Below are 57278 nucleotides of genomic sequence, written 5' to 3' on the forward strand. Positions count from 1 at the left end.
ACCCCGCCCGGCCTGCGGCCCCCCCCGGCCCCCCCGGGCCGGGGTCCGCCGGACCGGCCCTGAGACCCCGGCCGTCCCTCCGCGCCACCGCGCCCCGCCTCCCGCGAAACCTGTTCATGAACACCCCATCAGAGCTGGTAGGGTTCTACCCGTCGCCGCAACACACAGCGACAAAGCCCCCGTAGCTCAGGGGATAGAGCAACGGCCTCCGGAGCCGTGTGCGCAGGTTCGAATCCTGCCGGGGGCACCTTGGAAGAGGTGCCAGAGGACCCCGCCAGCAGAGATGCTGGGCGGGGTCTTTTCGTATGCGGACGCGCCCTCGATGGCGAGGCCCGGGGGGCCTTCCGCGACGGCGTCGGATACTCACCGTGGTTCCGGGCGGGTCCAGGGGCCAGGGGCCGAAGCGCGGCACGCGGGGACACGTTCCGGTCGCCGTCGCGTGCATGGCCCGGGAGTGCCTGAGGTGACGGCCGGAACCGCTGTGCGCCTTGTGGCAGTTGGCCGTTCACCGGGTGGTGGCCCGAGTACCGCAAAACCGGGCACCCGGCGTCTTGGCCAAGTGCCCGGTCAGCGGAGGACGTGGGGCCGGTGCGCGGTCAGCCGTTGAGGTGTACCGGCAGGGACTCGATTCCGTAGACGATGGAGAGTTTGCGGAATTCGAGGTCCTCGGGCTTGGCGGCGAGGCGCATGTTCGGGAAGCGGCGCACCAAGGCGGGGTAGGCGGCACGGAGTTCCATGCGGGCCAGTTCGGCGCCTACGCAGCGGTGAATTCCGTAGCCGAAGGCGAGATGGGAGGGGACATTGCGAGTGGGGTCGAACTGTTCCATTTCCGGGCCCAGTTTGCCGTCCCGGTCCGCACCGCTCAGTGAGCACAGCACCACATCTCCGGAGGCGATCTGAACGCCGCCGATTTCCAGGTCCTCGCGGGCGAAGCGCGGGAAGGCCACCTGTACGACGGTCAAGTGACGGAGGAGTTCCTCGACATAGCTTTCGACGACGTCATCGCCGTCGTGCAGGGCCGCGAAGTGCTTCGGGTCCTGGAGGAGGACCAGGGCGCCGAGGGCCAGCATGCTCGCGGTGGTCTCGAAGCCGCCGGTGAGGACACCGTCGGCGAGGCCCGCCAGCTCTTCGTCGCTGACCGAGTCGCCGTGCTCCTTCACGATCATGCCGAGCAGGCCGTCGCCCGGGTTCTCACGCTGCTTCTTGACGATGTCCCGGAAATAGGAAAGCGATTCGGATATGGCGCCGAAGGAGGCGTTCGCCCCGCTGAAAAGGTCGAATCGCGCGGCACTCAGACGCTCGAAATCGGCGCGGTCCTCGTAAGGAACGCCGAGGAGTTCGCAAATCACGAGGGAGGGGATGGGGAGGGCGAATGAGTGGACGATGTCCACCGGGTCGCCGCTCTTTCCCGCCTTTTCCATCGCGTCGAGGCGCTCCTCGACGATCTCATGGATGCGGGGGGTGAGCCGCCCGAGGCGCCGCATGGTGAATTCGGGGGTCAGGAGCCGGCGGAGCCGGGTGTGCACGGGCGGGTCGGCGAATCCGAGTCCACCGGGGTTCTGTTCGGCCCCGGCGCCGGCCTTGCCGACGAGGTTGGTGAAGTCCGAGCTGAAGGCACTGGCCTTGCCCAGCACCGCCTTGACCTCGTCGTAGCCGGTGACCAGCCAGACGTTGGCGGCTATCGGCACGGGAAGCTTGCTGACGGGCTCCCGCTCCCGCACGGCCGCCAGATCACCCACCGGATTGAGGCCGTCACGCCGCAAGGGCATCAGGACGGACTCGGGCAGGAAGGACATTCGAGATAGGTCAAAGCCCTTCTTCTGTGTTCTCGCCAGATACATACGGCCGGCCCAGGCGATGATCCGGGAACGGAGGGTCGTCATGACGCTAATACTGCCTTTCGTCGAGGGGGACGGTCACCCGCGCTCGGCGGCCCAAGACGGCCGGGACAGCACGGAACCCCCACTCGGCGTGCACGGGTGTGACGTACGCCATAGCCCCTCGCTTGCGGTGGTCATGGCACAGGTCCATGCCATCGACCGGAGTCTTCGGTCGTCCGCATCAGCGTGACGAGCTCGGCCTCGGCCTTCTTCTTCTGTTCGGTCTGGACGAGTTTACAAAGTGCCATTGACGGCGTTCACGGAACAACCCGGTATGCCCCTGAGGGAACCCTGGTTCGCCCCTGACTCACCCCTGGTCCCTACCTGACCCTTTCCTGACCCCCTCTTGAACGAGCACCCGCCGCCCCGCGCACCCGGCGCCGGCGCTCCAGGAGTGCGCGACGGCGAACTGGCATCTCCGGCAGGCCGGATCGTCACCTATGTCCGTCGACATGTATCACGGGGTGGCGAATGACACCCCGGGGAGGGCGAGTTGCGCGCAGTACGGGGGCGGCCGGGGGGTGCGAGCCGGGGGAAATGGGTGCGGTATCCCCTTCCGGGCCCATGTGGAGCCCCGCACCAAACCCCATGCGGAGTTTCCTGCGGACCGCTGGGCGTTCCCCGCCATGACGGCCCCCTGCCGCCCCTGGATTCGAACTCCTCCCGGCGGCAGAACGGCCGACCTCGACGCGAAGTCACTCAGCGTGATGAGTTGCGGACTCTCCGCTCCCTCCTTAGCGTGAGAGGGGAGCGAGGCAGGCGGCACGGCGCGGCGCGAGAGGGCGGCGCGCGACAGAGAGGCCGCATTCGCAGCCAGGGAAGGGTGCGGCAGGCACCGCACCGGCGGGGCGTCGGCCCCGGCCCGTCCATCGAGTGACGCCCGGCGACCCCGCTCCACGCACCCCACAGGGACTCCCCTGGGACTCTCCCCTTCGCAGGAGGAAGCGCATGTTTCCGAAGTCGAAGTCCGGCAAACTCGGCACCTTCGCCCTTTGCTTTCTGTCCGGTGCGCTGGCCGGGATGCTCGCGGCCGGACCCGCGCCGGCGGCCGATGACGACGAGCGGGACGGCCTCGCCGAGTACGAGGGCCGGGTCGTCGCCAAGGAGGGGCTGGTGCTGCGTACCGGGCCGAGCACCGATTTCAGCGCGATCGGCCTGAAGGAGTACGGGGACGTCGTGGGGATCACCTGCCGGCTCAAGGGGCAGCGCGTCGAGGGCAACCCGGTCTGGTACAAGCTCAGCGACGCCTCGTACGTCTGGTCCTCGAAGCGCGACATCGTGAACGACGGGGACGCTCCGCGCTGGTGTTGAGGGCGGAGCGGCACGTACGGCGGGGCGCTCCCTACGGGACCGGCCGACTGCGTACACCCCGAACGTCGTATCCGGCATAACGGAAATAACGACCTCCGCTTGCTACGTTGCCAGGCATGACGGCACTGGCGAGGGCGGCGGCCGCACGCCCGGCGGACACTCCCCCACCCTTGCCGCTGCTGCCCAGGCGACGAGGTGTCGAACTGGCCCTCCTCGCAGGCGCGGTCCTGATCAGTGTCTGCGGATATCTCGTGGTGGGCCTGGCCCGCGGGCATGCGCTGCCGGGCGGGGCGGTCCGGTACGGCGCCGGGCTCGCCGGGCTCGCGCTGCTGGCGCATCTGGCCGTCCGCTTCCGCGCCCCGTACGCCGATCCGCTGCTGTTGCCCACCGCCGTGCTGCTCAACGGGCTCGGGCTGGTGCTGATCTTCCGGCTGGACCTGGACACCCCGGCCGACCACGCCGCGCCCACCCAGCTGATGTGGTCGACGGTCGGCGTCGGGCTCTTCATCACGGTGGTGGTGCTGCTGCGCGACCACCGGGTGCTCCAGCGGTACGCCTATGTCTGTGCGGCGCTCGCGCTGCTGCTCATGGCCGCGCCGATCCTCTTCCCCGCCATCAACGGGGCGAAGATCTGGATTCGGATCGCCGGATTCTCCATTCAGCCGGGCGAGTTCGCCAAGGTTCTGATCACCGTCTTCTTCGCGGCCTATCTGGCCGCCAACCGCAGCGCACTGGCCCATACGGGACGCCGGATGGGGCGGCTGCGGCTGCCCACCGGCCGGGTGCTCGGACCGATCGTCGCGATCTGGCTGGTCAGCGTCGCGGTACTGGTCCTGGAGCGCGATCTGGGGACCTCGCTGCTGTTCTTCGGCATCTTCGTCGTCCTGCTGTACGTGGCCACCGGGCGGACCGGCTGGATCGCGATCGGGCTGGTCCTGGCCGGCGTCGGGGCGGCGGCCGTCGGCACGCTGGAGCCGCATGTGCACAGCCGGGTCGAGGACTGGCAGCATCCGTTCGCCGGTATCGCGGCGGGCCGGGGGCCCGGTCAGCTCGCCCAGTCGCTCTTCGCGTTCGCCGCCGGCGGGATGCTCGGCACCGGTCTCGGCCAGGGCCACTCGTATCTCATCGGCTTCGCCATGAAGTCCGACTTCATCCTGGCGACGTTCGGTGAGGAACTCGGGCTGGCCGGGCTGACCGCGCTGTTCCTGCTGTACGCGCTGCTGGTGGCCCGCGGCTACCGGGCCGCGCTCGGGCTGCGCGATCCGTTCGGCAGCCTGCTGGCCGTGGGGCTGGCGGCGCTGCCCGCCCTCCAGGTCTTCGTCATCGCGGGCGGGGTGACGGGGCTGATTCCGCTCACCGGGATGGCGATGCCGTTCCTCGCGCAGGGCGGGTCGTCCGTCGTCACGAACTGGATCATCATCGCGCTGCTGCTGCGGATCAGCGACCGGGCCCGGACGCCACGGGCGGAGGGCGGCGGGGCGGGGAGCGCTGCCGGCGGTGCTGCGGGGGCCGGCGGGGGGAGCGGGACGGGACGTACGGCGGGGAGCGGCGCGGGGAGCCGGGGCGGAGCGGAGGCGGGTGCCCCGTCGGGAAGGGCGGCGGCGGGGACCCCGTCGGCCGGGGCGGCGGCGGGCGCCGGGCCGTCGGGCGGGCCGGAGGGGAGCCCGGTGAGGGGGCAGGGGGCGTATGAGGCCGGTGGGGGCGCGGGGTTCGGGGCGAGGAGCTGGGTGGTGGGGTTCCTGAAGCCGACACGGTCACCGGGCCCGGACCGGTCCCGGACCTCAGACCTTCCCCGGACGCCGGACCGGCCCCAGCCCCCGACCTCAAACCAGCCCCGGACGCCGGACCGGCCCCAGCCCCGTACACAGCCGCAGAGCCGCCCCCAGCCGCAGGACCGCCCCCCGTCACCCCCGTCCCCACCTGGCGCAGCACCGTCCCCACCCGGCGCGCCCCCGTCCCCGCCCAGGACGGCACCACCCCCGCCCGCCCCCGATGACGCCCCCTCCCCGGAGGCCGGCCGTTGATCCGCTGTATTCGGCACACCGCCGCGTTCTCCTTCCTGCTGCTCGTCGCGCTCCTGGTCAACGCCGCGCGGGTGCAGGTCTTCGAGACGGAGCGCTACGGCGCCAATCCGGCCAACCGCCGGGGGACGATCGCCCGTTACGAGCAGCCGCGCGGTGCCGTGCTCGTCGCGGGCCGGCCGGTCACCGGGTCCCGGGACAGCGGCGGGCGGCTGCGCTTCGAGCGCACCTACACCCAGGGGCCGCTGTACGCGCCGGTCACCGGCTACTCCTCGCAGGTCTACGGGACCTCGCTGCTGGAGAACGCCGAGGACGGGGTGCTCTCCGGGTTCGACGAACGGCTCGCGACGTTCCCCTGGTGGGACCAGCTGACCCGCACCCACCGGCCGGGCGGCAGCGTGCACACCACCATCAACCCCCGGATGCAGCGCGCCGCGTTCGACGGGCTGGGGGGCAAGAAGGGCGCGGTGGCCGCGATCGAGCCGCGTACGGGGCGGGTGCTGGCGCTGGTGAGCACGCCGTCGTACGACCCGGGTGAACTGTCCGGCAACGACGCCGGGGTCAGCGCGGCCTGGCACCGGCTGAACGGCGCCCGGCAGCGGCCGATGCTCAACCGGGCGCTCCAGCAGACCTATCCGCCCGGCTCCACCTTCAAGGTCGTCACCGCGGCGGCCGCGCTGGAGAGCGGCCAGGTCACCGACATCGAGGCCCCCACGGATTCGCCCGACCCCTATCCCCTGCCCGGTACCGCCACCCTGCTCGGCAACGCCGCGGAGGGCTGCGAGGACGCCCCGCTCAAGGACGCCTTCCGGGCCTCCTGCAACACCGTCTTCGCGCGGCTGGGGGCCGAGATCGGGCTGCGGGACATGGCCGGCATGGCCCGCCGGTTCGGCTTCAACGACCCCGGGCTGCGCCTCCCCTCGCCGGTCGCGCCGAGCAACTTCGACACCCGGATGGACGCCTCGCAGGTCGCGCTGTCCGCCATCGGGCAGTTCGACACCACGGCCACCCCGCTCCAGATGGCGATGGTGTCGGCGACGGTCGCCAACGGGGGCCGGCTGGCGCCGCCGTCCCTCGTCGACCGGGTGACCGACGCCAGGGGCGTCATGATCGCGGACGGTCCGCACCGGCCCACGCGCCAGGCGATCGGCCCGGTCACGGCACAGCAGCTCCAGGAGATGATGATCGACGTGGTCGCGCACGGCAGCGGCAGACGGGCCGCCCTCAAGGGCGTCACGGTCGGCGGCAAGACGGGCACCGCGCAGCACGGGGTGCGCAACGAGGGGACGCCGTACGCCTGGTTCATCTCCTGGGCGCGGGCGAAGGACAGCTACGAACCGGCCGTGGCGGTGGCCGTGGTGGTGGAGGACGCGGCCGCCGACCGGGCGGACATCAGCGGCGGCGGGAGCGCGGCGCCGATCGCGCGGGCGGTGATGGCGGCGGCGCTGCGCTGAGGCCGGTCCTCGCCCGGGGCCCGGTCCGCGCGTCACAATGGCCGTATGGCTGACGCGATCCCGCCCATGGAACCCGCCCCGCCCCCGCTGCTGTCCCTGGCCGAAGTGGAGGCGCTGGCCCGGCGCGTGCACTCGGGGCAGACCGACAAGGCGGGCCGCCCGTATGCCGAGCATCTGGCCGCGGTCGCTTCGGGCGTCCGCGAACGGGGCGGCAGCGACGAGCAGATCGCCGCGGCCTGGCTGCACGACGCAGTCGAGGACGGGGCGCTGAGCGAGGAGTGGCTGGCCGGTGCGGCGCTGAGCGAGGAGGTCAGGGCGATGATCCTGGCCGTCACCAAACGGGCGGGCGAGCCGGTGGAGGAGTACACCGCCCGCATTCTGGCCACGCCGGGGGCGCTGCTGGTCAAGGAGTCCGATCTCGCGCACAACGCCGATCCGGACCGGCTGGCCGTCCTGGACGCGCCGACGCGGGAGCGGCTGACGGCGAAGTACGCGCGGGTGCGGGCGCTGTTGGGGCTGTCCGCGCCGTGACGACCACCGGTCCCGGCCCGCGGTAGCCGGGGGCCGGGCCGCCGGGGTCCCCGTCCCGGACACCCGCACGGAAAGCTGCGGTATGCAGCTAGCCTGCGCCGATGAGCGCCACGCAGCCTCCGCAGCCCCGGGAGCCCGCGCAGTCCGCACCGCCGCCTTCCGTGCGGCCTACGAGCAGGCCATGGCGCTGTGGCCGGTGCCGGTGGAACGGCTCGACCTGCCCTCGGAGTTCGGCACCACCCGGGTCACCGTCTGCGGCCCGGCGGACGGTCCGCCGCTGGTGCTGCTGCACGGCGGCGGCACCACCTCGGCCGTCTGGTACGCCCTCGCCGGCCCGCTCGCCCGTACACACCGGGTGTACGCCGTGGACCAGATGGGCGGGCCGGGGTCCAGCGCGCACACAGGGCGGCCGCTGCGGCGGCCGGCGGATCTGCTCGACTGGCTCGACGGTGTGTTCCGCGGGCTGGGGCTGACCTCGGCGGCGCTGGCCGGGCACTCGTACGGCGGCTGGCTCGCGCTGAGTTATGCCGTGCACACCGCTACCCAGGGCCCTGCCTCAGGGGAGCGGGTGGACCGGCTGGTGCTGCTCGATCCGACCCAGTGTTTCGCGGGCTTCCGGCCGTCGTATCTGCTGCGGGCGCTGCCGCTGTTCGTACGGCCCGGGGAGCGGAGCACCCGGCGGTTCCTGGAGTGGGAGACCCGGGGCGCGCCGCCGGCGCCCGCGCTGGTGCGGCTGATGGGCCTGGGCGCCGTCGCGTTCCGTACCGCGAAGGTGGTCACGGGGCCGCGGCCGGACGCCGGACGGGTGGCCGTGCCGGCCCTGCTGCTCCTGGCCGGGCACAGCCGGACACACCGGCCGCACCGGGTCGCGGCGCGGGCCGAACGGACCCTGCCGGGCGTACGGATCGCGACCCTGCCGGGTGCCACCCACCACTCGCTGCCGTACGCCGACGCCGGGGAACTCGGCCGCCGGATGCGGGGCTTCCTGGCCGCCGGAGTCCAGGACGGGACACCCTGACGGCCGGGTGAGGGCCGCGGACGGGCCGCAGGCGCCCCGGGAGTCAGCTCTCCGCGCCCTCGGCGATGGCCGCCGCGACCTCCGCCGTACGGGCCTCCTCCTCGGCCGCGAAGCGCTCCGCGTCCAGCTTCTCGGCGAGTTCCTCGTCCTGGGCCATCAGCAGATCGAGGTTGGAGTCGCCCATCTCGAAGACGCCCATGTCGACATAGGCGCGCTGAAGGCGCTCGCCCCACAGGCCGATGTCCTTCACACAAGGCACGATCCGGCTGAACAGCAGCTTGCGGAAGAGATGCAGGAACTCGGAGCGCTCGGTGAATTCGGCGGCCTCGTCATGCGGAATACCGAAGTTCTCCAGGACTTCCAGACCGCGCAGCCGGTCGCGCATCAAATAGCAGCCCTCGATGACGAATTCCTCGCGCTCGCGGAGTTCGGCATCGGTCAGCTGCTTGTAGTAGTCGCGCAGCGCCATGCGTCCGAAGGCGACATGGCGCGCCTCGTCCTGCATGACGTACGCCAGGATCTGCTTCGGGAGCGGCTTGGTGGTGGTGTCGCGGATCATGCCGAAGGCGGCCAGCGCCAGGCCCTCGATGAGCACCTGCATACCGAGATACGGCATGTCCCAGCGGGAGTCCCGGAGGGTGTCGGACAGCAGCGCCTGGAGATTGTCGTTGACCGGGTAGAGCATCCCGATCTTCTCCTGGAGGAAACGGCTGTATATCTCCGCGTGCCGCGCCTCGTCCATGGTCTGGGTGGCGGAGTAGAACTTCGCGTCGAGATCGGGGACGGATTCGACGATCCGCGCCGCACACACCATCGCGCCCTGCTCACCGTGCAGGAACTGGCTGAACTGCCAGGAGGTGTAGTGCTGGCGCAGCTCGCCCCGGTCCCTCTCGGTCATCCTGTCCCAGTACCTGGTGCCGTACAGGGACATGGACTCGTCCGGGGTGCCGAGCGGGTCGTGGGGGTCCACCTCCTGGTCCCAGTCGATCCGCAGGGTGGCGTCCCACTGCTTGTCCTTGCCCTTCTGGTAGAGCGCGAGCAGCCGGTCGCGTCCGTCGTCGTAGTCCCAGCTGAAGCGGGCCGCACCGGTGGCGGGCACCTTCCACACCGGGTCGCCTGGGTCCTGGACGTAGAGATCTCGGGTCGACACGTACGCCTCCTCGGCTCGCCAAAAGCCTTGTCATGGGCGGTCGTTGGCAGGCTCACACGCTTCTTACCGGCGGGTCAATAAGTCGTGCACAGGGGATTGACGAGCTTGCTGACAAGCAGTCTCATAAGTGGTGACCGCGGGCAGGACCGGCCCCGAACCCCTGGAGCGAGGTAGCACAGCCATGACGAGCGCGCCCACCGCCATGACCGAAACGGACACCGAAGTGCTGCGGGACGCCCTCGGTCTGCTCAAGGACCGGGAGCAGGTCGCCGAGCGCTTGCTCGACTCCTCGGCCAAGCACTCCTTCGACCCCGACACCGAACTCGACTGGGACGCGCCCCTGGAGGACGGCAAGTGGTTCTGGCCGCCGGAGCTGGTCTCGCTCTACGACACCCCGCTGTGGCGGAAGATGTCGCCGGAGCAGCAGCAGGACCTGTCCCGGCACGAGGCCGCCTCGCTCGCCTCGCTGGGCATCTGGTTCGAGATCATCCTGATGCAGCTGCTCGTCCGGCACATCTACGACAAGCCCGTGACCAGCGCGCACGTCCGCTACGCCCTCACCGAGATCGCCGATGAGTGCCGGCACTCCAAGATGTTCGCGCGCATGATCCAGAAGGGCGGCGCACCGGCGTACCCGGTCTCCCGGCTCAACCACAACCTCGCCCGCGTCCTGAAGACGGTCTCCACCACCCCGGGCTCGTTCGCCTGCACCCTTCGGCGAGGAGATCCTGGACTGGATGCAGCGGCTGACCTTCCCGGACGAGCGGGTGCAGACGATCGTGCGCGGGGTGACCCGCATCCATGTCGTCGAGGAGGCCCGGCATGTGCGCTACGCCCGTGAGGAGCTGCGCCGCCAGATGGTCACCGCGCCGCGCTGGGAGCGGGAGTTGACCCGCATCAGCTCCGGCGAGGCGGCCCGGGTGTTCTCCGTCTCCTTCGTCAACCCGGCGGTCTACACCCGGGTCGGGCTGGACCGGCGCGAGGCCGTCGCGCAGGTCAGGGCCAGCGGCCACCGCCGTGAGGTGATGCAGTCCGGCGCCCGGCGGCTGACCGACTTCCTGGACGAGATCGGCGTACTGCGGGGCGTGGGCCGCCGGTTGTGGCGCAGCTCGGGCCTCCTGGCCTGAAGCGGACCGCGGGGACCCGGTACACCCCGAGCACCTGTACGAGCCGACATCCGGGCCGGTTACGCTGCTGTTCATGAACGGCAGCGGCACCGCCCCAGCAGTACCCCGACCCGCGTATCGCAGGCTGAGCGTGGAGCAGCGCCGCAGCCAATTGCTCACCGCCGCGCTGGACCTGTTCGCCCAGCGCGCGCCCGAGGACGTCTCCCTGGACGACGTCGCCCTGGCCGCCGGGGTCTCGCGGCCGCTCGTCTACCGCTACTTCCCCGGCGGCAAGCAGCAGCTGTACGAGGCGGCGCTGCGCAGCGCCGCCGACATCCTGGAGCGCTGCTTCGCCGAGCCGGACACCGGCCCGCTCACCCAGCGGCTGTCCCGCGCGCTGGACCGCTACCTGGCGTTCGTCGACGAGCACGACGCCGGGTTCAGCGCACTGCTCCAGGGCGGCAGCGTCGTGGAGACCACCCGTACGACCGCGATCGTCGACGAGGTGCGGCGGGCCGCGGCCGACCAGATCCTGCGGCACCTGGGCGAACCGGCGCCGGGCCTGCGGCTGCGGATGACCGTCCGGATGTGGATCACCGCGGTCGAGGCCGCCTCGCTGATCTGGCTCGACGAGGACAAGCAGCCGGCCCTCGACGAGCTGCGGAACTGGCTCGTCGACCACTTCATCGCGCTGCTGACCGCGACCGCGGCCGGCGACCCGCAGACCGCCCGGGTGACCCGGGCGGCACTGAGGCTGGAGACCTCCGACGGCCCGGCCGGCGACCTGGCCCGCCGCACCCTGCCCGTCGTGAGCGACGCCGCACATCTCCTGTGAGCCGCCACCGGCTCCGCGCGGTGTGACACTGAGGGCGTGAGAAGCGAGAACACCCTCTTCGTCGGCGGCCCGCTGGACGGCCGGGTCCTGCCCGTCCTGGTCGGCGCGACCGGCCAGCCGCCCAAGACGTACGAGGTCCCGGTACCGACCGACGACGACCGCCCGCCCACGGTCCACGTCTACCGGCGCGTCCCGGCCCGGGTGAACCGCCTGGGCCTCCCCAGCGGCTGGAAGTACGCGTACGCCCCGGAGGGCAAGGACCCGAACGAGGGCCCCAGGTGGCCTTGGCGCAAGCCCCGTTGAGCCGACAGCGCCCCTGACGCAAACCCCGCCAACGGCCCCGCGCCACGAGCGAAACCGCCCCACTCCCCCACCAGGCCCGTCACCGGCACCACGACGCAACCACGCGCCGCGCCGCCGGCCCGCAAAAAAACACCCCTCCCCACCGAAGGTGGGGAGGGGCAACCACGGCGGTGCCACCCGGCGCACGTGGGAAGAAAGCCCCCACCGCAGGTGGTTTTCAGCCCGTCGTCAACGACCCCAGATACGCATTCGTCTTCTCCGGCTCGTAGAAGAAGTTCTCGAAGTCGGACGGGTCGTTGAAGCCGTTGGCGAAGCGGTCGGCGACCGGCTGCAGCTGACCGGCCGCGCCGATGAGGTTCAGGATGTGCTCCGGCGGCGGCGCCAGCATCGCGTTCGTCCACTTGGTGACGTGCTGGGCGGTGCGCCAGTAACGCTCGAAGGCGGTGTGCATCCAGTCCCCGTCGAAGGGCTGGTCACCGCGCTCCACGATGGAGGCGAGGTAGGACGCGGCGCACTTGGACGCCGAGTTGGAGCCCTGGCCGGTGATCGGGTCGTTGGCGACCACGACGTCCGCGACACCCAGGACCAGGCCGCCGGAGGGCAGCCGGCCGACGGGGTTGCGCACGGTGGGGGCGTAGCGGCCGGCCAGCGTGGCGTTGGCGTCGGTCAGTTCGGCCTTGGTGGCGCGGGCGTACTCCCAGGGCAGGAACTTCTCCATGAGTTCCAGCGTCACGGCGAGGTGCTCGTCCGGGTCCTTGACCCCCTGGAACACGTCCAGCGGGCCGCCGGGTATGCCCTCCCAGAAGAGGATGTCGGCTCGGCCGGAGGTGGTGTACGTCGGCATGACGAACAGCTCGCCGACGCCGGGCACCAGGTTGCAGCGCACCGCGTCGAAGTCGGGGTGCTCGGGGCGCGGGCCCAGACCGTGCACGTAGGCGACGGCCAGCGCGCGCTGCGGGGCGTCGTACGGGGAACGCTCGGCGTTGCGGCCGAACATGGACACCAGCTCGCCCTTGCCGGCCGAGACCAGCGTCAGGTCGTAGCGGCTCGCGAAGAAGTCCAGGTCGGAGACGGCCGCGCCGTGGATGACGAGCTGGCCGCCGCGCTGCGCGAAGGTCTCCATCCAGCCGGCCATCTTCACCCGCTGGTCGACGGACTGGGCGTAGCCGTCCAGCTTGCCGACCCAGTCGATGGCGCGCTGCGAGCCCTCGGGCGCCTCGTGGCTGCCGGGCGCGGCGACCGAGACGCCGAGGCCCTCGATGCGCGGGGCCTGGCTCTCCCAGAAGTTGATCTGGAGGTCGCGCTCGTGCTGGAGCGCGGTGTCGAACATGCACTGTGTCGACATGACCCGGCCGGCGCGGATCTCGTCGGCCGTGCGGTTCGACATGAGGGTGACCTCATAGCCCTGGGACTGGAGGCCCAGGGCGAGCTGGAGACCGGACTGGCCGGCTCCGACGATGAGTATTTTCCGCATGGCGGGGCTCTTCTCTGTTCCTGCTGGTGTTCGGGGGAGAGTGTGTGGGGGAGGTGCGCGACCTTACGGTCCGGTCACTCCGGCGCGGTCTCCAGGGCGTGGCCGACCAGCGCGAGCAGCGACTGGATCACCGTGGTCCGCTCGCGGGCGTCCATGATCACCACGGGTACCCGCGGCGGCACGGTCAGCGCCTCGCGGACGTGCTCGACGGCGAACGCCTCGGTCCCCTCGAAGTGGTTGACCGCGACGACGTACGGCAGTCCGCAGCTCTCGAAGTAGTCGAGCGCCGGGAAGCAGTCCTCCAGGCGGCGGGTGTCGGCCATCACGATCGCGCCGATCGCGCCGCGCACCAGGTCGTCCCACATGAACCAGAAGCGCTGCTGTCCGGGCGTGCCGAACAGGTACAGCACCAGTTCCTGGTCGAGGGTGATCCGCCCGAAGTCCATCGCGACCGTGGTCGTGGTCTTCTCCGGGGTGGCGGTCAGATCGTCCGTGTCGGCGCTGGCCTGCGTCATCACCGCTTCGGTCTGGAGCGGGGTGATCTCCGAGACCGAGCCGACGAACGTGGTCTTGCCGACGCCGAAGCCGCCCGCCACCACGATCTTGGTGGCGATCGGCGCCCGCGAACGGTCCGTCTGCCAGCTCTGCAGCCCCGCGTCGGCGGCGCCGGCCGCCGCGTCGGCCTGACCCACGGAACCGGCGGTCGCCGTCGATCCGGCCGATATCGTGTCAGAGCCTGTGAAGTCCACTCAGCACCCTTTCGAGCAGCGCGCGGTCGGGCCGGCCGGAGCCGTGCCCGGTGCCGTAGACGCGAATCTTTCCCTGGTCGGCGAGGTCGCTGAGGAGTACCCGGACCACGCCCAGCGGCATCTTGAGGAGTGCGGAGATCTCCGCGACCGAGCGCATCCGGCGGCAGAGTTCGACGATCGCCCGCATCTCCGGCATGACCCGGTCGCCCCAGCCGCCGGAGGTGAGCTCACGCCGCTCCTCGGGCGCCTCCAGTGCGGCCACGAACGTCTCGACCAGCAGCACGTGCCCGAACCGCGTCCGGCCACCGGTGAGCGAATACGGCCGTACGCGTGAGGGTTTCCGGTCCCCGCCTCGCACGGGGAGTTTGCTACTACTCACTTGGCGCTCTCCATCGACTTGCGCAATTCGCTGCGGAGTTCGGGGGTGAGGACATGGCCGGCGCGGCCGACGAACAGCGCCATGTGGTAGGCGATGACGTTCATGTCGCAGTCCGGGGTGGCGTGCACGCCGAGCAGCGAACCGTCGCTGATCGACATGACGAACACGCTGCCCTCGTCCATCGTGATCATCGTCTGCTTGACCGACCCGCCGTCCATCAGCTTGGCCGCACCGTTGGTGAGACTGCCGACTCCGGACACGATGGTGGCCAGGTCCGCGCTGGAGCCGCGCGGACCGTCACCCCCGCCCGGCCGTGCCGCCTCTTCCGTCCGGTCCGGGTCGGACGACAGCAGCAACAGGCCGTCGGAGGAGACCACCGCGACCGAGCGGATGCCCGGCACCTCGTCGACCAGGTTGGTCAGCAGCCAGTGCAGATTCCGGGCCTGACTGCTCAGGCCCTGTCCGTAAGCAGTGGGCGCTTGCGCCTTCAATCGCGTGCCTCCTCGACAACGTGGCTCTCTCCCGGGGCCCCCGCTCCGTCGGTGTCCGTCTGTGGGGTGGTCAGCTCCGTTGTGTGTTCGGCGATCTCGGCCTCGACCTCACGTCGGCCGACGCGCGCCCCCGCCTGAAAACCGCCGAGCCGGCGCCGCAGCGCCTCGGCGTTGGCCGCTCCGCTCTTGCGCGGGGCGGTGGGCGCCTGCTGCTGCGCCACGACCTTGGGCGTGCGCTTGGGCAGCCCCATGGAGGTCGTCCGCTGCTTCCCCTCGGGCGGGGCGGCAGCGGTCTGTGGGTCGGCCGGTGTACCGGCCGGGGACGGGTCGGCGGGTGCCGCCGCGTCCGTGGGTGCCGCGTCGGTGGCACGGCTGTGCTCGTCCGGGCCGATGGCGTACGGGTCGGCCGCGGGCGCGCCGGACGCTTCGGGGCCCTCCGCCGGTGCCGGGCCGTCGGCCGGGCGCGGTTCCTCACCGGGCTGCACGTGGTCACCGGTGCCCCTGGTGGTGGCGCCGTACGGGCCGGGCGACTGCGGGCCGTACGGGCTCGGTTCGGCCGCGGCGTGGGTGGTCGGGCCGGCCGGCTGCTGCGCGGCGGGCTCCGGTGCCGGTTCGGCCGGGACGCCGAGGCCGGCGGCGTCGATCGCGCGCTCCGCTGCGGCGACGAACGGGTCGGCGACGGGCGCCGGGGCGGCGTCCGGGGTGCCGTCCTGGCCGGTGTCCGGTGCGGTGCCGGCCCCGGTGGTCCGCTCGGCGGCCACGGGGGTGTCCTCGTCCGGGGCCCGGCCGGTGTCCCGGTCGGCTGCCACGGCGGGGGCCGCCGGGCCGTCCGCCGGTTCGGCCCCCAGGGCCCGCGCGGACCGCGACGGCAGCGCGTTGGAGTTCGCCTCGGCGACCGAGCCGGGCAGGCTCGGGGTGTGCGCCACGTCCTGGGGCGCGCCGGCCGGGGAGGCCGACGGGATCGGGCGGGTGGGCAGGATCGAGCCGGGCAGGACGACGACGGCGGTGACGCCGCCCTGCTTCGCGTCCCGCAGCTGGACCCGGACGCCGTGCCGGGCGGCCAGCCGCACCACGACGTACAGCCCGAGGCCCAGCGCCTCGTCGATGGTCTCCGAGGACGAGGCGGCCTCGACGTCGGTCAGCCGCTCGTTCAGCTCGGCCATCCGCTCCGAGGTCATCCCTATGCCCTCGTCCTGGACCGAGAGCATGACCTCGCCGCTCTCCAGCAGCCAGCCGGACAGCTCCACATGGGCGTTCGGCGGCGAGAACGCGGTGGCGTTCTCCAGGAGTTCGGCGACCAGGTGGCTGAGGTCGTCCGCGGCGAACCCGGCGACCTGGGAGTGCGGCGGCAGCGACTGGATACGGACCCGCTCGTACCGCTCGATCTCACTGATCGCGGCGCGCAGCACGTCCAGCAGCGGCACCGGGCCCTGGTGGTTGGTGCTGTGCTGTTCCGCGCCCGCGAGGACGAGGAGGTTCTCGCTGTTGCGGCGCATCCGCGCGGCGAAGTGGTCCAGCTTGAAGAGGGTCTCCAGCCGTTCCGGGTCCTGCTCGCTCTCCTCCAGCGACTCGATGACGCCGAGCTGGCGCTCCACGAGGGCGAGGGTGCGCAGCGAGAGGTTGACGAACCGGCCGTGCACGCCGTTGTGCAGGGCCGCCAGCCGCTCGGTGAGATCGGCGATCTCCTCCTTGAGCGTCTCGCCCTGCTCCTGGAGCACCTCGCGCTCGGCGACCAGCCGCTGCCGGCCGCCGACCAGCCGCTTGCGCTCGCCCTCCAGCTCGGTGCTGCGCCGCGCCAGCTCGCCGACCTGGGCGTGCAGCGCGTTGACGGACCGTACGGCGGCGGCGAACTCGTCGTCGCGGCCCTTGTAGGTGATGGGCTCCTCGTGCGCGGGGTCCGCGGCGACCCGCCGGGCGCCGATCCGCAGCGCGGCGAGCGGCTGGGTCAGGGAGCGCGCGGCCCACACCCCGGCGCCGACGGCCAGCAGCAGGCAGAGCGCCTCCAGACCGATGCGGACCTCCAGCTCCGTGACCGCGTCGTCGCGCAGTCCGCCGAGCCGCTGGATGTCGGCGGTGGCCATGGCCGACTCGACGCCCCGCATCAGCCCGACGCGGTTGGTGAGGGTGCTCTGGACCCGCTGGCGGTTGAGGCGGAGGTCGAGGGCGTCCAGCCGGGGCTGGTCGGTCAGCCGGGTCAGATAACGCTCGGCGGTGTTGACGTCGGCGCCGGTGACGGTGCGGTCGTAGCGGTCCCGGGCGGCCTGGCTCGCGGCCTGCTGGAAGTCGCCCACCGCGCCCTGTTCCCGCAGGTGGGCGACCTGGGCGAGGGTGGTGAGCCGGGGCTGGCTGCCGCCCGCGCCGAGCCCGGCGAGCAGCAGCGCACGGGTGCCCGCGGCCTGTTCGGTGGCGCGGCCGAGAGCGGGCAGGGCGCGGGTGTCGGCGTTCGCGGAGTCCGCGCGGGCCGGCAGTCCACGGGCGATGTCGTCACTGATCGCCCCGAGTGCCTGAATGGCCTCGGTGTAGGCGTTGTAGGCCTGCTCGGCCGATCCGGGCCCCGACAGGGCCTTCTGACGGGTTTGCGGCAGTGCGGCCAGGAGCTTGGCGGCGGCGCGGTACACGGCGGTGTCACCCGAGGCGTCCTGGGCCTCGGTGCGCAGCTCGCCGATCTGCCGGTCCACGCGGACGCGCTGGGTCCGCGAGGGCGCGTCACTTCCGGCTCCGCCGCCCCGCCCCGCGGCGGTACGGCTGCCGCGGCCGGCGGCGACATACGCGGTCATCCCGTCGCGTTCGTCGGCGAGGGAGTGCGCGAGCGCGATGGCGCGGGCGTTCAGCTCGGCGAGATCGACCAGTTGCTGGCCGGTGTTGGCGTCGTCCGCCGTCGCCGCCAGACCGGGGGCGCCGGCACCGAGGACGGCGGCGGCCACCACGGCCACCGCCCCGACGAGCCGGTGGCGCACCCGTGCGGGACGCCGTCCCGAGGGAGTCGTGCCGTCCGTCGCGTCCGTTCCGTCCTTCGCGTCCGGGCCCTTGCCAGGCACCGAGCCCTTGCCCGGTCCCGGGACCGAACCGGCCGGTGAACCCGGCTTCCCTGCGCCGCCTCGAAGCCGCATCTTCCGCACCGCTGCTCGCATTCCTGTCTCGCCTGCTCACGCCCTGTGGCGTCGCGGACCCGGCTCGCTTCTCCGCTCGCGGAGCGGACCTGCGCGAATGACCGCAGCGCGCACACTTCCGCGAAGGGAAACAGCCCGGCTCTGCGCGTCGCGACGAATGTCCTGACCTCACCCCAATGATCCGGGCAACGACCATTCCACCGGCGCCGCGCAGTGGCTCGGCAACACATGCCCGGCCACCTGAACGAGTGAACATCACTCGGAGTTTGGCCTTCAACTTCCGTGCGCCACCGTTTCCTGCCGCAACCCCGCGCAACCCCCGAACGGGTTTGGAGATGCGTCGCGCTCCTGGAAGGATGCCCGCCCGCACACGGCCGGACCGGCGCTCCTTACCCCCGGTAAACCCGTGGCCCGCCCGGCGCGGACGCGGCGGCGGACGTCCGCCCAGCGGGCCGCGGCCGCCGCCTCCGGCAGACTTCCGGGCATGCACATCGCACTCGCCACCGAGCCCGGCGATCCCCAACGCCCAAACGAGGACTACGCATCGGTAGCGCTGCCCGCTTCCGGTCAGGGCGGCGCCCTCGTCCTGCTGGACGGCGTGACGCCCCCGGAGGACGACGCCGGCTGCGCCCATGGGGTGCCCTGGTTCACCGCGCGGCTCGGGGGCGCAATGCTCGAACTGTCGGTTTCACACCGGGATATGACGCTCACTGAGGCTCTCGCCGCGGCCATCTCCCGGACGGCCGACGGCCACCGGGAGACCTGTGACCTTTCTCACGTCCGCACTCCGCAGGCAACCGTGATCGCCGCACGGTGGTCCGGGGAGACCGTCGAGCACCTCGTCCTGTCCGACTCGGTGCTCCTCCTGGAGCGGGCGGACGGCTCGGTGGAGCCGGTGCGCGACTCCCGGCTGGACGAACTGCCGCCCGCGGTCCGGGAGCTGCGGGCGGCCGTACGGGCGCTGCCCCGCGGTTCGGCGGAACGGGCCGCGGCGGGCCGGGAGTACGGCCGCGCGGTCGAGGCGCTGCGCAACGCGGAGGGCGGCTTCTTCACCGCGGCCGCCGACCCGGCGGTGGCCGCCCGCGCGGTGACCGGCAGCACCCCGCGCACCGGCCTGCGCTCACTGACCGCGCTCAGCGACGGCGCCGGGCGCTGGGTCGAGGTCTTCCGGGAGGGCTCCTGGGCGGACTGTGTGGCCCTGGTGTCAGGGCAGGGCCCGCAGGCGCTGATCGACCGGGTGCGGGCCGCGGAGGCGGCGGACCCGGCGGGCACAGCGTTTCCGCGCGGCAAGGCGCGGGACGACGCGGCGGTGGTTTTTGTGGCGCCGTGACAACCACGGACAGGCGGGGCATGTTTTCCCGCCGCGGGGGAACGGCCTCGCGGCGGCGCCCGTCCGGCGGCGGCCACCGCACCTGCGGGCAGGGGGATTTCCGCGGGACCCGACGTCGTCAGGGGGCGGGGCCCGGACCGTACTGCGGCCCGGTTATCCCTCCTCGCCCTCCTTGTCCGCGTTCAGCCGGTGCAGCAGCCGGGCGAGTTCGGCGACCTCGCCGCGGTCCCAGGAGGCGAGGCGGCGGGCGTACCGGGCGCGGCGGCCGGTGCGGACGCGGGTGAAGCGCTCCCGGCCCTCGTCGGTGAGGCGCACCAGGACCGCGCGGCCGTCCGCCGGGTCCGGTTCGCGGGCGATGAGTCCGAGCTGTTCCAGGGCGTGCAGCTGACGGCTCATCGTGGCCTTGCCGACCCCGAAGTAGCCGGCGAGGTCGGTGGCGCGCTGGGCGCCGGCGTCGGCCAGCCGTACGAGGAGGCCGTAGGCGGCGGGCTCCAGATCGGGATGCACCTCTCGTGCCAGTTCGCCGGACGAGGCACGGGCCCGGCGGAGAAACACCGCCAATTCACGTTCCAGGGCGAGAAACACGTGATCCACACCCGTCGGCTCTCCGGCCGCGGTCGTCCCGTCGGCTCCGGTGTCGTGCACGTCAGCGCCCATTCCCGCGTTTCCTCACCTGAAAGTTTCCGCCCTCGGCGGCCGAAGCCGCAGCTCGGCCAGTATTTCGCAGGATTAGACCAACGGCAGCCCGCCGCCCCTCTTCTGCCCCCTCGGTCTACGCGCGTATCGTCATTTATGGCATGGCCATACCAAGCGGCCGGGGTACCCGCCGCGGCGTCGTGCACCCCGCCTCTCCGTGTCGGCACGCCGGTGCCATGCCTCAGCTCCTCCCCCCTCAGGTCATCCCACCGAGATCTTCGGAGGCACGTATGTCCGTGCTCAGATCCGGCTCCCCCCACCGCCCCGCACGCTCCCTCGCGACCGTGGCCGGGGTCCTGCTCACCCTCGTCTCCCTCCTCCTCGGCCTGCCCGGCACCGCCGCGGCCGCACCGCGCGCACCGGAACCCACCCACCCCGGACAGGACTGGGCCGGTTCCCAGATCGCCCGGCACGAGGGCACGGCCGGCGGCGCACCACCGGCCGCCCCGCTCGCCTCCGTCGAAGGCGTGGACGTCAGCAGCCACAACGGCAACGTCGCCTGGTCGACCCTCTGGAACAGCGGTGTCCGCTTCGCCTATGTCAAGGCGACGGAGTCCACCAGCTACACCAACCCGTACTTCGCGCAGCAGTACAACGGCTCGTACAACTCCGGGATGATCCGCGGCGCGTACCACTTCGCCACCCCCAACACCTCCAGCGGCGCCGCCCAGGCCAGGTACTTCGCCGACCACGGCGGCGGCTGGTCCAAGGACGGCAGGACACTGCCCGGCGCGCTCGACATGGAGTACAACCCCTACGGCGCGACCTGTTACGGGATGAGCGCGGCCGGACTGGTCAACTGGATGAAGGACTGGTTCGCCACCTACAAGGCCCGCACCGGCCGGGACGCCGTCCTCTACACCTCCACCAACTGGTGGAAGCAGTGCACCGGCAACTCCGCGGCCTTCGGCGCCGTCAACCCCCTGTGGATACCCCGCTACGGCTCCTCGGCCGGCGAACTCCCGGCCGGCTGGGGCTTCCACACCATCTGGCAGTACACCTCCTCCGGCCCGACGGTCGGTGACCACAACCGCTTCAACGGCGCGATGGACCGGCTCCGGGCGCTGGCGAACGGCTAGCGGCTCCCCGTGAGCGCGACGGCCGGTCCGGCTCCTCCGGTGGGAGCCGGACCGGCCGTCGTGGCCGTCACACCGCGACCGGTACCTCCGGGGCGGCGCCGTTCGACGCCGGTGTCAGGGCGAGTTCCAGCACCTGGCGGACGTCGGCGACCGGGTGGACCTCCAGGGCTTCGAGGATCTCGGCCGGGACGTCGTCCAGGTCCGGTTCGTTGCGCTTCGGGATGATGACGGTGCCGATACCGGCCCGGTGCGCCGCCAGCAGCTTCTGCTTGACGCCGCCGATCGGCAGCACCCGCCCGGTCAGCGAGACCTCACCGGTCATCGCCACGTCCGGCCGGACCTGCCGGCCCGACAGCAGCGAGGCCAGCGCGGTCGTCATCGTCACGCCCGCGCTCGGCCCGTCCTTCGGGACCGCGCCCGCCGGTACGTGCAGATGCACACCGCGCTCCTTCAGGTCGGCGACCGGCAGCTCCAGTTCGGCGCCGTGGGAGCGCAGGAACGACAGCGCGATGTGCGCGGACTCCTTCATCACGTCGCCGAGCTGGCCGGTCAGCTGGAGCCCGGACGCCCCGGTTTCCGGATCGGCGAGCGAGGCCTCCACGTAGAGCACATCGCCACCGGCGCCGGTGACCGCGAGACCGGTGACCACCCCGGGCACCGCGGTGCGCCGCTCGGCCGGGTCCTGGGCCGACTCCGGGGTGTGGTGCGGCCGCCCGATCAGCGGACGCAGCTCCTCCGCACCGACCGCGAACGGCAGCTCCCGCTCACCCAGTTCGTGCTGGGCCGCGACCTTGCGCAGCAGCCTGGCGACCGCGCGCTCCAGATTCCGCACGCCCGCCTCGCGGGTGTACTCCCCCGCAAGCTTGCGCAGCGCGTCGTCCTCCAGGGTCACCTCGCCGGGCTCCAGACCGGCCCGCTCCAGCTGGCGCGGCAGCAGATGGTCCCGGGCGATGACCACCTTCTCGTCCTCCGTGTAGCCGTCCAGCCGGACCAGCTCCATACGGTCGAGCAGCGGCTCGGGGATGGCTTCGAGGACATTGGCGGTGGCCAGGAAGACCACGTCGCTGAGGTCGAGTTCGACCTCCAGGTAGTGGTCGCGGAAGGTGTGGTTCTGCGCCGGGTCCAGGACCTCCAGGAGGGCGGCGGCCGGGTCGCCCCGGAAGTCGGAGCCGACCTTGTCGATCTCGTCGAGCAGCACCACCGGGTTCATCGTCCCGGCCTCCTTGATGGCCCGGACGACCCGGCCGGGCAGCGCCCCCACATAGGTACGGCGGTGCCCCCGGATCTCCGCCTCGTCGCGGACGCCGCCGAGGGCGACCCGGACGAACTTCCGGCCCATGGCACGGGCGACGGATTCCCCGAGCGAGGTCTTGCCGACGCCGGGCGGGCCGACCAGCGCCAGCACCGCGCCCCCGCGGCGCCCGCCGACCAGCCCGAGGCCGCGTTCGGCCCGCCGCTTGCGGACGGCCAGGTATTCGGTGATCCGCTCCTTGACGTCCTCCAGGCCCGCGTGGTCGGCGTCGAGCACCTCCTTGGCGCCGGCGATGTCGTAGGCGTCCTCGGTCCGTTCGTTCCAGGGCAGTTCGAGGACGGTGTCCAGCCAGGTGCGTATCCAGGAGCCCTCGGGGCTCTGGTCGCTGGACCGCTCCAGCTTGTCGACCTCCTTGAGGGCGGCCTTGCGGACCTCCTCGGGCAGATCGGCGGCCTCGACCCGGGCACGGTAGTCGTCGCCCTCGTCCTCCGGGTCGCCGTTGAGCCCGGCCAGCTCCTTGCGGACCGCCTCCAGCTGCCGCCGCAGCAGGAACTCCCGCTGCTGCTTGTCGACGCCCTCCTGGACGTCCTTGGCGATGGACTCGGCGACGTCCTGCTCGGCGAGGTGCTCGCGCAGCGTCTCGGTGGCGTACTTCAGGCGGGCGACCGGATCGGTGGTCTCCAGCAGCCGGACCTTCTGTTCGGTGGTCAGGAACGGCGAGTAGCCGGAGTTGTCGGCGAGCGCCGGCACGTCCTCGATCTGCTGGACGCGGTCGACGACCTGCCAGGCGCCGCGCTTGCGCAGCCAGCTGGTGGCCAGCGCCTTGTACTCCGTGACGAGTTCGGCCACCGCGCCGGGCAGGGGATCGGGGACCGTCTCCTCGACGGTCGTGCCCTCCACCCAGAGCGCGGCTCCGGGCCCGGTCGTGCCGGACCCGATCCGCACCCGGCCCAGACCCCGGATCAGCGCGCCGGGGTCGCCGTCGGACAGCCGCCCGACCTGCTCTATCCGCCCCAGCGTGCCGAACGCCGCGTACTCCCCGTCGATGCGGGGCACAAGCAGCACCCGCGGTTTGTTACCCGAGGAGGCGGCGGCCTGAGCGGCCTCCACCGCTGCCCGTACGTCCGCGTCGGACAGGTCCAGAGGCACCACCATGCCAGGGAGCACGACCTCGTCATCGAGAGGCAGCACGGGCAGAGTGAGCGATGTGGACGTCGAAGCCATGATCTCCCCTTCGGCAAGCAAGTTGAGCTGTACTCACTCAATGCAGCCGGGGTGGGAGATGTTCCCCCGGGGGCGTTCGCTGTGAGCGATCGGGGGGGGAGGGGGGATGAGGCGCAGGGAGAAGGGGGGCGGGGAGGGGCGTCGGCAGGCCGGCGGCCCAGGGGGTGCGGCCGGCGGGCCGGGGCGCGTGGCGGTGCGGCGGGCGCGCGGCGGTGCGACTGGGCCGAGCGGGGGCACGGCGATGCGGCTGGGCCGGGGGCCAGGGGGCGCGCGGCGGTGCAGCCGGGCCCGGCGGGCGCTCAGCGCTCGCCCACCGTCCGGCGGCGGGACCGGTCGTCCCGCCACCGCCGCTACCCCCAGTGGGCGGGGCGGGTCAGGTTCCGCGGCAGTTCGGTCGCGGCGTCGCCCTTGGCCGCGTTCAGCTGTGACTGGGTGAGGAAGAGCGCCCCGGTGAGGTCGGCACCGGAGAGGTCGGCGGCGCGCAGGTCGGCGCCGATCAGGTCCGCCGTGCGAAGATCGGCGCCCTTGAGGTCGGCGGCGATCAGATAGGCCCCACGGAGATTGGCGCCCCGGAGGTTCGCACCCCGGAGGCGGGCCCCCATGAGGTCGGCGCCCCGCCGCTCCTTCTTCCGGCCCGGGACACCGGCCCGGACGAGTTCGCTGGTGCGCAGCAGCAGGGCGTTGACCTCACCCCGGTGGGCGGGCACATCCAGTTCCGTGAGTTCCTCGGCGCTGCCGCGGGTGAGGCGTTCGGTCTTCTCCAGGGCGGCGCGCAGCTCGGCGTGGACCGGGCCGGCCGCCGGGCGGGTCAGCGCCTCGGCCAGATACCAGAGGAGTTCGTGCAGCTGCCGCATGACGGGGAAGACGTCGAACATCCGCCGGGCGGACTCCGGTGCCTGCCGCCAGTCCCGTCCGCCGAAGGTGACCTGGGAGACCTTCTGGCCGGCGCCGAAGCAGTCGAAGACGGTGCAGCCGGTGAAGCCGCGCGGGCGCAGGTCGCGGTGGATGCCGCAGCGGAAGTCGGACTCCAGGTTGGGGCAGGGCGTGCCGGCGTCCTTGTCGATCGCGAAGTCCGCCGAGGCCGCGAACGGCAGCGCGACACAGCACAGTCCGAAGCAGCTGCCGCAGTCGGACTGCAGGCCGAGATCCTTGACGTCCGGGATCGAGGGCGTGCGCTCTGGGGACACGGGGCGGGTACTCCTACGGCCGGCGGGCACCACAGGAAGCCGTGCCCGGAAGGGACCGCCATTCTCCCAGGCACCGGGAGGACCGCCGCGCCCGCCGGGGTCAGCTCGCCGCTCCCGCCCACCGCCGCGGCGGGCACCCGGCGTTGTCAGTGGTCGCCCCTAACCTCGGGTGTATGAGCATGATCGGAGAGTACGCACGTGTCACTCCCGCCGAACTCGACCGCGCCCTGGGCGATCCCGAGTGGGCGCTGAAGCTGGTCTGCGGACGGATGGAGGCGGAGGCCGCGACGGCCCCGGAGCCGGCGGCGGCGCGCTGCCTGGACATCGACAAGGCCTGGGACGCCCTCGGATTCCTGCTGCGCCGCAGGGACTTCCCGGTGGACATCGTCCACGGCGAGCAGGCCGTCCCCGACGCCGACGACTGGGGCTACGGTCCACCCCGCTACCTCACCCCCGAGCAGGTACGGAACGCCGCCGAGGCACTGGCCGGCATATCCGCCGAGCGCCTGACGGCCGGCGTCGCCCCGGCGGACCTCGCCGCGGCGCGGGTCTATCCACTGGTCGTCTGGGAGCGGGGCGAACCACTCGACTACGTCCGCGAGTACTACGAACTGCTGCGGCCGTTCCTCCGCGCCGCAGCGGACGAGGGGGACGCCGTGCTCCTTTGGCTGGGCTAGGGCTCGTCATTCGGAATCACCGGGCGGACCAGAGAGGTCCAGGTGGCCACGGCACGCCCTGAAGCTCATATACGAGCGGGGCAAACAGGGGTGACCCACCCACCAGCCGCCCCCGACGGGCGCGTTCGCCGGACCGTCCGACATACTCGTGCCGCATGAACGAGCCATGGGAAACAGCCCTCATTATCGGCCTTTTCCTCTTTATCGCCGCCTTCTTCGGATTGTTCATCTGGGTCTGGCGGTATGTGAACAAAAGGGATAACCGCAGCCCCCAACAGCTGGAAGAGCTGCTCCAGTTGGTGGAGAGCCGGGGGTGGAGCCACACCGCTTGGGCCCCCGGGCAGGGAGACCGCTACTGCGGGGGGGACCCACTGCCCATGAAGGGCGTCAACATCCCCCTGCGGGACTACATTGTCGGTGAATTCCGCGGCCGCACCATCAGCTGCTTCGAGCGCAACTCGCGCGAAATGAACGCGGACGGCCCGGACTCCGTGCGGTACTCCGCGGTGTTCGCCGTGACGATGCCGACGTCGGTACCGCGGATGGTCATCAAAAAGCCGCAGGCACTGGACAAGATCAACGCGCGAGCGGACGCCGTGTTCGGCGGCGGCAAGGTGATGGAGCTGGGCGACCCGGCATTCGACGAAGCATTTCGCGTGATCGCCAACGATCAAGAGTTCACGCGCACTGCCCTCAACGACTCTTTGGCGCAATTCCTCATGTCCGACGCCCGCGCCAAAGACGAGCCCCTGCGGTTCCAGGGAGACGTGCTGCTCACCTGGCATCGAGGGCGACTCCGGGCGGAACACATCGACGAGAAGCTGAACTATCTGTGCGACGTCCTGGACCACTGGCCGACTCAGGCGCAACACCGCGCCTGAAGGACCGCGCTCATGGGTGAGCCCCTCCCGACTCCTGTCGGGAGGGGCTCACCCATGAGCGCCGGGGTGCACGGAGCTTACGCAGCGTCAGGGCCCGCAGGACGCACGGACCTGACGAACTCCTCGAAGTCGTCCGCGACCTGATCCAGCTGGGACTGCTTGGCTGTCAATGCCAACTCGATCACCGCATGCTTGGACGGGTCGTGCGCATCATGCATGAGCAGGTAGACCTGGCTCTGGACCAACTCCACGGGCAGCCCGCGCAAGGTGGTGGAGATACGCAGCGTCTGGGTCAGCGCAGGCACTTCCTGGGTGCCCCCCTGGGCCTGCGTGGCGACGCTCACCGTCGCCCCCTCGCGCAGCCGCCGGACCGACTCCTGCGCGAGTGTGAGCAGGTCGGCTTCGTCCCGGACTTTGCCCGCGATGGTGATATTCGCGGTGAACTTGTCCTGCGACTCGGAGTGAAGTGCAATGAAAGCCACTCCGGGAGCACCCACCTCATCGGGGGGCGCCGACTGCCAGCCCTCCGGCAGTGAAAACTCAATCTTTACCGGCAGCGTGGTCGCCATCGTGGATCAACTCCCTAGTGTGCGAAATACGAGGCCAGTGTCATCCGAAGGGATTGATGGACTCCAGTCCGTCACCCATTGCGTCGAGGCCGTCACCCACCTTGTCCCCTATGTCGCTGAACGAGTCCGCGACCTTTTGCGGGTCGATCTCGGCCTGGAAACCGACCTTGCCCCCGAGTCCGAGTCCTACGCCCACATCAGCGCCGATGACGAACTTCCCGTCTTTCATGCCGGCATCCGCATGTGCCGCAGCTCCGGCTCCGGCCCATCCTTCAGCGGTGGCACCGGCCCCGATACCACCCACGTCCACGTGGCCACTCGCAGTCGCCTTGGCGCCCGCGAAGGCCTCGGCACCCGCGTGCACGCCATCCTTGCCCACGGATGTGTTCACTTGCGCCTCGGCACCGGCAAAGGCCGTGGCATCCGCCTTGGCAGCGGCCATGCCGTACTCGACGCCGCCCTCCGCGGAGGCCTGCGCCAGGTACGCCTTACCGCCGGCTCCGACCTGGAGTCTGCCGTCCTTGACCGACGCGCCCGCCGTGCCTTCCGCCCCGAGAAGTTTGAGACCGGCCTTCCCGGATACCTTCCCGTCGTCTCCGAACTGCGACTCGCCTTCGGCCTCTTTCTCCCAGGCGTTCACCTCGGCTTTCCGCTCCCACAGCTTGGCCTCGAAGCCTCGGGGCTTCTTAGCCTGGGGGTCAGCGGGCGGCGCATTGGGGTCGGGCTTCGACGCACCGTAGAACTTCTGATGCTTTTCGGACAGCGGGTTGGACTCGTAGAGGTCCTTGAGGGTGACGTTGCTCTTTCCCGATTCCTTTTGCTGCTCGGCAGTCTTGCCCGCCCGTTGCAGCCAGGACGGTGCGTCGGAAGCGCCGCCGGCCGCGTCCTTCAGCTTTCCCGCCGCCGAATCAGCTTCGTCCCGCACATGCTGTCGGGCAGTCCGCAGAATCAGCTGGGCCTGGCTTTTATCGCCGCCGTCCCACAGCTCGATTGCCTCCCGGGCCTTCCCCTGCGCCGTGCTCAACGCCGTGGCGTAACTGCTGACTGCCACGGCCGCGTCGGACAGCGCATCGGAAGCGTAGAGCCAGTTCTTCTTCTCACCGGAAAGCTTTTCCCAGAACTGGTCGCTGGCCGCACCGTTCCAGCCAGATATTCGTACGGCGCCGAGCCCGTTTGCGACGGTCTCGAATTTTCCGGATTGTTTCTTCAGAGCCCGCGCGACGCCCTCGACGTCCCCTGCATTGCCCGGGATGAGCCCCTTGGGGTCCTTGGTCTCGCCCAACTCTTCCGTCATGCCCGTCCCCCGTTGTTACAGTCCCGAACCGTTCTTGTGCTGATTGATGTACTTCATGTAGTCGCCGGTATGGGCTTCGTTCTGCTCATAGGTGTCCGCTTGGCTCTTCAGCTTGTCCGAGATGTCGCCCGCGCGGTCACCGAGAACGAGATAGGCCACTTCCCACGTCTCGCAGAAGGCTTCGAACTTGTCAGCGAGAATCTTTTCGCCCTGATCGGAACCATCGAATTCGTCATTCAGCGCCCCGAAATCGACCCCCTTGGCCGGGTCAAGGCATTTCAGTACATCCGAAGCTCCAGCCCTGAGCTCATCCGGATCGGCTTCAAAGCCGTCGCCGCTATTGGGCACTCTCGAACCATCCCTAGTGAACACGCGCTCATGACAGGTAAGTTGGCACTGTCGTCCGGCGAATCTATCACCATATGTCGACCCGTCAGCGCGGGGGTGATTCGAAACCCTCCGCCTGTAACCAGCCCAAAAATGCCGCACGTTACCTGGATAGAGCTATCGGCAGAATGTCCGGTCCACCCCCTGTCGTGAACGAACGAGGTGATCGGCCTCAAGCTGAGCAATTGGGCGGGCAGTTGGACAATTCCCTTGCCCCCTGATCGGAGCGGGGCGCGGGTTATCACCGGCCCAGTGGCTACCGCACGCCGGTCGCGATTGACGGAGAGAACGCTGGGCCCGTGTCCCGGTCGCACCTCCGCAACACCGCCGAACTCCCCGGCAGCTATGGCTGCTTGTCCGGAAAGCCCTCAGGCGCCGGTACTCACCAGAGTCGTCACACGAACTTGTTGAGATGCTCCGGCGGGGCGTTACCGGTATGACGAGTCGACTGTTCGTGAGGGCACGTACTCGACTGCGGATCGGGGACGATGAGCCCCGCGGGTGGGCGCCTCCTCCGGATCTCGGGCGCCCACGGGGCCACGGCGCGCGATTCGAGGAGACGCACCAGGCGGCACCTCCGCTCCGGCAGACCGTCGCGGAACGCCCCCTCGCTTCCCGCCTCACGCCCCGTCATGACTGCTACCTTCACGGCATGTTGCAGCGGATGTCCGGAGTTTTCATCGGCGCATTCTTCGGGACGGTGTTCGTGGTCGCCAACGCGCACGACCCGCTGAATCGGGCGATCGGCATCACCCTCCGGGTGCTCGCGGTGCTCACCTTCGCCGGGCTGCTCGCGCTCGCGCTGCTGGCGGGGCGGCGCGGACGGCCCGTGGTGGACGACGCGGAGGCGCCTCAGGCGGACTGGTTCCGGGGGAAGTTCGCGTTCGTCGTGGGGGCGGAGGCGGTGCTGCTGGTCGGCGGCAATCTCGCGCTGCGGGCCGCGGGGGCCCCCGAACAGACCGCGGTGGCCTGGATCGCGCTGATCGTGGGGCTGCACTTCGTTGCCCTGATGGCGGTATGGAAGCGGCGCAGCATCGCCGTCCCCGGCGCCACGCTGACCGCGCTCGGCGCGACCGGCCTGGGCATGGCGGCCACCTCCGCCGTGGTGTGGGTGCCGTTCGTCAGCGGGGTGCTCTCCGGTGTGGCGCTCCTGGGCGGCTGCGCCTACGCCATCACCCACACCTACCGGGCGACGGCGCGGCCGTAGGGCGACCTCCGGGACCGCCGGGGCCGGGACGCTCAGTACGTCCGCGCGCCCCGCAGGGCGGGGTGGCCCAGGTCGCCGAGGAGCGGCGCGGGTGTGGCGTGGCGGGCGCGCCAGCGGCGCAGCAGCGGCCAGCTCGCCGTGCCCAGGGCGAGCGAGAGCAGATGCCCCCAGTCCGTCAGCGGGTCGGCGTAGGCGAGCAGATCGGTCACGGCCAGATAGCCGACGCCGGCCAGCAGGGGCAGCCGCGACCAGACCGGCAGCAGCCCGGCGAGGGCGCCGGTGCAGGTCATCACGCCGAAGCTGATGCCGTAGTCGAGGCGGTGCAGCGAGCTCTCCGGCAGACCGCCGGCGGCGACCGAGAAGGCCACGGGCAGTTCGGTGGCCAGCGTGGCGAGCACATGGCCGCCGAAGAAGACCGCGACGGTCTTCATGGCGCCGATCCGCCGCTCCAGCGCCGTCAGCACGAAGAGGAAGGCGAGGGCGTACGCGGAGGTCATCCCGCCGGCTATCCACAGGGCACTGGCGACCAGCACCAGCAGCGGGGCCTGGGCGAGATGGGCGACATCGGTGCTGGAGCCGCGCAGCAGCTCGGAGACCAGCCCCGGGTCGGCGTACTCGGCGAAGAGCGAGGTGACCGCGAGGAGCACGGCGTAGCCGAGGGTGAAGGGCGTGCCGGCGGGGGTGGGCAGCAGCTGCCCGAGCCGCCGGGGCCCCGCCGCGGCGAGGGCGCCGGGCGCCGACCGGGCGGCGGTCTCCCGGCCGCCGCGCTGCCGGGGGATACCGGGCAGCAGCCCCGGTGTCCCGGCCGGACGGGTGTCCGGTCGCGGTGCGGCGGCGGGCCGCTGAACGGCCCGTATCCTCTCGGCGGTTCCCAGCCAGCTCACAGTCCGAGGCCCCTTCCGTCCTGGCGCATCCGGTGAGCCACGCCCGTGTCCCTCGGCCGTGAATCTCTGCCTTGCCCTACGTCCCGGACCACCCTGCATGCTCAACCCATGAGGAAGCTGTGAGAGTGAGATCCATCACACAGAGCAACCGTCGGCGAGGCCCGCACGTCCGGGTGGCCGGTGCCGGATACGCCCCAAAGGGTTGGACCGGCGCACCCCGGATTGGCCACCATGGCGCCATGGCTCCCGTGACACCGCTCCAGGCAACGGCCGGCGCCCCCGAGGCCCCGCGCACGCTCGACCGCCGCGAGGGTCCGTACGGCGAGGTGGTGCTGCGGCGGCGGGGCGGGCCCCCCGCGGCGCCCGGGACCGACGGCGCCGGTACCCCCGCGGCACCGGTGGTCTACGAGATCATCGCGAACGGCTGCTTCCTGATGGACACCTCCGACGGCCGGTCCGAGCGGCTGCTGGTCGACGCCGCGCTGGACGCCCTGCCGGCCGGCCGCACCCGCCCCTCCGTACTCATCGGCGGCCTCGGCGTGGGCTTCTCCCTGGCCCGTGCGGCCGGGCAGCCGCGCTGGGGCCGGATCGTCGTCGCCGAGCGCGAGGAGGCGGTCATCGACTGGCACCGCACCGGCCCGCTGTCGGCCGTCTCGGCGGAGGCGCTGGCCGACCCGCGCACCGAGATCCTGCACACCGACCTCGTCGCCCACCTGCGCGCGGAGGCGGACCGGGACACCTACGACGCCCTGTGCCTGGACATCGACAATGGCCCCGACTGGACCGTCACCGAGGACAACGACAGCCTCTACTCCCCCGACGGGCTCGCCGCCTGCCGCGACCGTCTCACCCCCGGCGGAGTGCTCGCCGTCTGGTCCGCGCAGCCCTCGCCGGCCTTCGAGGAAGCGCTACGAAATGCCGGATTCAGCGGGGTACATACGGAAGAGATCCCCGTTGTCCGAGGCGTCCCTGACGTGGTCCATCTCGCGCGGAAGGGCGCGTAGCCGACAGTCGCGCCATGCCCGTACGCTGCTGCCCAGCAAGACGCGACCACGCAGGGGACATGCAGGGGCGGGCGATGGACCAGACTCAGACAACGCAGGGCGGCGCCGCCGCGGCCACGCCGGGAGCCCAGCGCCGGGTCCTGGTCGTGGAGGACGACCCGACGATCGTCGAGGCCATCGCGGCCCGGCTGCGCGCGGAGGGTTTCCAGGTACAGACGGCCACCGACGGCCCGGCCGCCGTGGACACCGCCGAGGCCTGGCAGCCCGACCTGCTGGTCCTCGACGTGATGCTGCCGGGCTTCGACGGCCTGGAGGTGTGCCGCCGGGTGCAGGCCCAGCGCCCGGTGCCGGTGATGATGCTCACCGCCCGGGACGACGAGACCGACATGCTGGTGGGCCTCGGCGTCGGCGCCGACGACTACATGACCAAGCCGTTCTCGATGCGGGAGCTGGCCGCCCGGGTGCATGTCCTGCTGCGCCGGGTCGAGCGGGCCGCGCTGGCCGCGCACACCCCGCGCAGCGGCATCCTCCGGCTGGGCGAGCTGGAGATCGACCACGCCCAGCGCCGGGTTCGGGTGCGGAGCGCGGACGTCCATCTGACGCCCACCGAGTTCGACCTGCTGGTCTGCCTGGCGAACACCCCGCGCGCGGTGCTCTCCCGTGAGCAGCTGCTGGCCGAGGTGTGGGACTGGGCGGACGCCTCCGGGACCCGGACGGTCGACAGCCACATCAAGGCGCTGCGCCGCAAGATCGGCGCCGAGCGCATCCGCACGGTGCACGGCGTCGGCTACGCGCTGGAGACCCCGCCCGCATGAGGCGGTGGCCCCACTCCCCGCTGAACGCGCTGTGGCAGCGGATCTGGGAGGGCCTGCGCCCCCTGGACCCGTACCGCTCGGTGAAGGCCGCGCTCGGGGCGCTGGTCAGCGTCTCGGTGATCATCACCACGCTGCTCGTGTTCGTGGCGATGCACTCCGCGACCGAGCTGCGGGTGATCACGATCTTCTCGATCATCGCCTCGCTGCTGATCACCCAGTTCGTGGCCAACAGCCTGACCGCCCCGCTCGACGAGATGACGGATGTCACCCGGTCGATGGCGCACGGCAACTACCGGCGCCGGGTCCGCTCCGGGCGCCGTGACGAGTTCGGTGACCTGGCGAACGCCTTCAACCGGATGGCGGCCGACCTGGAAGCGGTGGACACCCACCGCAAAGAACTGGTCGCCAATGTCTCGCACGAGCTGCGCACCCCCATCGCCGCGCTCCGCGCCGTGCTGGAGAACGTCGTGGACGGCGTCTGCGAGCCGGACCCGGAGACGATGCGCACGGCGCTGAAGCAGACCGAGCGGCTGGGCCGCCTGGTCGAGCACCTCCTGGACCTGTCCCGGCTGGACAACGGGGTGGTGCCGCTGCACTCCCGCCGCTTCGAGGTCTGGCCGTATCTGTCCGGGGTGCTCAAGGAGGCCAACATGAGCCGGGGCGCCGCCACGCTGGCCGGCTCCGGCACCCACACCCGTACGGACGTCCATCTCCACCTCGACGTCTCGCCGCCGGAGCTGACCGCGCACGCGGACGCCGAGCGGCTGCACCAGGTCGTCGCCAACCTCATCGACAACGCGATCAAGCACAGCCCCCGGCACGGCCGGGTCACGGTGCACGCCCGGCGCGGCGAGGGGCCGCAGAGCCTGGTGCTGGAGGTGCAGGACGAGGGTCCCGGCATCCCCGAGGCGGAGCGCTACCGGGTCTTCGAGCGGTTCAACCGCGGCGGCCCGGCCCCCTCGGGCCCCGGCTCCGACGGGGGCACCGGCCTGGGCCTGGCGATCGCGCGCTGGGCGGTGGACCTGCACGGCGGGCGCATCGGCGTCGCCGAGTCGCCCCGCGGCTGCCGCATCCGGGTCACCCTTCCGGGGCTGGAGTCAGCCCGGGGCTGACGGCCGCTGACGTAGGGTCGGTGGTGGAAGCACGTCCTCCGCCGGTGTGGTGGCGATCACTCCTACCCGCACCGAGGCAAACTTCGGGTGTTTCCCGCCCAGTCATGCCCTGAAACCCGACCGGGAATGTGACGTACGCGACGAGTGCCCCTCCCGGCCTGCACCAAGGGTCACAACAGGCGTAGCCTTTATTCCCGCTGTCCACCACCTTAGGAAGCGGAAGAGGGCGGTTGCCGCCGTGTCGCTACAGTCCCCCAACAGCTCGAGCATCTCGACCGACCAAGAGGGGCAGGGAAAGAACCCTGCTGCCGCGTTCGGTCCCAATGAGTGGCTCGTCGACGAGATCTACCAGCAGTACCTCCAGGACCCGAACTCGGTAGACCGAGCCTGGTGGGACTTCTTCGCCGACTACAAGCCGGGCGGCGCCACCGCGCCGAGCCAGCCGGCGGAGGGCTCCCCCGCCGCTCCGGCCGCCCCGGCGCAGTCGTCCGCGCCCGCAGCCGAGCCGAAGCCGGCCGCTGAGCCGGCCACCCCGGCGAAGCCCGCCGCGAGCGCTCCGGCACCGGCGAAGGCTGCCCCGGCGAAGGCCGAGGCGGCCAAGCCCGCCGCGAAGCCGGCCGCCGATGCGGGCGCCGGCCCCGAGCTGGTCACGCTGCGCGGCCCCTCGGCCGCCGTCGCGAAGAACATGAACGCCTCCCTGGAGCTGCCGACGGCCACGTCCGTCCGCGCGGTCCCGGTGAAGCTGCTCTTCGACAACCGCATCGTGATCAACAACCACCTGAAGCGCGCCCGTGGCGGGAAGGTCTCCTTCACCCACCTCATCGGGTACGCGATGGTGCAGGCCCTCAAGGCCATGCCGTCGATGAACTACTCCTTCGCGGAGAAGGACGGCAAGCCGACGCTGGTCAAGCCCGAGCACGTCAACCTCGGTCTGGCCATCGACCTGGTGAAGCCGAACGGTGACCGCCAGCTCGTCGTCGCCGCCATCAAGAAGGCCGAGACGCTGACCTTCTTCGAGTTCTGGCAGGCCTACGAGGACATCGTCCGCCGGGCCCGCGACAACAAGCTGACGATGGACGACTTCACCGGAGTCACCGCGTCGCTGACCAACCCGGGCGGCATCGGCACCGTCCACTCCGTGCCGCGTCTGATGCCCGGCCAGTCCATGATCATGGGCGTCGGCGCGATGGACTACCCCGCGGAGTTCCAGGGCACCTCGCAGGACGCCCTGAACAAGCTGGGTGTCTCGAAGGTCATGACGCTGACCAGCACCTATGACCACCGGGTGATCCAGGGCGCCGCCTCCGGCGAGTTCCTGCGGATCATGAGCCAGCTGCTGCTCGGCGAGAACGGCTTCTTCGACGACATCTTCAAGTCGCTGCGGATTCCGTACGAGCCGGTCCGCTGGCTGCGCGACATCGACGTCTCGCACGACGACGACGTCACCAAGGCCGCGCGGGTCTTCGAGCTGATCCACTCCTACCGGGTCCGCGGCCACGTCATGGCCGACACCGACCCGCTGGAGTACCACCAGCGCAAGCACCCCGACCTCGACATCACCGAGCACGGGCTCACCCTGTGGGACCTGGAGCGCGAGTTCGCGGTCGGCGGCTTCTCCGGCAAGTCCATGATGAAGCTGCGCGACATCCTGGGCGTGCTGCGTGACTCGTACTGCCGCACCACCGGCATCGAGTTCATGCACATCCAGGACCCGCAGCAGCGCAAGTGGATTCAGGACCGGGTCGAGCGCTCGCACAAGTCGCCCGAGCGCGAGGAGCAGCTGCGCATCCTGCGCCGGCTGAACTCCGCCGAGGCGTTCGAGACGTTCCTGCAGACCAAGTACGTCGGCCAGAAGCGCTTCTCGCTGGAGGGCGGCGAGTCCGTCATCCCGCTGCTGGACGCGGTCATCGACTCCGCGGCCGAGTCGCGCCTCGACGAGGTCGTCGTCGGCATGGCCCACCGCGGCCGTCTCAACGTCCTGGCGAACATCGTCGGCAAGTCCTACGCGCAGATCTTCCGGGAGTTCGAGGGCAACCTCGACCCGAAGTCGATGCACGGCTCCGGCGACGTGAAGTACCACCTGGGCGCCGAGGGCACCTTCACCGGTCTGGACGGCGAGCAGATCAAGGTCTCGCTGGCCGCGAACCCCTCCCACCTGGAGGCCGTCGACCCGATCGTCGAGGGCATCGCGCGCGCCAAGCAGGACATCATCAACAAGGGCGGTACGGACTTCACGGTCCTGCCGATCCAGCTGCACGGTGACGCGGCGTTCGCCGGCCAGGGCGTGGTCGCGGAGACGCTGAACATGTCCCAGCTGCGCGGCTACCGCACCGGCGGCACGGTCCACGTCGTCATCAACAACCAGGTCGGCTTCACCGCCGCCCCGGAGTCGTCGCGCTCGTCCATGTACGCCACCGACGTGGCCCGCATGATCGAGGCGCCGATCTTCCACGTCAACGGCGACGACCCCGAGGCCGTCGTCCGCGTTGCCCGTCTGGCCTTCGAGTTCCGCCAGGCGTTCAACAAGGACGTCGTGATCGACCTGATCTGCTACCGGCGCCGCGGTCACAACGAGACCGACAACCCGGGCTTCACCCAGCCGCTGATGTACGACCTGATCGACAAGAAGCGCTCGGTGCGCAAGCTCTACACCGAGTCCCTCATCGGTCGCGGCGACATCACGCTGGAGGAGGCCGAGCAGGCGCTGCAGGACTTCCAGGGCCAGCTGGAGAAGGTCTTCACCGAGGTCCGCGACGCCACGACGGCCCCGGTGGCCCCCGAGGTGCCGCAGCCCAAGGCGGAGTTCCCGGTCTACGTGGACACCGCGATCTCCCAGGAGGTCGTCAAGCGGATCGCCGAGTCGCAGGTCAACATCCCCGAGGGCCGCACCGTCCACCCGCGTCTGCTGCCCCAGCTGCAGCGCCGTGCCGCCCAGATCGAGGACAACACCATCGACTGGGGCACCGGCGAGACCCTCGCCATCGGCTCGCTGCTGATGGAGGGGACCCCCGTCCGGCTCGCCGGCCAGGACTCCCGCCGCGGCACCTTCGGCCAGCGCCACGCGGTACTGGTGGACCGGGAGACCGGCGACGACTACACCCCGCTGCTCTACCTCACCGAGGACCAGGCCCGCTTCAACGTCTACGACTCGCTGCTCAGCGAGTACGCGGCGATGGGCTTCGAGTACGGCTACTCCCTGGCCCGCCCGGAGTCGCTGGTCATGTGGGAGGCGCAGTTCGGTGACTTCGTCAACGGCGCCCAGACCGTCGTCGACGAGTTCATCTCCTCGGCGGAGCAGAAGTGGGGCCAGACGTCCGGCGTCACCCTGCTGCTCCCGCACGGCTACGAGGGCCAGGGCCCGGACCACTCCTCGGCCCGGATCGAGCGCTTCCTCCAGCTGTGCGCGCAGAACAACATGACGGTCGCGATGCCGACCCTGCCGTCGAACTACTTCCACCTGCTGCGCTGGCAGGTCCACAACCCGCACCACAAGCCGCTGGTCGTCTTCACCCCGAAGTCGATGCTGCGTCTGAAGGCGGCGGCGTCGCGGACGGACGAGTTCACGACGGGCGGCTTCCGTCCCGTCATCGGCGACTCCACGGTCAAGCCCGAGGATGTCCGCAAGGTCATCTTCTGCTCCGGCAAGGTCTACTACGACCTGGAGGCGGAGCGCGAGAAGCGCGGCGCGAACGACACCGCGATCGTCCGCATCGAGCGCCTCTACCCGCTTCCCGGCAAGGAGCTCCAGGCGGAGATCGCCAAGTTCCCGAACGCCGAGAAGTACCTGTGGACCCAGGAAGAGCCGGCGAACCAGGGTGCGTGGCCGTTCCTCGGCCTCAACCTGATCGACCACCTCGACCTGGCCGTCGGTGCCGACGTCCCGCACGGCGAGCGCCTGCGCCGCATCTCGCGGCCGCACTCCTCGTCGCCGGCCGTCGGCTCCGCCAAGCGCCACCAGGCGGAGCAGGCACAGCTGGTCGCGGAGGCCTTCGACGCCTGAGGCGTCGGGCCGCCGGGTGACCGGTGGTGAAACAGCGGAAGGGCCCGTCCCCGGTGGGGGCGGGCCCTTCCGCTGTCCGCGGGGGCTAGACCGGCTGTGGTTCGAAGTCCCAGTACGGGCGCCGGCGGCGCCGGGCGGACAGGGTGTGCGGGTGCTCGGCGCCCAGGGTCTCGGAGAGCTGCTGGATCGCCTCCTGTTCGAGCTTGGCCGCCTCCTGGCCGCGGCGCAGCGCCCGCAGGTCCTCGGACAGCGCCGTCTTCGCGGAGAGCGTCAGCGGATGGGTGCCGCCCAGCGCCGCCTTGGCCCGTTCCAGGGTGGTGCGGCCCAGCTCCACCGCGCCGTCCTCGTCGTCCACCCGGTTGCGGGCGGCGGCGGCGTTCAGCGCGCAGCCCAGCGTCCAGGGGTGGCCGGGGCCCATGGCGTCGGTCATCCCGCGCAGCGCCCGCTCGGCGAGGTCCAGCGCCTCGGCCGGGTCCCCGAACTCCCCGCGGACCAGCCCGACGTTGCCCAGGGTGCCGACGGTGTACGGGTGGCGCTCACCGGCGAGGGCGCGGTAGCGCTCGGCGACCTCCTCCGCGAGGTCGCGGGCGTGCCCGAGGTCGCCGTGCTCCCGCAGGAAGGTGGCGTGGTCCGCGCGCACCATCAGCGTCTCCGGGTGGCGGGGCCCCAGCACCCGGCGGGAGCGCTCGACGAGATCGGCCAGCAGGGCGGCGGCGCGGGTGACCTCGCCGGAGCGGCGCAGGCACAGCGCGAGGTTGTGCTCGGCGCGCAGGGTCTGCGGGGTGTGCGGGCCCATCACCTGCAGGTGCAGCCGGGCGTTGAGCTCCTGGCTGGAGGTGGCGTCGCGGTAGCGGCCGAGCAGGCGCAGGGTACGGGCGTAGGCGGTGCCCGCGTTGAGCGTGAGGTGGTGGCGGGCGCGCAGCTCCCGCTCCCGGAAGGACAGCACCTCGCGGTGGGTGACCAGGGCTTCCTCGTAGCGGCCGAGCAGGGCCAGGACGCTGCCGAGGTTGTGCCGGGAGGAGAGGGTGCGGGGTGCCTCCGGGCCGAGCAGCTCGGTGTAGGCGCGCCAGACGGCGTCGAAGAGGTCGTAGGCCTGCTCGTAGGAGCCCAGCGCGATCAGCGTGCCGGCCAGCCCGTCCTGGGCCCGCAGCAGGTCGGCGTCGGAGGGGTCCCGCTCGGCGGCGAGCTGGTCGACGACGGCGCTGCCGACGGCCTCGGCCTCGCGGTAGCGGCCGAGCCGGCGCAGCATGTTGGCGTGCTGGTGGGTGAGCACGAGCATGGTGCGCTGGGTGGGGGCGAGGCGGGTGCGCCAGCGGGAGACGAACTGTTCGCACAGCCGCAGGCCCATCCGGTACTCGCCGCGGACCCGCAGGTACTCCACGCAGTTGAGCAGCAGCTGCTGGACCGCGGGCTCGGGGCTGTCGAGGACGCCGGCCGGCTCCAGATGCGGGATGAGTTCGGCGTAGCGCTCCCAGTAGCGGGTGTCGGCGGGGTTCTGCGGGTCGGCGGTGACCAGCACCCGGCAGGCGCACGCCGCCATCAGGTCGCGCTCGTCCTCGGACATGTCGCTGCGCAGGAACCGGTGGTAGAGCCGGTGCATCAGCGCGGTCTCCACGGCCGGGTCGGCGTCCTGGGAGACCTGGTAGTCGAGGCGTACGGCGGTGGACTCGGTCAGCCGGCGCAGCGCGGTGTTCCAGCTGATCGGCTCGGCGGCGAGGTCAGCGAGGTGCTCGGGAAGGTCGCCGCGGCGGGCCCGGGCGAGCATCGGGACGGGGATGGTGTCCGGGGCGAAGAACGCGAACAGCTTGAGGAGTTCGACCGCGGCCGGGCTGCGTTCGCGCAGCGTGTTGAGGGTTATGGCCCAGCTGGTCTGGAAGGCCATGGGGTAGTCGGAGGAGATCCGGATGCCGACGAGGCTGGGTTCGCCGCGGCGGATCAGCTCGATGTACTCCTTGGGGGACATCGGGTTGGCGTCGAGCCAGGCGGCGGTCTGGGCGAGCAGCAGCGGCAGGTCCTGGACCGCGTCGGAGAGCAGGTCGGCTTCCATCGGTGTCAGCCGCGGGGCCCGCCGCCGCGCGTAGGCGACGCTCTCGACGCGGTCGAAGGGCGGCACCTCGATCTCCTGGGCGCTGCCGGAGCCCGACCAGTCGCGGGTGAGGGTGGTGATCAGGACATGGCCGCGGCCGTCGGGGACCAGGTCCTCGATCGACTCCATGTCGTCGGCGCTGTCGAAGATCAGTAGCCAGCGGCGGTAGGGGCGGCCGATGCGGAGCGCTTCGTGGACGGCGCGGATGCGGTCGCCCAGCTCCCGGCCCACGGGGAGGCCGAGGCGGGTGGCGAGGTCGGCGAGCTGTTCGCGGGCGGCGCCGCGGTTGGTGGCGCTGATCCACCACACCACGTCGTAGTCGTTGCCGAAGCGGTGGGCGTACTCGGCGGCGATCTGGCTCTTGCCGACGCCGGAGGTGCCGTACAGCGCGATCCGGGTCTCCAGCGGCGGGCCGGCGCCCGCGCCGGAGCCGGCCAGCTTGCCGTGCAGCGCTTCGAGGACGTGGTCGCGGCCGGTGAAGCGGTTGTTGCGGCGCGGGATGTTCCACACCTCGGGCGGGTTGTTCGGGAAGCGGGGGGCGCCGGGCTCGTCCTCGTCGACGGTCCGCCCCGGGCCCCCGATGCCGAGCCGTTGCAGCACCCGGCGGTTGGCCTCCTGGGCGTCCAGGTCGCGCAGGTCGGCGGGGCGCAGCAGGGACGCCGTGGCGGGCAGGCTCTGGGTGGCCACGCTCACCGCGGCGAACCGGTCGGCGTGCGCGGGCACCACCTCCCGCAGCGCCGCCGTCCACTCCTCCTGCGTCTTGGGGCCCAGCCGGAAGTACCAGTCGTCCAGCACCATCAGCAGCCGGCCCTCGGCCTCCAGCAGCCCCGACAGCTCCGCCACCAGCGCGGTGTCCGCCCGGGGGTCCCAGCGCAGCATGGTCGTGCCGTGGCCCTGCTGCTCCAGTTGGTGGGCGATCCAGGCGGCCCAGGGCCGGGTGAAGCCGGCGTAGCTGATGGTGATGTGTTCGGTGGAGCCGGCGGTACCGGAGGAACCGGAGAAATGGGCCTGATCGACCATGCGACCGTCTCCCTGGGATGCGATGGTGCGCGCGCGGAGAGGCTGTCTCATCAGGCACGCCCTGGCTTTTTGGCACGATAGCCCAAGTGTCCCTCCATATGACGACAGTGCGTCAGGTCATCTCGGGCGCCCGTCAGTTGAGGGCGACCGTGGCGTCCAGGCGGGCCGCGATGTGGCGGATCAGGCGCTCCAGGTCGGCGCAGTAGACGGACGGGTTGCGGAAGCCGCCGGTGTCCGCGCGGTAGCGGTGGGCGTAGTTGCCGCCGCCGCACACCTCGACCAGGGCGCAGCCGCGGCACTGTGCCCCGAGGCCGTCGCGGCCGCTGCGGCGGGCGGCCATGCCGGGGTGCGCCAGGGCCTCGTCGAAGCTGTGGCGGAAGACGTCGAGGCCGGTGGCGGCGGCGCCCTCGTAGGTGGACTTGAGCGAGTCGACCTGCTCGATCGCGCCGTCGGTGTCCACGACCAGGGCGACGACCGGGGAGAGCCCGACCGCCTCGCTGGAGCTGGGGCGGCCCAGGAGCAGGCCGAGGATCTCGGTGAACACCCGCACCCGGGGGCCGGGGCCGCCGTCCCACCACAGGTCGAAGACGGTGCACAGCCAGTCGCCGTACGGGGTGCGGCCGGCCGGTCCGGCGGGGGCGGCCGGGGTGCCGTTCCCCGCGGTGGCCGGGGGCGGGCTGGACCAGTTGGCGTGCGGGAGGAGGAAGTCGACCATCGGGGGGCCGAGGGCGCGCAGCGACTCGTAGACCTCGGCGGGTCCGGCGGTGATGTCGATGGTGCAGAGGATGCCGGCGAACACCTCGGGGCGCGTGCGGAGCAGGCGTACGGCGCGGGAGACCGCGGGCCAGGAGGGCCGCCCGGCGTGGTCGACGCGGCGGCGGTTGAGGCCAGGGCTGCCGCCGTCGAGGCTGAGGCCGAGCCGGAACCCCGCGGCGCCGAGGGTGTCGAGGGTGTCCCGGGTGAGCAGCGTGCCATTGGTCTGCACCCCGAACTCCGCGGTGCAGCCGGCGGGCAGCGCGGCGCGGACGGCGGCGGCCTGGGCCAGCAGCGGTCCGGGGCCGGTGAGCAGCGGCTCGCCGCCGTGCAGATCGATCCGGACCTCGGGCAGCCGGTGGGTGCGGGCGTGTTCGGCGATGCGCAGGGCGGTCTGGCGCATGGTGGCGGCGGGGACCGCCGGCGGGCGGGCGCGCCAGCTGTGGTCGGGCCCGGCGTAGATGTAGCAGTAGGTGCAGGCGAGGTTGCAGCGGCTGTGGACCTTGAGCACGAACTGCCGGAAGGGCACGACAGCGGTCGGGCCGGTCTTCTCCCCCGCCACGGGTCGCCCCCTGCTCTCGTCTGCCTGCGTCGAGGTACGGGCTCGCCAACTGGCGCCCGCTGTCTGGTACATGGCTCCGCTCCCGGGCGAGGAACCAATTTCCCCGGGCAACTGGCCGGTTCCCGTGCACGTTTGCCCAAAAAACGTCCGTGCCCGGCCGTCAGTGCAGGACCTTCTCCGGGCCGTCCTCGTAGTAGGCGACGGCGTCCTCCGCCGCCGGCCAGTTGCGCAGCAGCAGCGCCGCCACCTCACGCAGCACCGCATGGTCCGTCCGTGCCGCCAGAACGCCCACGTCGACCCCGGCGAAATCCGGCAGCCGCTCGGCCGACGGCCCCGGCGGGGCGGCCACCGCCGGTTCGGTGCGGGGGGTAGTCGCCACGCTGCTCTCCTCTGGCCGGCTGGACGGGTGTGTTCCCGAACTGCCGTCCACAGAAACACGGTCCGGTGCGGACGGCAGACAGCCGGACGGGTGCTCGGGGCGGTCAGGCGGTGGATTCGAGGGCGCGCATACGGGCGCGGGTGCGCTGGGCCTCGGCGCCGGTGTCCTCGCCGGCCCGCTGCCACTGCTCCCAGCTCTCGCGGTAGGCGTGGAGTGCGGGCCGGGGGCCGGCGGTGACCTCCAGGACCTCGCCGCGGCGGTGGTGGGCGCGGGCGGCCAGGAGCGCGCTGTCGGACCGGCGGGCGGCCGCGGCGGCCCGCCGGTAGCAGGCGGCGGCCCGGTCGTGGCGCTCACGGGAGTCGAAACGGCGGTCCAGCAGCAGCTGGACGTCGCCCACCTCCAGCCAGGCCTCGGCGGCGACCGCGTCCGGTACGTCAGCGCCGCGGGCGGCCAGCTCCAGAATCCAGTCGGCCTCGTGCAGATCGGCGAGCGAGGGCCGGCGTTCGTGGCGCAGGCGCAGCGCGCGGCCGAACAGCAGCCGGTGGCTGCCCAGGTCGGGGTCGTGCGGCGCGACCCGGCCCAGCGCCTCGCGCAGGACGTGCACCGCCTCGTTGGCCAGCCGCCGGCCCGGCTCCTCGGCCGGCTCCAGCCGGGCCCGCAGCAGCAGCGCCGCACCACGCTCGGCGAGCAGCGCGCTGTGCTCGGGCGAGTCGGGGGTGGTCAGCCGGAGGGCGGCGGCCAGCGCCGCGATCGCGGCGTCGAGGGCGTCCAGGTCGCCGGTGCGGGTGTGGACGGCGCGCTGGGCGGCGGCCGTGTGGCGCAGGCTGTCCGCCTCCAGGGCCCGGTCGTCGAGGGCCTGGGCCAGTGCACGGGCCCGTTCGAGGGTGGGCAGTACGGACGGCAGGCCGGCGCCGCCGTTGAGCCGGCGGGCCGCCGCGAGGTCGAGCAGGGTCTCGCAGACCAGCCGGTCGGCCGTGCCGCCGCGACGGCGCAGCAGCACGGTGGCGGTGTCGAGGTCGTCGGCGGCGCGCACCGCGAGCGCCTCGGCGGGGTGGGACCCTCCGGTGTCCCCGCGGGCCGCCCGCCGGGCCTGGTCGAGCAGGACGCCGCCGCGCGCGGCGTACACCTCGCCCGGCACCTGCTCCCCGCTGGGCCACTGGTCGAGGAGGGTGGTGAGGGAGCGCTCCGCCTCGTCGAGGGGGTCGGGGGCGGCCGCTCCGTCGGTGTCCGGTACGGCCGGCAGGGCGGCCAGGCGGCGCAGGACCTCGGTGCGTAACACCATGCTCTCCAGTACGCGGGGGTCCAGCAGGCTCATCAGCCCGCAGGCGGTGTGCAGATGGCGGGCGGCGTCGGCGAGCGCGGCGCGCTCCTCGGCGAGGGTGCCGGCCGCCCGGCGTTCCCGGGCGCGGGCGTGGCCGACCCGGCCGAGCACGATCAGCGCCCGGGTGCGCTCGGCCTCCCGGCCCGCCGTGGCGCCCTCCCGGTCGTCGGCGGCCGCTTCGCCCGCGCTCGCCCGTTCCGCGGCGCGGGCGGCGCGCTCCGCCTCGTCCAGGGCGTCCGGCTGGCCCCAGGTCGCCCAGGCGTGCAGCAGCGCGCGGGCGAGGTCGGTGCCGGCCACCGGCAGGCGTGCGGTGGCGGCGCGCAGCAGCCGGACCGCCTCGATCAGATCGCGGCCCGCCCGGTCCTGTTCGTAGCGCTCCAGGAGGGCCGCGCCTTCCGCGGCGGGTCCGTCGGACGCGTACGGCCGCCGGGCGGGCGGGCGCAGCGCCGGTTCGAAGCGGCGCAGGACGCGCTCGGAGACCCGGGCGAAGGGCTCGGGGACGGCCCGCCGGCCGGTCTCGGGCTCCCGGCCGCTGCCGGAGAGCATGGCGACCGCGACGGCCGGGAAATTGCGGGCGCTGCGGCCGAAGGTGCGCTCGACGTAGAGCGAGCAGTGCTTGAGGACCAGGGCGGCCTCGCCCGCGCTGAGCCGGGCGAGGAGTTCGTCGCGCACCCCGGGCGCGAAGTCGTACCAGGGGCCGCTCACCCCGGACTGCTCCCCCGACGGCAGCCCGTCCGGCGGGAGTTGCGTGACCAGCCCGCTGAGCAGCACCTCCGCCAGCTCGGCCGGTCCGGTCTGGGGCAGCATCGCGCGCTGGACGAGCTGGATGACGGGCAGGGCGAGCGGGACGGCGGAGAGGTGGACGGCGAGCAGCCGGGCGGCCGGTGAGGCCTGCTGGTCGAACTCGCGGACCATACGGGCCGGGGCTGCGGGCCCGGTCGCGGGCGGCGGGCCGGCGGGAAGCCCGGCGCCGTGGTCGGCGCGGACGACGGAGGCCGCGCCGCGCAGCGAGAGACCGGCGTCGGCGGCGGCCAGCCGGGCCCAGGAGCCGAGGGCGGAGGGGGTGGCGGACAGGACCGGGACGGCGCGCTCGCGGGGTGGCTCGGACGCGGCGCCCGGCGGGCCCTGGGGACGGCGGCGGCGCCGGGCCGGCCGGAAGTCGAGGGCCTGGAAGGGGCCCTGGCGGCGGACGAGGGTGCCGGCGACGGCGGGCAGGAGGGTGCGCGCCCACATCCGCTGCGGCAGCGGCTGGACGACGGCGAGCGGGGCGTCGGCCGCCCAGCGGTAGAGCAGCCGCTGCATCCGGCCGTCCCGCCAGAGGGGGCCGGCACAGTCGCTGACGACGAGGGTGAGGTGATGGCCCGTCGGGTCGTGCAGCTGGTCGGCGGGGCGCAGCGGGCGGCCGGGTCCCGGGGCCGCCGCGACCCCGATGTCCTGGCCGTGCGGATGGAGGTAGTGCACCGTGACGTCGCGGAAGGCGCCGACCCGTTCGCAGACCTGGCGCAGGTCGTGCAGCATCTGCTCCCAGACGGCCATCGAGGACGAGCCGTCCATCAGGAGCCGCAGCGCGGCCGCCCGGCGGTGCACCCCGCGCAGCACCGGAATGATCATTTCGGCGTGGGCGGAGAGCTCGGCGGTGGCGGGCTCGTCGAGCTTTTGAGGGACCGGGGCGACCGGCGGGCGGTAGCGCTGGATGGGCCGCAGTGCGCGTTGCAGCGGCAGCAGTCCGGGGAACGCGGAGGCGATCGGGACCGCGACCTCGCCCAGGCGCTGCCGGTCCGGGTCGGGGAACCTCGTGGGGGTCTCCCCCAGGTCATGGGTGGGCAGCAGCTCCGCGACCCGGCGCCGGGTGCTTTCCTGGAGCGCGGAGGGCGCGGGGTCCCCGTCCGCCGGCCCGGCCGCGCCGCCGGGCGGTGCCGTCCCGTCCGCGCCCGCGGGTCCGGCGGATACGGCCGGTCCCACCCGGAAAGTGGCCGGATCTGTATGGTCCGGACGGTCGGTGCGGGCGGTTCCGGGGTCAGGGGCGCCCTCGGCCCGTGGTGCGCCCGGGGTGATCCACTGGGCGAGCCAGAGGGCGTCGGCCATCCCGCGGGCGTCGGCCGGCAGCCCCGCCGCGGTCAGCCGGGCGACGAGTTCGTCGAGGGGGCCCGGGCCGGGCTCCCCGGGGGGCACCGGTCTCACCTCGTCCGGTCAAGAGGCCGCATCAGCTCCGCTGTCAGACGCCGCCGCGTCTCCTCCTCGTCCTCGTCCGTCCAGCCCGCGCGCTGCGTCAGGTGGATGGCGTTGAAGAGCTGGTCGACGGCCCGGACATCGCCGGGCTCGCGGTCCAGGAAGCGGTCGATCACCGCTTCGTAGCGCTCGGCGGCGCCCTCGCCGAAGTGCGCCCGCACCATGGCGGCGAGGCGCTCCTTGTCGGGCACCGGGATGTGGAGGTGGATACAGCGGCGCAACAGCGGTGCCGGGAAGTCCCGTTCGCCGTTGCTGGTGAGGACGATGAAGGGGAAGGCGTGGCAGCGCACCCGGCCGTCGCGGACCGTGACCCGGGTGCCGTCGTCGCTGAGCACCTCCACCTCGGGGGCAGATCCGGCCAGCCGCTCCAGCTCCGGAATCCGGAACTCCCCTTCCTCCAGCACATTGAGGAGGTCGTTGGGCAGGTCGATGTCGCTCTTGTCCAGCTCGTCGACGAGCAGCACCCGGGGCCGGGCGGCCGGCAGCAGGGCCGTGCCCAGCGGGCCGAGGCGGATGTAGCGGCCGATGCCGCCGCCGGGTTCGTCGGTGGGGTCCGGACCGGCCGGCACCCCGTCCTCCCCGCCGGCCGGGGCGGCGCGGGCGATCTGGAGGTCCTGGAGGCGGCCGATGGCGTCGTAGTCGTAGAGACCGTCACGGAGCGTGCTGCGGCTGACGACCGGCCAGCCGAGCACCCGGCCGAGGCCGAGTTCGTAGGCGACCGAGTGGGCCAGGGTGCTCTTGCCGCTGCCCGGCGCGCCGGTCACCAGCAGCGGACGGCGCAGGTAGAGGGCGGCGTTGACCAGCTCGCGCTCGGTCTCGCCGGGGCGGTGGTGGCTGGCCTCCCGGTGCTGGACGCCGAGCCTGCGCTCGGAGGAGGGGTCGAGGGCGGCCGGCGGCGCCACGAGGGGCCCGCCGTCGAAATCGCGCCAGGGGGGTGGCGGCGGAAGTTGCTCAATTCCGTCGTGCGGTGCCCCCGCGCCACGGTAGATGAGCCAGTCGCTCACGTCGGAACTCCTCGTCGCCGGCCAGGCCTCGGTCAGGAGCGATGGTCATGGCGGAGCACCGGAGATGTCGGCATCCGCTCGCCCTCCCCCCGCGTCCGCCACCCGCCATCACGCGGTCGCGTCCTCACGAACAAGTCTTCCACGACGCTATGACAGTACCCACCCGGACGGAAGCACACGGGGCGGTTTCCGGTCTCCCACGTGGGCGCCACGAAAGCCCAAGTGCCAGGTACGGGGCGCGACTTGCCGCACGAGGGGCGGCCGCGGCCGGGGTGGGCACCGGGCGCGTGCGAGGCGTGCGGGGAGCGTGCGCGGCGGACGGCGCCTCAAGGGGCGGCGCCCCCGTGCCGCTCATCGCGGCGACATCTGGGGGCAGTCCGTGAAGAGCGGCGGAATCGGGTCCTCCGGGTCGTCGTAGAGGAGCACCAGATCGCGCGCCCAGTGGGTGCCCTCCTCCGCGGCCTCGGCGGCCTTGGCCCGCAGCTGCCGGACCAGTTCGGGGAGCCGGGCCACCCCGCCCGACCCCTGGAGCAGCTCCCGCACCCCGCGGTGGAACTCCTCGCAGCCGGCGTCGCAGTCCTGCTCCTCGCCGTGCCCGTGGGCCGGCCACAGCCCGGCCGGGAAACCGGTGTCCAGGGCGACGCCGACCGCGTCCCGGCCGAAGCCGTCCGCGACGGCGTGGCACAGCGCCGGCAGCGCGCCCTCACCGGCCGTCTCCAGCAGCCGCCAGATCGCCTCGGCGGAGCCGGACCGGGCGTCGGTGCCCGGCCGCGGCGGGAGGCGCAGGGCGTGCAGTTCGCGGGCGGCGGCCAGGCCCTGCCAGCGGCGCAGCCAGGCCGGGTCGACCTGTTCCCGGCGCCCCTGATCCCGCAGGATCACCGCGCGCCCGGGGCCCACCGGCCGCAGCCGGGCGGTGCGCCGGGGCGACGCCGCGACCTCCCACTGGCCGGCGGCGGTGTCCCAGCGGCCCTCGGGGACGGCGACCTCCAGGCGTACCCGGGCGCCCGGCCCGGCGTCGCCGTCGGCCCGCAGCAGCCGTCCGCCGAGCCGCCGCAGCACCTGCTCGCGCGCCTGCTCGAAGGGCACCCCGCCGGCCGTCTCCTGGACGTCCACCCGCAGCCACTGCCCCCGGCCGTAGCCCTCGCTGACCGACCAGTTGAACAGCTCCGGCCCGCCCTCGTCGTAGAAGAGCGGCTCGAACTCGACGAGCACGGAGCGCGGACGGCGCCGGACCGGCCCTATCCTCCGGCGGTCCTGCGGCTGCAGCACCACCGCCTTGGCCTGGACGAACTCCGTGAGGCGGGCGGCCTGTTCGCGCACCCCGGCGGCCTCGTCGCCCGGGACGTCGCGCACCTCGTCGGCGGTCAGCTGCGCCACGATCCGCAGATAGTGCACGAAGGCGCGCAGCTCCGTGTACGGGTCGCTGCCCTGGTAGAGCGCGCCGTGGCCGTCGCGCCAGGTACGCAGCAGCCAGGCTCCGGGCCGCTCGCCGCGCTCCAGCACCTCACCGACCGCGGCCTCCACGACCAGCGGATCGCGCGGTGCGGGCAGCCGGGCGAGCAGGTCCAGGGCCTGCAGCCGCTCCTGTACGCCCCACAGGCGGCCCCGGCCGGCCATGATCGCGTGCTGGGCGTCGAACCAGGTGGGCCCGGCCGTGCTGCCGAGGTCCTGGCCGGCCCAGTGCCAGCGGTCGTGCGCGCTCATCAGCGCGTGGTACGGGTCGGGCCCCAGACCCTCGGCGCCCTCGGCCAGGTGTTCCGGGCCCAGCCCGCGCAGCGCGGTGACCGGCACCGCCAGCCCGACGTGGTCCTGTTGGTGGCGGCCCTTGACGATGCCGACCACCTCGCCGCGGTCGCAGTCGAGCAGCGGGCCGCCGGAGGCGCCCGGTGTGACCCGGACGTCGCTGCCGAACTGGAGGCCCCGGGCGTCGCGGGCGCCGAAGCGGACCGCGATGAAGGGGTCGACGGGGGTGGTGAGGGGAGCGCGCGGACCGCCGGGGGCGCCGCGCCGGCCGCCCGGCCCGGAGCCGGTGCGTGCGTCCCGCGGGTCGCGGCCGTTATGCACGTCCCGTATGGGGGCCGCTCCCCGTGGGCCGGCGCCCCCGCCGCCGTCCTCCTCGGTGCCCGCGCCCGGCTGGTCGTGCCCGCGGAAGATGTACGCGTCCTCCAGGAGCGTCGCCGGCTGGTCGCTGAGCCAGGCGCAGGGGTGCTCGGTCACCGGGTCGAGCAGCCGGACCAGGGCGAGGTCGGCGCGGGCGGCGGCGGGCCCGGCGTCCGGACGGGGGCGGCTGAGGTCGTAGGCGAGCCGGGCGGGCAGCACCCCGCCGTCGTGGGTCACCCCGAACACCCCGTCCGGGCCGGTGTCCCGGCGCCGCCCGTCGCTCGCCGCGAGCACATGGGCGCAGGTCAGCACCCACCCCGGGGCGACCAGCACCCCGCTGCCCCACAGCCGGGCGGTGGCGCCGCCCGGGGCGGCGCGCAGGCCGACGGTGGTGCGTCCGGCGTGGTCGAGGAGCTGTGTGTAGCGGGCGCGGTCGTCCCGGCCGGCGGCCCGGCGCTCGGAGGTCGCCATCAGCGGCCCGAATCGTCCGGCCCCCGGGGGCCGGGCGGGGGCGTCCCGTGCGGCGCTTCGCCTCCTGGCGCCCGGTCCGCGCGCCAGGTGAGGGTGACGGAGAGGTTGGCCTTCGCCTCGCCGTCCGCGAGCAGGGCGACGGCCTTGCCCGGCTTGGCCGACAGCTCCACGCCGAAGGTCACACTGGTCTCGTGCGGCGCGACCCGCTCGGTGGCCTGCCGGACGCTGGCGGCGACCCCGCCGATCACCTCGCGGAGCCCCTCGACCCGGGCCCCGAGCGCGTCCCAGGCGCCGACGTCCTCGAATTCCGCGTCGGCGTCGTCCGTCCCGTCGGGCTCCGGGGTGTCGAGCCGGGAGACCCGGGCCCAGACCTCCGTGCCGTCGGGGAGTGCGATGCGCTGTGCGCGCTCGTGCATCACGGCCTCCTGCGCCCCGTGGGCGGCAATTTCCCAATTGCCGCAGGACCGTTGACAGGTGATCAGGCTAGCCGCCGGCCGTCTGTGGCGCGAGAGGTCCGTGAGCCTGCCTATCCTGGCCGGGAATGACCCATGACCCCTGGTGGAGAGCGCGTGTATTTCACTGACCGTGGCATCGAGGAGCTGGAGAACCGGCGCGGCGAGGAAGAGGTCACCCTCGCCTGGGTGGCCGACCAGCTGCGGACGTTCGTCGATCTCAATCCGGACTTCGAGGTACCGGTGGAGCGGCTGGCCACGTGGCTGGCCCGGCTGGACGACGAGGACGAGGACGAATAAGAGCCATCGAGGACCGGGCGGGACCGGGAGCGCGGCCCTCCCGTCGCCCGGCACCGGGTCGTGCGCGGACGGTCCGCCCCCCGTAAGGGCGGCGGACCGTCGTGACCGGTCCGGAGATCAGGCGCGGCCGAGCGCCTTGCGCAGGTCGCTCTTCACGTCGTACTCGGCGTTGAGAGCCGCCTGGCCGGCCCGCCGGTCGTGCTCGATGTACGCCTTCTTGTTGTGGTGCTCGGCGGCCTCGGTGCCGCCCGCGGCGCCGTCGAGGGCCCCGCGGATCTCGTCGCGGTGGCGCGCGTGCCGGCAGGCTCCCTTGGCGTTGACGATCTCCCCCTGGACCGCGTGGTTGTACTTCGCGGCCTTCTTGTAGCTGCGGCCGCGGTCCGCCGAGATGGCCTTGTCGTTGAGCGAGTAGGCCTTCGCGATCAGCCCGTGGCACGACGCGGCAGCGGAGGCCGGGGCGGCGGGAGCGGCGGGAGCCGCGTGGGCGGCGGTGACCGGCAGGCTCAGGGCGGCGCCGAGCACCAGCGTCGAGATCAGCCCCGTGGAGGTACGCACAGTTTCAACTCCCCTATGGCATACGCCATGACAACGGTGGTCACCGGCCAGGACACCGCTTTCCGGGTGCGCGGTTGCACCCCCGGCGGCGATGGCGGACCCCGCACAACCGGACGCTTGACTTCCACAATCCGCGATATATCGTGTTCTCAAGAGACGCGATATGTTGCGTTGCAGGGCTATCCAGGGGAGGCCAGGAATGTCAGCCCGGAGCGAGTGGTCGCAGCCGATGCAGGTGGCCGAGCCACGCACACTGGAGATCCCGGACCCCTTCGACGCCGTGAACGTGCGCGTGGTCGGCGGCACCGTCAACGTCGTCGGCACCTCGGAGGGCGGTCCGGCCCGGGTCGAGATCAGCGAGCTGCACGGCCCGCCGCTGACCGTCGGGTGCGAGGACGGCACCCTCTCGATCGCCTACGACGACCTCCCCTGGAAGGGCTTTCTGAAGTTCCTGGACCGCAAGGGGTGGAACCGCAGCGCGGTGATCTCGGTGACGGTGCCGGCCGGCACCCGTGTCGAGGTCGGCGTGGTGGGGGCCGGCGCGGTGATCTCCGGCATCTCGGGGCGTACGGACGTCCGCGGGGTCTCCGGTGACGCCACACTCGTCGGGCTGACCGGCAGGGTGCGCGCCGACACCGTCTCCGGCAACGTCGAGGTGCAGTCGGTCACCGGCGATCTGCGCTTCCACTCCGTCTCGGGGGATCTGACGGTCATCGACGGGGCGGGCGGGGCGGTGCGCGCGGACTCCGTCAGCGGCGACATGGTCCTCGACCTGGACCCCGGCCGGGCCGCGGACATCGCCCTGACCACGGTCTCCGGGGAGGTCGCCATCCGGCTGCCGGACCCGGCCGACGCCAGGGTGGAGGCCAACACCGCCAGCGGCACGGTCTCCAACGCCTTCGACGACCTGCGGGTCACCGGCCAGTGGGGCGCCAAGAAGATCACCGGTGCGCTCGGCGCGGGCACCGGCACCCTCAGGGTCACCACCGTCTCCGGCGGACTGGCCCTGCTGCGCCGCCCCTCCTACGGGGACGAGGGGCATCGGCCGGGCGGCCCCGGCGACGGCCCGGCCCCCGGCCCGCAGGGGAACTCCCCCACCGACCCGCCCGCCCGGAAGAAGGTGCTCTGAGCATGCCCCCCGTCTTCGCCCATGGCCGCCTCCGCCTCTACCTCCTCAAGCTGCTGGACGAGGCGCCGCGGCACGGCTACGAGATCATCCGCCTCCTGGAGGAACGCTTCCAGGGCCTCTACGCCCCCTCCGCCGGCACGGTCTACCCCCGGCTGGCCAAGCTGGAGGCCGAGGGCCTGGTGACCCACACGACCGAGGGCGGCCGCAAGGTCTACTCGCTCACCGACACCGGCCGCACCGAACTCGCGGACCGCGGCGGCGAGTTGGCCGATCTGGAGCTGGAGATCCGGGAGTCGGTCGCCGCGCTCGCCTCCGACATCCGGGAGGACGTGAGCGGTTCGGCGCGGGATCTGCGCCGCGAGATCCGGGAAGCCGCCCAGCAGGCCCGCAAGGACGCACGAGGCGACGGAACGGCCGGGCGGACCAGCGGGACCGCGGACGGCGCCGACGAGCGGCCGTTCCCGGGCGCCGGCTCCTTCGAGGGCGCGTTCCGCGACAAGGAGTCCTGGCAGCAGGCGAAGGAGGAGTTCCGGCGCGCCAAGGAGGAGTGGAAGGAGCAGGCCCGCCGGGCCAAGGAGGAGAGCCGGCGCGCCAGGCAGGACGCCCAGCGGGCCCGTAAGCAGGCCAGGGACGCCCAGGTCTTCGCACGCGAGGAGGTCCAGCGGGTCATCCGGAACGTCCAGGAACAGGCCCAGGGGGCGGTGCGCTCGGGCGACTGGTCGGGCGCGGTGCGCGAGGCGCTGTCCGAGGTGTCCCGCGAGGTCGGCCGCTTCACCGGCGGCCCGTCCGACGCCCGGCGCGAGACCGGTGAGCCGGGCGGGGCCGGGCGGGCCGGCGCGGACGACGGGACCGGGGTGACGGTCGAGCGCGTCGACCGGCCCGGGGACGGCGCCGGTGCGGACGCGGCGGCCGAAGCGCCGCCGGCCCCGGAGTGGGCGCGGGAACCGGCCGGTGACGACCCCGCCCGCGACTTCGACCGGCTGCTGGACCGCTTCCGCGACGACCTGCGGGACGCGGCACGCGATCACGGCGTCACCGCCGCCCAGCTCAGGGAGTCCCGCGACCGGCTGTCCACGGCCGCCGCCCACATCGGCGCGCTGCTGCGCCACCCGGAGCGGTACGCCGCGCGCACGGACGGGGACGACTGACGCCGCCGGGGCGGGGCCGGCGCGGGAGACCACCGCGGCGGGGCGGGTGCCTCAGGGCGCGCCCGCCCCGCCGCGGCCGTGCGCTCAGGCCCCGGCCGTGGGCTCCGGGGCCCCGACGCAGCTCCGCAGCGCACCGATGAGCCGGTCGGCCCGCGGGTCACCACCGGCCCCCATCCGGTTCGCGGTGTAGGCGAAGCCGACGCCGAACTCGTCGTCGCCGAAGGCGAACTGACCGCCCGCCCCGCTGTTGCCAAAGGAGCGCGTACCGAGCAGCCGACGGAACGGCGAGTCGACGAGGAAGCCGCTGCCCCAGCGGGCGCCGAGGTCCGGGAACCCCGACCACGACGGACCGCCCGACAGCTGCCGGACCGCGTCGGTCACGGTGTCGGCGCCGAGCAGCCGCGGCCCGCCGTCCACCCCGGTCGCGACCGCCGCGTACAGGGCCGCCAGCCCGCGGGCGCTCGACACCGCGCCCGCACCGGGGAACTCGGCGGTCAGCAGGTCCGGGGAGTTGTAGCCGTGCGGATCGTCGAGGCCGGGGAAGGGCAGGACGCCGTTCTTCGTCAGGGCCCGCATGGGCAGCAGGTCGGCGCTCGGCAGCGGGGAGCGCCCCGCGGCCTCGGCGAGCCGGGCCAGCCGCGGCACCTCCTCCCGCGGCATCCCGATCCAGGTCCGCAGCCCCAGTCCGTCGCCGACGGCCTCGCGGAAGTGGCCGCCGGGCGTCCGGCCGGTCAGCCGCCGGATCAGTTCGCCGATGATGAAGCCGAAGGCGTGCGCGTGGTACTCGTAGGCGGTGCCGGGCTCGTACAGCACCGGCTGCTCCTCCAGGGCGCGGATCACCGGCGTCCACCGGGTCAGCTCCCCGAAGCTCAGCCTCCGCTCGGCGAGCGGGATTCCGGCGGTGTGGGCGAGCACCATCCGGGCGGTGATCCGCTCCTTGCCCCCTTGGGCGAACTCCGGCCAGACGTCGGCCACCGGGGCGTCGAGATCCAGCTTCCCCTGCTGGGCGAGCAGATGGGCGCAGATGCTGACCGGGCCCTTGGCGAGGGACATCACGGGAAGGACGGTGTCCTCGTCCCACGCGCGCCCGGTCCGGTCGTCGGCGGTCCCGCCCCACAGGTCGACGACCTTGCGCCCGTCCGCGAACACCGCGACGGCGGCGCCGAGTTCCCGGCCCTCGGCGGCATTCCGCGCGAACGCGTCCGCGACGGCCCCGAATCCCTCGTCGGCCCATCCCTGCTGTGACATCTGCGGCCCGCTTCCTCGCGTCGTGCGGCCCCGGCCCCCCGTGGGCCGCCGCCGGCCGGGTCACCGTACGTGTGCGGCCGCCCGTGTTCGACTCAATTTCCGCCGCACGAGGGGGTTTGGGCCACCCGGGGCCGCGGCGCCCGGAAGCGGAATCCCCCAACCGACCTTCTGTTACCCACAGTTGCCATCTGCGGTCCGGATTCACGCGGCGTAATCGGGGAAGTGACTACTTCGCACGGTTTTTCGTTCGGCACCGGGTACCGGGGAGCCCCACCGCCCGATTCCGCGGGCCGGCGGCCGTGGTCCGGACCACCGTCCGACTCTCCCGTCTGCGCACGCATCGTGAAGGCCATGAGGTAAAGCGATGTCGGAATACCTTTCGGTCGCCCGCCGGATGTGGCACCTGCTGGAGCCACTGCACGCCACGCTGTACTTCGCCCCCGAGGCCCGCCGGATCGCCGCCGGCCTCGGCCATGACGTCGCGTCCCGCTGGCCCAGCTATTTCGCCTGGCGTACGGCTCCGCTGGGCGCCGCCGGACCCGAGCTGGTCGCCGCGACGTACTACACCTTCAGCCCGCGGATGGTCGCCCGTTACGTCCCGCGGATCTGGAGCGTCGCCGCACCGTCCGTGGTGCTGGAGGCCCGGCTGCTGGCGATGGACCGTGCGCTGACCGCCCTCGTCGACGGCCGGCTGACCACCGCGCAGCTCATGGAGGCGGCACGGCTCGCCCGGCAGGCCGCCGAGAACGCCGGTCCCGCCGCCCGTCCGCTGGCCGCCGCCAACCGCGATCTGCCCTGGCCGGACGCCCCGCACCTGGTGCTCTGGCAGGCCGCGACGGTGCTCCGCGAACACCGTGGGGACGGCCATCTGGCGGCCCTGCTGACCTGCGAACTCGACCCGTGTGAGGCCCTGGTGTCGTGTGTCGTCACGGGTGCCGCGCCGGCCGCCGACTTCGTGGGACGCGGCTGGAGCGCACAGGAGTGGAGCGACGCCCGGCACCGTCTCGCCGCCCGTGGCTGGATCGCCCCGGACGGCACCGCGACCGACCGCGCCCGCACGGAACGCGAGGCGATCGAGCGGACGACCGACCGGCTGGCGGCCGGGCCGTGGCGGGCACTGGGCCACTCCCGCGCCGAACGGCTGGCGCATCTGCTCCACCCGGTGCTCGGCGCCGTCTCCGAGGCCGGATACCTCCCCCGGCGCAGCACCCCGGGCCTCGGGAGGGTGCGGGCCGGTCAGCCGTAGGGGCGGTCCGGCCGGGCGCTGCCAGGAGGCCCGTCCCACCGGGCGGTCACGAGGCGGCCCCGTGGACCCCTGAAGCCGCCCCGCCCGGCTCAACTCGCGCGCCGGCCCCCCGCCTCGCCCAGCGACCGCACCACCGCGTCGTGCGTCACCCCGATATCGGCGAGCACCGCCGCGGCCGGTCCGGAGCCGGTGGTCAGCGCGAGCAGCAGATGCTCGTCGCCGAGGTGGCGCTCACCGCGGCCGACCCCGATGCGCAGCGCGCGCTCCAGTACGGCCTTCGCCTCCGGGGTGAAGGGCCGGCGCACCCGTTTCCGGCGCCCGGCCGTCCCGTCGGAGGCCAGCGCGCCCACCCCGTGGGTCTGCTCCACCCGCGCCACGACCGCGTCGATGTCGATCCCCAGCCCGGCCAGCGCCGCCGCGTCCGCCGCGGTCACCCCGCCCCGGCGGCGTACCTCCGCCAGGGCCTGCGCCACCGACTCCCGCCGTTCGTGGACCCCGAGTGCGGCGAGCACCCCGGCGGCCGGTGACTGCTTACGCTCCAGCAGTGCGAGCAGCAGCTCCGGTTCGCCGATCGTCCCGTTGCCCGTACGGTCCGCCTGCTCCGCCGCGCCGCGCACCACCGCGCGTGCCTCGGCCGTGAACTTCTCGAACATCAGCGCCTCCCGTGCTTCTTGTGCACTGCCTGCCTGCTGACACCCAGCTCCGCCGCGATCTCCTGCCACGACCAGCCCTTCGCGCGGGCGCTGCGCACCTGCACGGCTTCGAGCTGCTCCAGGAGCCGGCGGAGCGCGGCCACGGCGCGGAGCCCCACCCGGGGGTCCCGGTCACCGGCCCGCTCGGCGAGATCCGTTGCTTCGGTCATGGATGTCAATGTACGTTGACACCCGTTGGACGTCAACCATCATTGACAGGTGTGGCGCGAATCGCCCGGGGGTGGGCACACTTGAGGAGTCCGTGGGCCGGGAGGTTCAGCCCGGGGGGCGGGCGGCCGCGGACAGGGTGATCAGCGCCGCGGTGCCGTCCGTCCGCACCTCGGCGGGCGCCGCCCGCGGCCCCGCCAGCAGCACCGCGTCGAAACGGGCCAGCGGCACCGCTGGCCCGCCGGGCGTCCGGACCAGGGTCTCCCCCTCGACGGCCACGACGAGCACGGCCTCCGGGCCGTCGGCGCGAGCGGCGCCACCGGCCGGCCGCCATACCGGCTCCACCGTCCGGCGGCCCCGCAGCATCTCCACCGTCGCGTCCGCCCGCCCCTCCCGCAGCATCACGTTGAGGTTGACGACCGGGCCGTCCAGCAGCCGGGAGCCGGTCTCCGCGCCGCCGGGGAAGGCGAACGGGCGGCCGCGGTCCGGGAGGAGCCGGGTGGCGCCGTCCACCGTCAGCTCCAGCCCGGCCCCGTCGACGACGGTGAGGACGCGCCGGACGCCGGGCAGCGGCGAGTACGGCCCGTCCCGGGTGACGTCCGCCAGGCTGACCCGCCAGACGAAGGTGTCCCAGCCGGCGCCCGGCGGGTGGACGGCGACCTCCCGGGTCACCCCGCCACCGTTGCTCCACGGCATGGCGGGACGCCCCTCCGCCCGCAGAATCCGCACGCTTCGCAGCCTTCCGATGAGGAGTGAGTGTCCGTCAGGCCGTCAGACGGTCAGCACGATCTTGCCGAACAGCTCACCCTCGGCCATCTTGCTGAAGCCCTCGCGCGCCCGGTCCAGCGGCAGCGTCGAGTCGATGACCGGCCGGATGCCCTTGGCCGCGCAGAAGCTGAGCAGCGAGGCCAGCTCCGTCTTGTCACCCATCGTGGAGCCGACGACCTTCAGCTCCAGGAAGAAGATCCGGTTGAGCTCCCCGCTCTTCGGGGTGAAGCCGCTGGT

At 72.7% G+C, this 57278-nt stretch carries 46 protein-coding genes, 1 tRNA gene and 2 pseudogenes (1 of these 49 running past the window's edge); 22 read left to right on the forward strand and 27 right to left on the reverse strand.

Annotated features, from left to right (window positions below; translation table 11 throughout):
• Positions 1-175: 175 nt before the first annotated feature.
• A tRNA-Arg gene (locus ACWC9R_RS15400) sits at positions 176-247 on the forward strand.
• Between the two features lie 349 nt (positions 248-596).
• On the opposite strand, the gene ACWC9R_RS15405 is transcribed toward ACWC9R_RS15400, so the two are convergent.
• Positions 597-1883, reverse strand: a complete 1287-nt coding sequence (locus ACWC9R_RS15405) for a cytochrome P450 (RefSeq protein WP_450731885.1) — start codon at positions 1881-1883, stop codon at positions 597-599.
• 945 nt (positions 1884-2828) lie between these two features.
• Here ACWC9R_RS15405 and ACWC9R_RS15410 point away from each other — a divergent pair.
• From ACWC9R_RS15410 to ACWC9R_RS15430, 5 genes and pseudogenes are all read left to right on the forward strand, one after another.
• Positions 2829-3191 carry a hypothetical protein gene (locus ACWC9R_RS15410; RefSeq protein ID WP_450731887.1) on the forward strand — a complete coding sequence of 121 codons (363 nt, stop codon included), beginning with the start codon at positions 2829-2831 and terminating at the stop codon, positions 3189-3191.
• Between the two features lie 116 nt (positions 3192-3307).
• Positions 3308-4660: pseudogene (locus tag ACWC9R_RS15415) on the forward strand (FtsW/RodA/SpoVE family cell cycle protein); the annotation flags it as partial.
• Positions 4661-5211: 551 nt separating this feature from the next.
• Positions 5212-6666 carry a penicillin-binding transpeptidase domain-containing protein gene (locus tag ACWC9R_RS15420; RefSeq protein ID WP_450731889.1) on the forward strand — a complete coding sequence of 485 codons (1455 nt, stop codon included), beginning with the start codon at positions 5212-5214 and terminating at the stop codon, positions 6664-6666.
• Positions 6667-6711: 45 nt separating this feature from the next.
• On the forward strand, positions 6712-7197 hold the full coding sequence (locus ACWC9R_RS15425) for an HD domain-containing protein (protein WP_362614129.1): 486 nt from the start codon (positions 6712-6714) through the stop codon (positions 7195-7197).
• Between the two features lie 82 nt (positions 7198-7279).
• The gene (locus tag ACWC9R_RS15430) at positions 7280-8215 is read left to right on the forward strand and encodes an alpha/beta fold hydrolase (protein WP_450731891.1); all 936 of its coding nucleotides are present in this window, start codon (positions 7280-7282) and stop codon (positions 8213-8215) included.
• A 43-nt stretch (positions 8216-8258) separates the two neighbouring features.
• Here the strand turns inward: ACWC9R_RS15430 and ACWC9R_RS15435 are convergent, their stop codons facing one another.
• Positions 8259-9365 (reverse strand): ferritin-like domain-containing protein, encoded by a 1107-nt coding sequence (locus tag ACWC9R_RS15435; RefSeq protein ID WP_450731893.1) that lies wholly within the window; start codon positions 9363-9365, stop codon positions 8259-8261.
• A 202-nt stretch (positions 9366-9567) separates the two neighbouring features.
• On the opposite strand from ACWC9R_RS15435, the pseudogene ACWC9R_RS15440 reads away from it, so the two are divergent.
• The 3 genes and pseudogenes from ACWC9R_RS15440 (at position 9568) to ACWC9R_RS15450 (ending at position 11609) form a co-directional block, all read left to right on the forward strand.
• A pseudogene (locus ACWC9R_RS15440) lies at positions 9568-10492 on the forward strand (AurF N-oxygenase family protein).
• A 73-nt stretch (positions 10493-10565) separates the two neighbouring features.
• Entirely contained in the window at positions 10566-11306 is a 741-nt protein-coding gene (locus ACWC9R_RS15445) for a TetR/AcrR family transcriptional regulator (RefSeq protein ID WP_450731895.1), read from the forward strand.
• A gap of 36 nt (positions 11307-11342) precedes the next feature.
• On the forward strand, positions 11343-11609 hold the full coding sequence (locus ACWC9R_RS15450) for a hypothetical protein (protein WP_450731897.1): 267 nt from the start codon (positions 11343-11345) through the stop codon (positions 11607-11609).
• Positions 11610-11826: 217 nt separating this feature from the next.
• On the opposite strand, the gene ACWC9R_RS15455 is transcribed toward ACWC9R_RS15450, so the two are convergent.
• The 5 genes from ACWC9R_RS15455 to ACWC9R_RS15475 all read right to left on the reverse strand — a co-directional run bounded on the left by ACWC9R_RS15455 (position 11827) and on the right by ACWC9R_RS15475 (position 17740).
• The gene (locus ACWC9R_RS15455; RefSeq protein WP_450731899.1) at positions 11827-13083 is read right to left on the reverse strand and encodes a styrene monooxygenase/indole monooxygenase family protein; all 1257 of its coding nucleotides are present in this window, start codon (positions 13081-13083) and stop codon (positions 11827-11829) included.
• 74 nt (positions 13084-13157) lie between these two features.
• A complete protein-coding gene (locus tag ACWC9R_RS15460) occupies positions 13158-13775 on the reverse strand; it encodes a GTP-binding protein (protein ID WP_362604571.1) in 618 nt (205 codons plus the stop codon).
• A 37-nt stretch (positions 13776-13812) separates the two neighbouring features.
• The gene (locus ACWC9R_RS15465) at positions 13813-14211 is read right to left on the reverse strand and encodes a DUF742 domain-containing protein (RefSeq protein ID WP_450731901.1); all 399 of its coding nucleotides are present in this window, start codon (positions 14209-14211) and stop codon (positions 13813-13815) included.
• Positions 14208-14702: a roadblock/LC7 domain-containing protein gene (locus ACWC9R_RS15470; protein WP_450731902.1), complete on the reverse strand. Its 495-nt coding sequence runs from the start codon at positions 14700-14702 to the stop codon at positions 14208-14210. Before ACWC9R_RS15470 ends, ACWC9R_RS15465 begins: the two co-directional genes overlap by 4 nt.
• Positions 14699-17740, reverse strand: coding sequence for a nitrate- and nitrite sensing domain-containing protein (locus ACWC9R_RS15475; protein ID WP_450731903.1), 3042 nt, complete (start codon positions 17738-17740; stop codon positions 14699-14701). Before ACWC9R_RS15475 ends, ACWC9R_RS15470 begins: the two co-directional genes overlap by 4 nt.
• 556 nt (positions 17741-18296) lie before the next feature.
• Between ACWC9R_RS15475 and ACWC9R_RS15480 the strand changes: the two genes are divergently transcribed.
• Positions 18297-19142, forward strand: coding sequence for a hypothetical protein (locus ACWC9R_RS15480; protein ID WP_450731905.1), 846 nt, complete (start codon positions 18297-18299; stop codon positions 19140-19142).
• A 153-nt stretch (positions 19143-19295) separates the two neighbouring features.
• On the opposite strand, the gene ACWC9R_RS15485 is transcribed toward ACWC9R_RS15480, so the two are convergent.
• Entirely contained in the window at positions 19296-19799 is a 504-nt protein-coding gene (locus ACWC9R_RS15485) for a MarR family winged helix-turn-helix transcriptional regulator (protein WP_362604580.1), read from the reverse strand.
• Between the two features lie 269 nt (positions 19800-20068).
• On the opposite strand from ACWC9R_RS15485, the gene ACWC9R_RS15490 reads away from it, so the two are divergent.
• On the forward strand, positions 20069-20917 hold the full coding sequence (locus ACWC9R_RS15490; protein ID WP_450731907.1) for a lysozyme: 849 nt from the start codon (positions 20069-20071) through the stop codon (positions 20915-20917).
• A 67-nt stretch (positions 20918-20984) separates the two neighbouring features.
• Here the strand turns inward: ACWC9R_RS15490 and lon are convergent, their stop codons facing one another.
• A complete protein-coding gene (gene lon, locus ACWC9R_RS15495; RefSeq protein ID WP_450731908.1) occupies positions 20985-23393 on the reverse strand; it encodes an endopeptidase La in 2409 nt (802 codons plus the stop codon).
• 350 nt (positions 23394-23743) lie between these two features.
• Positions 23744-24580: a pentapeptide repeat-containing protein gene (locus tag ACWC9R_RS15500; RefSeq protein WP_450731910.1), complete on the reverse strand. Its 837-nt coding sequence runs from the start codon at positions 24578-24580 to the stop codon at positions 23744-23746.
• Between the two features lie 173 nt (positions 24581-24753).
• Between ACWC9R_RS15500 and ACWC9R_RS15505 the strand changes: the two genes are divergently transcribed.
• Both ACWC9R_RS15505 and ACWC9R_RS15510 read left to right on the forward strand, forming a co-directional pair.
• Positions 24754-25257, forward strand: coding sequence for a YfbM family protein (locus ACWC9R_RS15505; protein ID WP_450731911.1), 504 nt, complete (start codon positions 24754-24756; stop codon positions 25255-25257).
• 155 nt (positions 25258-25412) lie between these two features.
• On the forward strand, positions 25413-26138 hold the full coding sequence (locus ACWC9R_RS15510; RefSeq protein WP_450731912.1) for a hypothetical protein: 726 nt from the start codon (positions 25413-25415) through the stop codon (positions 26136-26138).
• A 77-nt stretch (positions 26139-26215) separates the two neighbouring features.
• Here the strand turns inward: ACWC9R_RS15510 and ACWC9R_RS15515 are convergent, their stop codons facing one another.
• The 3 genes from ACWC9R_RS15515 to ACWC9R_RS15525 are packed head-to-tail and all read right to left on the reverse strand — an operon-like array spanning position 26216 to position 28349.
• Positions 26216-26707: a hypothetical protein gene (locus ACWC9R_RS15515; RefSeq protein ID WP_450731914.1), complete on the reverse strand. Its 492-nt coding sequence runs from the start codon at positions 26705-26707 to the stop codon at positions 26216-26218.
• Between the two features lie 40 nt (positions 26708-26747).
• Positions 26748-28001 carry a putative T7SS-secreted protein gene (locus ACWC9R_RS15520; protein ID WP_450731916.1) on the reverse strand — a complete coding sequence of 418 codons (1254 nt, stop codon included), beginning with the start codon at positions 27999-28001 and terminating at the stop codon, positions 26748-26750.
• Between the two features lie 15 nt (positions 28002-28016).
• Entirely contained in the window at positions 28017-28349 is a 333-nt protein-coding gene (locus tag ACWC9R_RS15525; RefSeq protein WP_450731918.1) for a hypothetical protein, read from the reverse strand.
• 691 nt (positions 28350-29040) lie between these two features.
• On the opposite strand from ACWC9R_RS15525, the gene ACWC9R_RS15530 reads away from it, so the two are divergent.
• Complete coding sequence (locus ACWC9R_RS15530) at positions 29041-29595, forward strand: hypothetical protein (protein ID WP_450731919.1); 555 nt, start codon at positions 29041-29043, stop codon at positions 29593-29595.
• Between the two features lie 32 nt (positions 29596-29627).
• Here ACWC9R_RS15530 and ACWC9R_RS15535 read toward each other — a convergent pair whose 3' ends face one another.
• Entirely contained in the window at positions 29628-30479 is an 852-nt protein-coding gene (locus ACWC9R_RS15535) for a rhomboid-like protein (protein WP_450731921.1), read from the reverse strand.
• Between the two features lie 239 nt (positions 30480-30718).
• Here ACWC9R_RS15535 and ACWC9R_RS15540 point away from each other — a divergent pair, with 239 nt between their 5' ends.
• The 4 genes from ACWC9R_RS15540 to ACWC9R_RS15555 all read left to right on the forward strand — a co-directional run bounded on the left by ACWC9R_RS15540 (position 30719) and on the right by ACWC9R_RS15555 (position 37410).
• On the forward strand, positions 30719-31483 hold the full coding sequence (locus tag ACWC9R_RS15540) for a spermidine synthase (RefSeq protein ID WP_450731922.1): 765 nt from the start codon (positions 30719-30721) through the stop codon (positions 31481-31483).
• 74 nt (positions 31484-31557) lie between these two features.
• Positions 31558-32298 carry a response regulator transcription factor gene (locus ACWC9R_RS15545; protein ID WP_450731924.1) on the forward strand — a complete coding sequence of 247 codons (741 nt, stop codon included), beginning with the start codon at positions 31558-31560 and terminating at the stop codon, positions 32296-32298.
• Positions 32295-33410 carry a HAMP domain-containing sensor histidine kinase gene (locus ACWC9R_RS15550; protein WP_450731926.1) on the forward strand — a complete coding sequence of 372 codons (1116 nt, stop codon included), beginning with the start codon at positions 32295-32297 and terminating at the stop codon, positions 33408-33410. Before ACWC9R_RS15545 ends, ACWC9R_RS15550 begins: the two co-directional genes overlap by 4 nt.
• Positions 33411-33648: 238 nt before the next feature.
• Positions 33649-37410 carry a multifunctional oxoglutarate decarboxylase/oxoglutarate dehydrogenase thiamine pyrophosphate-binding subunit/dihydrolipoyllysine-residue succinyltransferase subunit gene (locus tag ACWC9R_RS15555; RefSeq protein WP_450731928.1) on the forward strand — a complete coding sequence of 1254 codons (3762 nt, stop codon included), beginning with the start codon at positions 33649-33651 and terminating at the stop codon, positions 37408-37410.
• Positions 37411-37495: 85 nt separating this feature from the next.
• Here the strand turns inward: ACWC9R_RS15555 and fxsT are convergent, their stop codons facing one another.
• The 7 genes from fxsT to ACWC9R_RS15590 all read right to left on the reverse strand — a co-directional run bounded on the left by fxsT (position 37496) and on the right by ACWC9R_RS15590 (position 49751).
• The gene (fxsT, locus tag ACWC9R_RS15560) at positions 37496-40516 is read right to left on the reverse strand and encodes an FxSxx-COOH system tetratricopeptide repeat protein (RefSeq protein WP_450731930.1); all 3021 of its coding nucleotides are present in this window, start codon (positions 40514-40516) and stop codon (positions 37496-37498) included.
• A gap of 133 nt (positions 40517-40649) precedes the next feature.
• Positions 40650-41831 carry an FxsB family cyclophane-forming radical SAM/SPASM peptide maturase gene (locus ACWC9R_RS15565; RefSeq protein ID WP_450731932.1) on the reverse strand — a complete coding sequence of 394 codons (1182 nt, stop codon included), beginning with the start codon at positions 41829-41831 and terminating at the stop codon, positions 40650-40652.
• A gap of 160 nt (positions 41832-41991) precedes the next feature.
• Positions 41992-42210, reverse strand: coding sequence for a YxD-tail cyclophane-containing RiPP peptide (locus ACWC9R_RS15570; RefSeq protein WP_362604605.1), 219 nt, complete (start codon positions 42208-42210; stop codon positions 41992-41994).
• A gap of 103 nt (positions 42211-42313) precedes the next feature.
• Complete coding sequence (locus ACWC9R_RS15575; RefSeq protein ID WP_450731934.1) at positions 42314-45703, reverse strand: SAV_2336 N-terminal domain-related protein; 3390 nt, start codon at positions 45701-45703, stop codon at positions 42314-42316.
• A 5-nt stretch (positions 45704-45708) separates the two neighbouring features.
• Positions 45709-46764 (reverse strand): AAA family ATPase, encoded by a 1056-nt coding sequence (locus tag ACWC9R_RS15580; RefSeq protein ID WP_362604609.1) that lies wholly within the window; start codon positions 46762-46764, stop codon positions 45709-45711.
• 351 nt (positions 46765-47115) lie between these two features.
• Positions 47116-49335 carry a VMAP-C domain-containing protein gene (locus tag ACWC9R_RS15585; RefSeq protein ID WP_450731937.1) on the reverse strand — a complete coding sequence of 740 codons (2220 nt, stop codon included), beginning with the start codon at positions 49333-49335 and terminating at the stop codon, positions 47116-47118.
• On the reverse strand, positions 49335-49751 hold the full coding sequence (locus ACWC9R_RS15590; protein ID WP_450731938.1) for a CU044_2847 family protein: 417 nt from the start codon (positions 49749-49751) through the stop codon (positions 49335-49337). Before ACWC9R_RS15590 ends, ACWC9R_RS15585 begins: the two co-directional genes overlap by 1 nt.
• 153 nt (positions 49752-49904) lie before the next feature.
• On the opposite strand from ACWC9R_RS15590, the gene ACWC9R_RS15595 reads away from it, so the two are divergent.
• Positions 49905-50087 (forward strand): DUF6104 family protein, encoded by a 183-nt coding sequence (locus tag ACWC9R_RS15595; RefSeq protein ID WP_018087464.1) that lies wholly within the window; start codon positions 49905-49907, stop codon positions 50085-50087.
• 117 nt (positions 50088-50204) lie between these two features.
• Here ACWC9R_RS15595 and ACWC9R_RS15600 read toward each other — a convergent pair whose 3' ends face one another.
• The gene (locus ACWC9R_RS15600) at positions 50205-50642 is read right to left on the reverse strand and encodes a hypothetical protein (RefSeq protein ID WP_450731940.1); all 438 of its coding nucleotides are present in this window, start codon (positions 50640-50642) and stop codon (positions 50205-50207) included.
• Between the two features lie 199 nt (positions 50643-50841).
• Here ACWC9R_RS15600 and ACWC9R_RS15605 point away from each other — a divergent pair, with 199 nt between their 5' ends.
• Positions 50842-51771, forward strand: coding sequence for a DUF4097 family beta strand repeat-containing protein (locus ACWC9R_RS15605; RefSeq protein ID WP_450731942.1), 930 nt, complete (start codon positions 50842-50844; stop codon positions 51769-51771).
• Positions 51772-51773: 2 nt separating this feature from the next.
• Entirely contained in the window at positions 51774-52919 is a 1146-nt protein-coding gene (locus ACWC9R_RS15610) for a helix-turn-helix transcriptional regulator (protein ID WP_450731944.1), read from the forward strand.
• Between the two features lie 84 nt (positions 52920-53003).
• Here ACWC9R_RS15610 and ACWC9R_RS15615 read toward each other — a convergent pair whose 3' ends face one another.
• Entirely contained in the window at positions 53004-54167 is a 1164-nt protein-coding gene (locus tag ACWC9R_RS15615) for a serine hydrolase domain-containing protein (RefSeq protein ID WP_450731946.1), read from the reverse strand.
• A gap of 364 nt (positions 54168-54531) precedes the next feature.
• On the opposite strand from ACWC9R_RS15615, the gene ACWC9R_RS15620 reads away from it, so the two are divergent.
• Positions 54532-55413 (forward strand): SCO6745 family protein, encoded by an 882-nt coding sequence (locus ACWC9R_RS15620; protein WP_450731948.1) that lies wholly within the window; start codon positions 54532-54534, stop codon positions 55411-55413.
• A gap of 89 nt (positions 55414-55502) precedes the next feature.
• On the opposite strand, the gene ACWC9R_RS15625 is transcribed toward ACWC9R_RS15620, so the two are convergent.
• The 4 genes from ACWC9R_RS15625 to ACWC9R_RS15640 form a co-directional block, all read right to left on the reverse strand.
• Positions 55503-56066, reverse strand: coding sequence for a Clp protease N-terminal domain-containing protein (locus ACWC9R_RS15625; RefSeq protein WP_450731950.1), 564 nt, complete (start codon positions 56064-56066; stop codon positions 55503-55505).
• Positions 56066-56275, reverse strand: a complete 210-nt coding sequence (locus ACWC9R_RS15630; protein WP_009718008.1) for a helix-turn-helix domain-containing protein — start codon at positions 56273-56275, stop codon at positions 56066-56068. Before ACWC9R_RS15630 ends, ACWC9R_RS15625 begins: the two co-directional genes overlap by 1 nt.
• A 106-nt stretch (positions 56276-56381) precedes the next feature.
• Positions 56382-56969 carry a HutD/Ves family protein gene (locus tag ACWC9R_RS15635; RefSeq protein WP_450731952.1) on the reverse strand — a complete coding sequence of 196 codons (588 nt, stop codon included), beginning with the start codon at positions 56967-56969 and terminating at the stop codon, positions 56382-56384.
• Between the two features lie 75 nt (positions 56970-57044).
• Positions 57045-57278 carry the final stretch of a zinc-binding dehydrogenase gene (locus tag ACWC9R_RS15640; RefSeq protein ID WP_450731953.1) on the reverse strand. The gene runs 729 nt beyond the window's last position, so 234 of the gene's 963 nt are visible here — the last part of the coding sequence; the start codon falls outside the window, past its right edge; the stop codon is at positions 57045-57047.

Source organism: Streptomyces sp. NPDC001219, from assembly GCF_053597915.1.

What these genes read in the sequence shown, in the direction of transcription:
- ACWC9R_RS15445 (WP_450731895.1), top strand. Translation starts at nt 10,566, where the DNA reads ATGAACGGCAGCGGCACCGCCCCAGCAGTACCCCGACCCGCGTATCGC.
- ACWC9R_RS15490 (WP_450731907.1), top strand. Translation starts at nt 20,069, where the DNA reads ATGTCCGTGCTCAGATCCGGCTCCCCCCACCGCCCCGCACGCTCCCTC.
- ACWC9R_RS15550 (WP_450731926.1), top strand. Translation starts at nt 32,295, where the DNA reads ATGAGGCGGTGGCCCCACTCCCCGCTGAACGCGCTGTGGCAGCGGATC.
- ACWC9R_RS15635 (WP_450731952.1), bottom strand. Translation starts at nt 56,969, where the DNA reads ATGCCGTGGAGCAACGGTGGCGGGGTGACCCGGGAGGTCGCCGTCCAC.
- ACWC9R_RS15620 (WP_450731948.1), top strand. Translation starts at nt 54,532, where the DNA reads ATGTCGGAATACCTTTCGGTCGCCCGCCGGATGTGGCACCTGCTGGAG.
- ACWC9R_RS15625 (WP_450731950.1), bottom strand. Translation starts at nt 56,066, where the DNA reads ATGTTCGAGAAGTTCACGGCCGAGGCACGCGCGGTGGTGCGCGGCGCG.
- ACWC9R_RS15485 (WP_362604580.1), bottom strand. Translation starts at nt 19,799, where the DNA reads ATGGGCGCTGACGTGCACGACACCGGAGCCGACGGGACGACCGCGGCC.
- ACWC9R_RS15605 (WP_450731942.1), top strand. Translation starts at nt 50,842, where the DNA reads ATGTCAGCCCGGAGCGAGTGGTCGCAGCCGATGCAGGTGGCCGAGCCA.
- lon (WP_450731908.1), bottom strand. Translation starts at nt 23,393, where the DNA reads ATGGCTTCGACGTCCACATCGCTCACTCTGCCCGTGCTGCCTCTCGAT.
- fxsT (WP_450731930.1), bottom strand. Translation starts at nt 40,516, where the DNA reads ATGGTCGATCAGGCCCATTTCTCCGGTTCCTCCGGTACCGCCGGCTCC.
- ACWC9R_RS15425 (WP_362614129.1), top strand. Translation starts at nt 6,712, where the DNA reads ATGGCTGACGCGATCCCGCCCATGGAACCCGCCCCGCCCCCGCTGCTG.
- ACWC9R_RS15480 (WP_450731905.1), top strand. Translation starts at nt 18,297, where the DNA reads ATGCACATCGCACTCGCCACCGAGCCCGGCGATCCCCAACGCCCAAAC.
- ACWC9R_RS15590 (WP_450731938.1), bottom strand. Translation starts at nt 49,751, where the DNA reads ATGCACGAGCGCGCACAGCGCATCGCACTCCCCGACGGCACGGAGGTC.
- ACWC9R_RS15540 (WP_450731922.1), top strand. Translation starts at nt 30,719, where the DNA reads ATGGCTCCCGTGACACCGCTCCAGGCAACGGCCGGCGCCCCCGAGGCC.
- ACWC9R_RS15505 (WP_450731911.1), top strand. Translation starts at nt 24,754, where the DNA reads ATGAGCATGATCGGAGAGTACGCACGTGTCACTCCCGCCGAACTCGAC.
- ACWC9R_RS15405 (WP_450731885.1), bottom strand. Translation starts at nt 1,883, where the DNA reads ATGACGACCCTCCGTTCCCGGATCATCGCCTGGGCCGGCCGTATGTAT.
- ACWC9R_RS15545 (WP_450731924.1), top strand. Translation starts at nt 31,558, where the DNA reads ATGGACCAGACTCAGACAACGCAGGGCGGCGCCGCCGCGGCCACGCCG.
- ACWC9R_RS15610 (WP_450731944.1), top strand. Translation starts at nt 51,774, where the DNA reads ATGCCCCCCGTCTTCGCCCATGGCCGCCTCCGCCTCTACCTCCTCAAG.
- ACWC9R_RS15530 (WP_450731919.1), top strand. Translation starts at nt 29,041, where the DNA reads ATGTTGCAGCGGATGTCCGGAGTTTTCATCGGCGCATTCTTCGGGACG.
- ACWC9R_RS15520 (WP_450731916.1), bottom strand. Translation starts at nt 28,001, where the DNA reads ATGACGGAAGAGTTGGGCGAGACCAAGGACCCCAAGGGGCTCATCCCG.
- ACWC9R_RS15410 (WP_450731887.1), top strand. Translation starts at nt 2,829, where the DNA reads ATGTTTCCGAAGTCGAAGTCCGGCAAACTCGGCACCTTCGCCCTTTGC.
- ACWC9R_RS15630 (WP_009718008.1), bottom strand. Translation starts at nt 56,275, where the DNA reads ATGACCGAAGCAACGGATCTCGCCGAGCGGGCCGGTGACCGGGACCCC.
- ACWC9R_RS15455 (WP_450731899.1), bottom strand. Translation starts at nt 13,083, where the DNA reads ATGCGGAAAATACTCATCGTCGGAGCCGGCCAGTCCGGTCTCCAGCTC.
- ACWC9R_RS15615 (WP_450731946.1), bottom strand. Translation starts at nt 54,167, where the DNA reads ATGTCACAGCAGGGATGGGCCGACGAGGGATTCGGGGCCGTCGCGGAC.
- ACWC9R_RS15510 (WP_450731912.1), top strand. Translation starts at nt 25,413, where the DNA reads ATGAACGAGCCATGGGAAACAGCCCTCATTATCGGCCTTTTCCTCTTT.
- ACWC9R_RS15515 (WP_450731914.1), bottom strand. Translation starts at nt 26,707, where the DNA reads ATGGCGACCACGCTGCCGGTAAAGATTGAGTTTTCACTGCCGGAGGGC.
- ACWC9R_RS15585 (WP_450731937.1), bottom strand. Translation starts at nt 49,335, where the DNA reads ATGGCGACCTCCGAGCGCCGGGCCGCCGGCCGGGACGACCGCGCCCGC.
- ACWC9R_RS15430 (WP_450731891.1), top strand. Translation starts at nt 7,280, where the DNA reads ATGCAGCTAGCCTGCGCCGATGAGCGCCACGCAGCCTCCGCAGCCCCG.